Below are 55,116 nucleotides of genomic sequence, written 5' to 3'. Positions count from 1 at the left end.
GCCCCTGATGCCGGGCCAATTCGCCGCCCGGCTCTTCAGGGCGCACGCGCATCTCGCCTTCGATCGCGCGGACCACCGGGATGCCGGTCACGTCGCGGACGAGCAGTTTGTACCCCCAGACACCGATCCCCGCCACAAGCGCCAAGGAAACCACGGCGCCCGCAATATTTGTGAGCGTTGTCAGGGTCTTGGGCGCGTTGCCCACTGCGTAGCTATGCGCGGAATCGGGCGCATAGCCCGCCGTCGTCGGGGAAGACGTGAAATCTGCCATCTCTGCCTCTTTGCCCGGCGTGATACATCGCCACGCGGGTCTGGTCATGGGGTTGCCTGTTTTCGGCGCGCTGGTGCGGTTACCGCATCTCCTGCGCCGGTGTGACCCCGAGAATACCAAGACCCGCCGCAATTACAATCGCAACGGCACGCGACAGCGCGATTTTTGCCTGCGAGGTGGCCGCGTCCCCTTCTTGCAAGGCGCGCAAGCCATCCTCAGACCGGCCCAAGTGGTAGAGGCTGTGGAAGTCGGAGGCCAATTCATAGAGGTAGAAGGCCACCCGGTGCGGCTCATTGCTGCGCGCGGCAGTCTCGACCAGACGGGGCCATTCGGCAAGCTTGCGCAGCAGGCCGATCTCGGCCTCGTGGTCGAGCTTGGACAGATCCGCGTCCAGCAGCGTGGCATCCGCTACCTCGATCCCCGCCTCTTCGGCTTTGCGCAGGATCGACGCGACCCGCGCATGGGCGTATTGCACGTAAAAGACCGGGTTCTCGCGGCTTTGCTCCAACACCTTGTCGAAATCGAAGTCGAGCATCGCGTCGTTCTTACGCGTCAACATGACAAAGCGCGTCACATCCGGGCCGACCTGATCCACAACATCGCGCAGGGTTACGAAAGTCCCTGCCCGTTTGGACATCTTGAACGGCTCACCGTTCTTATAAAGCTTCACCAGTTGCGTCAGCTTGATGTCGAGCGGTACATGACCGTCGCTCAGCGCCGAAACCGCCGCTTTCATCCGTTTGACGTAGCCGCCATGATCCGCGCCAAAGACATCGATCAGCATGTCGAAATCACGGCTGACCTTGTCATAGTGATAAGCGATGTCGGGCGCAAAATAGGTCCAAGACCCGTCGGACTTCTTGACCGGGCGGTCGACATCGTCGCCATGTTCGGTGGATTTGAACAGGGTCTGTTCGCGCGGTTCCCAATCGTCGGGCTTCTTGCCCTTCGGCGGCTCCAACACGCCTTCGTAGATCAACCCTTTGGCTTCGAGCGAGGCGATGGCCGCTTCGATCTGACCCGTGCCATAGAGCGATTTTTCGCTATAAAACACGTCCATCTCGACACCCAGTGCCGCCAGATCGTCGCGAATGAGGTTCATCATCGCATCGGTAGCGAATTCGCGGATATCGTCCAGCCATTCGCTTTCCGGCTGATCGACCAGCTTGTCGCCGTACATCTTGGCCAGCGCTTCGCCCAGCGGAATCAGATAGTCGCCGGGATAGGTGCCATCGGGGAAGGCCACCTCTTTGCCATTGGCTTCGAGGTAGCGCAGATAGACCGACCGGGCGAGCACATCGACCTGCGCACCGCCGTCGTTGATGTAGTATTCCCGCGTCACGTCATAGCCCGCGAAGTCCAGCAGGCTAGCCAGCGCATCACCAAAGACCGCGCCACGGGTGTGGCCCACATGCAGCGGCCCCGTCGGGTTGGCCGAGACATATTCAACGTTCACCCGCTGACCGGCGCCAAGGATCGCGCGGCCAAAGTCGGTGCCTTGGTTCAGCACCTGACGGGCCACGTTTTGCCAGACCGAAGGTGCCAGACGCAGGTTGATGAAGCCCGGCCCCGCCACTTCGGCAGAGGTGATGCGCGGATCGTTTTGCAACTGCGCGGCCAGTGCTTCGGCGATGTCGCGCGGCTTCATGCCCGCGGGCTTGGCCAGCACCATCGCGGCATTGGTGGCCATGTCGCCATGGGCCGCGTCGCGCGGCGGCTCGGCGGTGATCGGGTCAAAGTTCAGGGTCGCTGGCAGGGCTTCCTGCGCGACCATCTGTTCCAGCGTCGCAATGATAAGATGGCGAATTTCGGCAAATAGGTTCATGTCGGGTATCCTTGTTCCCCGCCCGTTTATCATGTGCGGGGGTGCAGTCAATCAAGCGTCGGGCCGTCGCGGCCCAAGTTGGGGAGTGGCGTTTGAAGCGGCGGGCTCAGCCGAGGTCCAAACGCCCAGATCGGAGCCGTCGACCCGCCTCGGAGCCGAGGAACAGCGCGCTTTCCGCTGCAAGCTCTGCCTGCCCCTCTGGCACGGTGATCAGATGGAAACGCAGCCCCCGCGGGCCGAACACCTTGTCGAGCGCGGCATTGGCCGCTTCAAACGCGCCGATCATGGCATGCCCGGCCAGCGCCAAGGGTTGGCTTGGCCGCGGCAGAACGGTCACCACCGCCCCCTGCCCGGCCACCAGACCCCGGCCCAAGGCACGCATCATGGCCGAAATCCCGCGGATCTGCGCATCCGTGCCTTTGCAGCAATCGTCGGGGTCGAGCGGCATCAGGTTCAGCACCATATGCAGCGGCGTGCCGCCCCAATTGCGGTGCAACGGCTCAAACCGCGCGACAAGATCGCCCGCCAGCGCCAGCCCTTCGACACGCTCGGCCGATTGACTCATCAACCGCGCAAGCACCGCGGGATCGCGGTCCATCGCCACGACCTCCGCCCCCAGATCCGCCGCGCGTTTAGCCACCGTAGGCCCCGGCGCTTGACCCGCCGAGAGGATCGCGAATGTCGCGTCACCGGCCAGACTTTCCGGCAGAACGGGGGTTTGTATCATGTCATCTCACCTATGGATCATCAAAAGAAGACTACCATGCCGCGAAGACTAGCGGAAGCTGCGCAGGTCGCTGTCGAAGAGACGGGCGTGTTCTTGTAGGGCGAAACGGTCGGTCATGCCCGCAATGTAATCAGACACCATCCGCGCCAGCGTGGTTTCATCCTCTGCCGCCTCGATCGCCGCCGCCCAATGGCGCGGCAGCAGGTTGGGCTGAGACAGAAACAGCGGAAAGAGATCTTCGACCACCTTGGTGACCTTCTCACGATTCTCCATCACCGAAGGGGCGCGGTACATCCGGGTGAAAAGGAACTTTCGGATCTCGCGCAGGTCCTGCCAGACAGGGTCCGAAAAGCGGATCACCGGACGGCCCAGATGGCGGATGTCATCGGGCGATGTGGCCCCCGACTCTTTCAGCAGTTTAGACGATGTTTCGATCACATCGCCGACCATCACCCCAAAAACCCGCCGCAGCGCCTCATGGCGGCGGCGGTAGCTGTCGGTGTCGGGGTAGAGCCGGTCCACTTCCGCATAGGCCGCGCCGACCATGGGCAGCTCGGCAATCTCTTCTTCGGTGAACAGCCCTGCCCGCAGACCGTCGTGCAGGTCGTGGTTGTTATAGGCAATGTCATCGGAAAGTGCCGCAACCTGTGCCTCTGCACTCGCATGGGTGTGCAATTCCAGATCATGGCGCGCGTTATAGTCAGCCAGCGCGTGGGGCACCTCGCCCGTCACCGGGCCATTGTGTTTGGCAATGCCTTCAAGCGTGTCCCACGTCAGGTTCAGCCCGTCGAATTCGGCATAGTGCCGCTCCAGCGTGGTAACGATCTTGATCGCCTGCGCGTTGTGGTCAAACCCTCTGTAGGGCGCCATCAGCTTATGCAGCGCGTCCTCGCCGGTGTGGCCAAAGGGCGTGTGGCCCAGGTCATGCGCCAGCGCCACGGCCTCGGTCAGCTCACCATTCAAGCGCAGCGCGCCCGCGATGGTGCGCGCCACTTGGGCCACTTCGATTGAATGTGTCAAACGGGTGCGGAAATAATCGCCCTCATGTTCGACAAAGACCTGCGTCTTATGTTTGAGCCGCCGAAAGGCGGAGGCGTGAATGATCCGGTCTCGGTCCCGCTGATAGCAGGAGCGAAACGTGCTTTCCTCCTCCGGCACCAACCGTCCCTTGGCGGTGTCCGGATCCGAGGCGAATTCTGCGCGCATTGCGGCTGGTCCTCTCTCGCGGTCCTTGTGACCTGTCCTTGTGGTTTCTATATGTTAGGGGAACGCGAAAGAAAACCGATGCATCGGAGCCCGCAGATGAACCTGCCCCCTAAAGTCACCCCCCGCGCCTTTGAACGCCTTGCCGAGATCGGCGCCGCCGACGAAGGCAAAGCCCTGCGCGTTGCTGTCGAAGGCGGCGGCTGTTCAGGGTTTCAATATGACATTGCGCTGGACGAACCTGCCGAGGATGACCTCGTTCTGGAAGGCAGCGGTCAGAAGGTGGTGGTCGATAGCGTCTCCCTGCCGTTTTTGGCCGACGCCGTGATCGATTTCACCGAAGAGCTGATCGGCGCGCGCTTCACCATCGAGAACCCCAATGCGACGGCGGCCTGCGGCTGCGGCACGTCCTTTTCGATGTAAGTTTTCGGGCGCGTTTAACCGCGCGCCCGGGCGAACCCCTCGAAGAATTCGTCGAAATAAGGCCCGGCGCGTTCGGCGCACAGCAGGGTCGCGTGGCTTTCCGCGCAAAGATACGACAGCACATGCGGGCGCATCTGCCCCCAGTCGGCCCGGCGCTTTGCACCCATGTCGTTGAGGCAAGCCGCCAAGGGGCGCAGGGCCCCTGCCCCCTTTCGGCCTTTGTGAAAACGCAATGCGCCTTTTGGGATATCGGTGGATCGCATCGGGCGGCCCGCAATTTGCATGGCCCAGCCAGTGACGAGCCATTCGTGGGAATCATCCTGCAAAGGTGCACCTTCGTCAGCGTAGACCCTCATGACACGGTGGCTGGCGGCAAGGGCATCCTCCCACAGGGGGCTGGGGGCCTGCCCGGCAAAACGCAGCGCGGCGCAGACCTCGGCCAGCAGGTCCATATCCTGATCGAGAAAAGCCAGCAGCCCCGTGAAATGCAGGCTTTTCAGCGCGGCCTCCGGCAGGACGGGGGGCCGGCGGCCATAGTCCGACAGGTAGAAAACGATATGGGTCAACTCATACGCCGCCTTGCGATTGGGCATGGCAAAAGTGGCACTGCGGGCGATGAAATCGCGCAACCGTTGACCGAGCGCCCCGTCCTCAACCCGTGGCCCGACACGCCGACGGCGCAGCAGACGGCGTGCCTCGGCCCGTTGTAGATCCGACAGTTCCGCCCCCTCCAGCCCTGCCCGCGCAACCTTAGCACAAAGCGTCGCGCCGTAGTGCCGAGGCAAACCGAGGTCTTCGAGATCGAGGCAGATCGACAGGATGAAACGGTAATACTGAGGAAAATCGCGCAGCAGGTCCCGGCAGCCCCGATGGAAGGCCGCGAGCGGCTGAAGCGCCGCAGTGTTAAGCGTGGCCCCCGTGCTCGCCAGCACCCCGAGCAGTTCGGCGTTTTCCTTCAGCCAAAAGACATCCCCCTGCGCGCGACGCCTCTCGGCGAAGGCTTGGATCAGCCGGGCTGTTTGCGCGGCCGGGTCTTGGTTTTCGTCAGGTCTGAGCAGAACAACATTGGTCATCGCATGGCCTCCGACAGGGGGAACGGCGGGCGACAAAGCCGCCCGCTTGCACAGGCTTCAGCCGCTGAAGGGCAGCACCTCAGCCGGGGCGAGGCCAGTGGTGAACAGGCCGACCCCGCCGCCTTGCGTGATGCTGCTGCCGTCCTGCTGTAACCCAGTGGTGAAGATCTCGACCCCTTCGCCCAACAGCATGTCACCGCCCCCACGGGTGAGGCCGGTGGTGAAAAGGCCAACACCGGTGCCGAGCGCCATGGGATTGTCCTCTGTCTGAGGGGCTGATACAGGGGCAAAGTCGCGTGCAAAAATAGCGGTCATCGTGAGGTCCTTTCAAAGGGCTTTGCAATTTAAAGATGTAGTTCTTCGACTGACGCACGTTAGGCGTGTTGATCCAAGCATTTTTCGGCTAACGCATTGTACTGAACCACTTATCCACATTAAGGTCGCGCCACAGTTTCGCCTTACTCCTCAAATTATCTTGCGCCCTGTGGAGAAAAAGAAATGCCGCCCACAGGGCAGGATCGAGACAATACGGGCAACCGCCTCGCGGACTTTCTATAATAGCGAGAAATCTGACCCGAGAATCACCTTAAGCGCGCAAGCCTTCCCCTTGCTCCGCGACGCCAATTGCGCGATAGCAGTCGGACGTCGAAAGAGGGCCGGATATGAAGATCGCGAGTTTCAACATCAACGGTATCAAGGCCCGCGCGGCGGCCCTTCCCGATTGGCTAGACGAGGCGCAGCCGGACGTTGTCGTGCTGCAAGAGATTAAGTCAGTGGATGAAGCCTTCCCCCGCGAAATGCTCGAAGAGCGCGACTATAACGTCGAAACCTACGGGCAGAAGTCTTTTAACGGCGTGGCGATCCTGTCGAAACTCCCGCTTGAGGATGTGACCCGCGGCCTGCCGGGCGATGATGCCGATGATCAGGCCCGCTGGATCGAAGCAACGGTGGTGGGCAACGATATGGCGCTGCGGGTCTGCGGGCTCTACCTGCCCAATGGCAACCCGGCGCCGGGGCCGAAATATGACTATAAACTCGCATGGATGGCGCGGCTGCAAGCCCGTGCCGAAGCGCTTCTGGCCGAGGAAACGCCCTTCCTCATGGCGGGGGATTACAACATCATCCCGCAGGCCGAGGATGCTGCCAAACCCGACAGCTGGCGCGAAGATGCCCTCTTCCGCCCCGAGTCCCGCGCCGCATGGCGGCGGCTGGTGAACCTTGGCCTTACGGATGCCTTCCGCGCACGAACTCAAGGGCCGGGACATTACTCGTTCTGGGATTATCAGGCCGGTGCGTGGAACCGCAACAACGGCATCCGCATTGACCATTTCCTGCTATCGCCCACGGTGGCGGACCGCTTGCGCGACTGCCAGATTGACCGCGACGTGCGCGGGCGCGACAAACCGTCGGATCACGTGCCGATCTGGGTAGAGTTGGATATCTGAGGTCAGGCCTCCAGCTCGGCATCCCAATAGAGGAAATCCATCCAGCTCTCGTGCAGATGGCCGGGCGGGAATTTGCGCCCCATGTTGCGCAGCTCTTCGGCGGCAGGTTGGCGTGGCGGTTTGCGCAGCGCAAGCCCCGTGCGGTGCAGCGGCCGCGAGCCTTTGCGCAGGTTGCAAGGGCTACAGGCGGCGACCACGTTTTGCCAGCTTGTCACCCCACCCGCAGCACGGGGCACCACATGGTCAAAGGTCAGATCGCCCTTCGCGCCGCAGTATTGGCAGCGGAATTCATCCCTCAGAAATAAATTAAAGCGCGTGAAGGCCACGCGCTTTTGAGGTTTGACATAGTCTTTAAGAACGACAACCGAGGGGATCCTGATCACCGTAGAGGGGCTGCGCACCACCTCGTCATATTCGGCGACGATCTCGACCCGGTCGAGCCATTTGGCCTTTACCGCCTCCTGCCATGGCCAGAGCGACAGCGGGTAATAGGATAAAGGTCGGTAATCCGCGTTGAGCACCAGCGCGGGGTGGTGTTTGAGCGCCGCCGGGTGGCGGGTAAATTCGGTCCTGAAATCGCCGTCCATCTGGTCGCGTCCTCTGCCCGTTTTAGTCACTATATCTCGCGGTTTCTCTCTGGCAAGACAAAGGTGAACCACTAGATGTCGCCGGTTTTGCCCAAAGATTACGACAGAGGCGTGACAGATGGGCAGAGTTTGTTAACCTTGTGGCATGTGAAAAAGCCCCCTGCCCGATGCGCCCGCCCCGCAATCCCTGCTCAAAGCCGCCGTCTATGTCGATGATCTGGACGCGGCGCGGGGGTTTTACCGCGACATTCTGGGGCTGAAACTGTTTCAGGAGGTGCCGGGGCGGCATATGTTCTTTGCGCTCGGCCCTTCGGTCTTGCTGGTCTTCAACCCCACCGCCACGGCACAGCCGCCCGGCAATCCGAAAATGCCCGTGCCGCCCCACGGCGCGCGCGGCCCGGGGCATGTCTGCTTTGCGATGAAACGCGATGAGATCGCCACGATGGAGACGCGGCTGCGGGCCGCCGGGGTCGAGATCGACACCAGTTTTGATTGGCCCAACGGGGCGCGCTCGCTCTATGTGCGCGACCCCGCGGGCAATTCGGTTGAGTTCGCCGAACCCTGGCTCTGGGACGAGATGAAGGGTTAAAGCCCTAGTTTGTCGCGCATGAAGGCGAGCGCAACGCTCAGCCCATCGGGCGCGATGCCATGGCCGGTGCCCTTCATCACATGGGCGTAAACGTCTTGCCACCCCGCCTCTTGCAGCGCTTCGGCGGCCTGCGGCAGGGATTGCGGCGGCACCACGTCATCGGCATCGCCATGAACCAGCAGCACCGGCGGTTTGACCTGCGCCTCTTCGGCCAGCGCTTCGGGGTTGAGCAGACGGCCCGAGAAGGCCACGATCCCCGCCACCGCATCTTCGCGGCGCGGGGCCACATGCAGCGACATCATCGTGCCTTGGGAAAAGCCGAAGAGCACGACCTGTTCGGGCAACACGTCTTCGTCGACCATCAGCGCGTCGAGGAAGGCGTCGAGGTCTTCGACCGCGCTCATCATGCCGCGCATCGATTCCTCTTCGGATGATCCGTCGATCCATGGGATCGGGAACCACTGATAGCCCATGGGCGCACCGGCGCAGGCCTCGGGCGCGTCGGGTGCGACGAAAAGCGTATCGGGCAAATGCTCGCTCAGCGGATCGGCAAGGCCCAGCAAGTCAGCGCCATTCGCGCCATAGCCATGCAGGAACACCACCACCGACCGTGTGGTGCCAGAGACCGGCGCGCGGCGCTCGGCGTTCAAAACCCGTGTCATGACAATCCTTCCTTTTGTTTCAACACCCGGTAGTAGGCAAAGAGCAGCCGCGCCGCAACCGACCGCCAAGGTGACCATGCGGCGGCCATGGCGGAGAGGTCTTTCGGGCTGGGACGGACGGGCAGATCAAACAGCCCCCGCGCCGCCTCTTGCAGTGCCAGGTCGCCGCTGGGAAAGATATCGCGGCGGCCAAGGCAGAACATCACATAGATCTGCGCCGTCCATGGCCCGATGCCCGGCATATCGACCAGCGCGGCGATGGCCGCGTCATCAGGCAGCCCGTGCAGCGCGTCGAAGTCGAAATCGCGTTCCGCCAAAGCCAATACATAGCGCGCCTTGGGGCGGCTCAGCCCCGCGGCGCGCAGGCCGTCGTCTCCGGCGCGCAGGACGTTCTCCGGCTGATCCAACCCCGCCGCAACCAGCCGCGCATAGATCGCCCGGGCCGAGGCCACGCTCACCTGCTGCCCCACGATAATGTCGAGCAGCCCCGCGAAATCGGGCGGGCGCAGGCGCAGCGGCAGCGGTCCGGTTTTGCTCAGCGCCATGGCAAAACGCGGCTCCCGTTCGGCCAGCCATGCCGCGCCCTCGGCCACATCGGCGTCGCAGGTGATCGGGGGCGCGAGGCTCACAGTCGTGCCACCCAATCCAGCATCGCGTCGAGATCGCTCAGACAAGGCGCGCCCTTTGGCAGTGGCGGTCTGTCGATCAGGATCACCGGCAGGCAGAGCGACAGGGCGGCATCGACTTTCGGGCGGCTGGCCTGCCCGCCGAGGTTGCGGCAAATCAACAGGTCGACGCCGAGGTCGCGGAACAATGCCGTTTCACTCTCAACGGTGAACGGCGGATCGCCAAAGATCAGATCGACAAAGTCATAGGGCGCGGCGCGTTCATGGCGGCTCGTCTGTCGTAGCATGAGGCGCGCGCCCTTGAACGGTTGGAACGCTGGCAGGCTGGCCCAACCAGTCGCGGCAAAGACGCGGGCAGCGGGCGGCACGGTACGGGCGGCGGCCGCGACATCCGGCGCCGATTGCAGCAGCGGATTGTCCAAAGGCCATAGGGGCCGCGAAAAACTGACGAAAGGCTTGCCCAAGGACGTGGCGGCAGCAAAGCCCGCGTGGCTCAGCCCCGCATCGAACCCGTGGCTGAGATCGAGCACCGCATCAAAGCCCGCCATATCGCGCCGCAGCGCCGCGGCATCCCCGGCATCGCGCATCTCAAAGGCCATCGGCATCGGATTGCCGCCGCGCGGCGGCTCCGTCAGCCAAGCGGTGACCCGGTGCCCGGCCTGCGTCAAGGCGCGTGCAAGCTGCCGCGCTTCGGCGGTGCCAGCGAGCAGAAGAAGGGTCAGCGAAGGGCGATCGGGGGCGGTCATCGGCGCGATCATCGGCGAGCTTGCCGCCGGGCGCAAGCGGGATCGGCGGCGCAAAAACCGATGCCGGGCTTGCCCTTACCCAAGGGCAGGGCTACCCCTTGGCGGGAAGTGAGGAATTCAAACATGATCGACGACAGACGCGCGCGGCGCAACGTAGCGGTGCTGGTGGCAGCACAGGCCTTTCTCGGGGCGCAGATGCCGATGATTTTCCTTGTCGGCGGTCTTGCCGGGCAGTCGCTTGCGACGAACGTCTGTCTTGCCACCCTGCCGATCTCGATGATCGTTCTGGGCTCCATGCTCTCGGCCACGCCGGTCTCGGCCATCATGCAGCGCTATGGCCGCCGGGCTGGGTTCTTTTTGGGCGCGGCGGGCGGTGCCTTGGGCGGCGCGGTCGCGGCCTACGGGCTTTATCTCGCGTCCTTTCCGGTTTTCCTGCTGGGGTCGCTTCTGACGGGCATCTATATGTCGGCGCAGGGCTTCTACCGTTTCGCCGCCGCCGATACCGCCTCGGATGATTTTCGGCCCAAGGCGATCTCCTATGTCATGGCGGGCGGTCTTGTCTCGGCCATCATCGGGCCGCAGCTTGCCACGGCCACGTCGATGAGCCTCGTTGTCCCCTTCCTTGGCACCTATATGGCCGTGGTGGCGGTGAACCTCATCGGGGCGCTGCTGTTTCTCTTCATCGACATTCCGAAACCGCCGATCCCGGCCCATGACGCGCCCAAGGGCCGCAGCCGGTGGGAGCTTTTGACCACGCCGCGCATCGCCGTCGCGGTGATCTGCGCCATGGTCTCCTATGCGCTGATGAACCTTGTCATGACCTCGACCCCGCTGGCCGTTGTCGGCTGCGGCTATAGCCAAGACAGCGCGGGCTATGTGGTTACCGGCCATGTGCTGGCGATGTTCGCGCCTTCGTTCTTTACCGGCCATTTGATCAACCGTTTCGGAGTTGAGCGGATCATGGGCCTTGGCATCGCGATCCTTGCCGCCGCCGGGGTGGTCGCGCTTCAGGGGGTGGAACTGGGCAACTTCTTTGTCGCCCTGATCCTTTTGGGGCTGGGCTGGAACTTCGGCTTTATCGGGGCCACCACGATGCTTGCCGGCGCGCATGAGCCGCATGAGCGCGGGCGGATGCAGGGCCTGAACGATCTGCTGGTGTTCGGCGGCGTGACCGTGGCCTCGCTGGCCTCGGGCGGGTTGATGAACTGTTCGGGCGGGACGGCGCAGGAAGGCTGGGCGGCGGTGAACCTTGCCATGGTGCCCTTCTTGGTGCTTGCGGGCGGATCGCTGATCTGGCTGGTGCTGCGCAGCCGCAAGGAGACGCAGCTGAGCTAAGCGCCTACCAGCGCGATGCCATGGCCCGCAGCGCGAAATGGCGGCGCGGGTCAGGCAGCGCAGCTTGAGAGACCTTTTCCGGCGCATCCACCGCGGCCCGCAACACCGGCCCCGCATGGGCGGCAGGCAGCAGCGCCGCGCGCGCCGCCTTGGGGATCTTCCCCCGATTGGCCCGCGCCGATTTCAGCCGGTCGAGCGCCCCCTTGGCGAGGGCCGAGACTCCCTCTGCCGTGCCGTCCAACAGCGGCACGCGGCCCGCCTCTTCCAAGTTCGGAATGGCGCAGAGCCATGCGGCGATGCCAGTGGCGTAGGCCGCATCCCGCACCACCGCTTCATCCGTCGCCCCAAGGCGGCGGGCGGCGACCCACATCAGATGGCCTGCGGTCTGGTCGATGTAGCGCTCGAAATGCGCGACATCCTCGAAGGGGTCTTTGTAGATGTCCCACCGCCGCGCGGCGACGAGTTCATCGAGCAGTGCGGCATCCTCTGGCGCAATCGCACGGGCCAGCGGCGTGGTCACCTCATGCCGCCTGACGGGGCCGCCCTTGGCGATCTCCTCTAGCGCGTCGCGCCACCATTGCAGGCGCATCTCGGCGATCATCGTCTCTTGCGTGACCCATGGGGCGCGGGCAACTTCGACGTTGAAGGCGTAGAGCGGGAAGAGCAGCTTGCGCGTCGCGACGGGGGCGGCCATGGCGGCGCGAAAGCGCCAAGGGTCGGCGCGCTCTACCATGGCGGCGCAGGCGTTCAGATCGGCGTCAAAGGTCATGCGGGGCGCGCCACCGTCAGAAGATAGCCGAACTCATCCCGATGCGCGCGCCAGCAGGCGATCTCCGCCTCGGCGGCATCGAGCACTTGAGCCAAATCATCATCCGCAGCGGGGCGCAGCTTTTCGATCCGCGCCTGCAAGGGGGTGTAGTAATTCTCCCAAGCTTCATCCGAAAGGACACGGCTCGCCACGACCTCATAGCCCGCCGCGCGGACCCGCTCGGCAATGCCGTCTGCGTCGCTCATCGCGGGGTAATCCGCCCATTGCGCGCGGGCCTCTTCCGACGGGCTATCCGTCAGCCAGCAGGGTTCGGAGAATGCCACCACCCCGCCCGCGCGCAGCGATTTGCGCCAGCGGGTCAGCGCCTCGGTCACGCCAAGGAAATAGACCGCACCGGCGCACCAAATGAGATCATATTCATTGGCGATGGCGGCCATATCGGCGCGCAGCAGGGTGACATTGCCATCGGCCACGAAACGGCCCCGCGCGGTGTCGACGAAATGCGCAGTTTGATCGAGGGCCGTCACATGGCCCTGCGGGATCGCCGCGCGCAGGGCGCCGATGTCGCTGCCGGGGCCACAGGCCACATCGGCAATTTCGGCCCGCGCGGGCAGATCGACCTGTTCCACGGCCCAGATCACATCCGCAGGCTCCCCCGGCCCTTCGCGCGGCAGATCGCGATGGAGAGTGAAAAAGGCGGTCATATCATCTGTCATTGGGCGCGGTCCCGGATCAATTTCCAACGTATCGCATCAAGCAGCGCTTCGAATGAGGCGTCGAGTATGTTGGCGCTGACGCCCACGGTGGACCAGCGCCGTCCCTGCCCGTCTTCGCTGTCGATGATGACGCGGGTGGTGGCTTCGGTGCCGCCTTGGGTGATGCGCACCTTGAAGTCAACCAGACGCATGTCCTCCAGAAGGCTGCTGTATTTGCCCAAATCCTTGGCCAGCGCCTTGGACAGCGCGTTAACCGGGCCACGGTCCGCGCCATCCTCGTCCAGCGATTCCGAGACCGAGAGCCGTTTTTCCCCGTCCACATCAATGACCACGACCGCTTCGGAGAGGCTGACCATCCGGCCTTCGGCATTGCGGCGGCGTTCGACGGTGACGCGGTAGCGCTCGACCTCGAACAGATGCGGCAACTGGCCCATCACGTCGCGGGCCAGCAGCTCAAAGCTCGCCTGCGCGGTGTCATAGGCATAGCCCTGCGCCTCGCGGTCCTTGACCACCTCCAAGATCCGGCCAAGCGCCGGGTCGCCCTTGGCGACCGAGAGGCCCGCATCGCTCAGCCGTTTGCGCAGGTTGGATTGCCCGGCTTGGTTCGACATCGGAATGACGCGCGTATTGCCGACCAGTGCGGGGTCGATATGCTCATAGGTGCTGGGGTCTTTGGCGATGGCGCTGGCATGCAGCCCCGCCTTATGCGCAAAGGCTGAAGACCCGACGAAACCCGCCTGTTTCATCGGCACGCGGTTGAGGATCTCATCCAGCATCCGGCTGGTGCGCGTGAGCCCGCGCAGCGCCTCGGGGCTTACCCCGATCTCATAGCGGCTGGCATAGGGCTCTTTCAGCAGCAGGATCGGGATCAGGGTGGTGAGGTTGGCGTTGCCACAACGCTCCCCCAGCCCGTTGAGCGTGCCTTGGATCTGCCGCGCGCCCGCGTCAACGGCGGCCAGCGTGCAGGCGACGGCGTTTTCGGTGTCGTCGTGGGTGTGAATGCCCAGATGATCCCCCGGGATGCCTGCCGCGATCACGGCGCGGGTGATGCGGCCAATCTCATCGGGCAGCGTGCCACCATTGGTGTCGCAAAGCACGATCCAACGCGCGCCCGCGTCATAGGCCGCGCGGATCGCTTCCAGCGCGTAGTCTGGATTGGCCTTGTAACCGTCAAAGAAATGCTCGGCGTCGAAGAGCGCCTCGCGCCCTTGGGCGACAAGATGGGCGACGGATTTGGCGATGTTGTCGGTGTTCTCGGCCAGCGTGATGCCGAGGGCGGTTTCGACGTGGAAGTCATGGGTCTTGCCGACGATGCAGACGGATTTGGTGCCCGCGTTGAGCACGGCGGCCAGCACGTCGTCATTCTCAGCCGACATGCCCGCACGTTTGGTCATGCCAAAGGCGGTGAGCCTTGCCTGCGTCGGCGGCGCGGCGTCGAAAAAAGCGCTGTCGGTCGGGTTGGCGCCGGGCCAGCCGCCTTCGATGTAATCCACGCCAAGCGCGTCGAGCGCGCTGGCGATCTGGCGTTTCTCATCGGTGGAGAACTGCACGCCTTGGGTTTGCTGCCCGTCACGCAGGGTGGTGTCGTAGAGGGTGAGGCGCGCGCGGGTCATGAGGTAGCCCTCCTGCCACGAACCTCAGCAGAGGTGCGCAGGCGCCATGCCCGACCTCGGGAGGGCCATGCCGAATAGAACAACCGTTGCTTTTTCACTCTCTGATCACAGCGTGCGCGGCAGATGTTGTAATATGCCCTCCCGGGGGGGAGGTCGGGCATGGCGCATGCGCGCCGGGGGGCGGTTGGGGCTATGGTCACAACAACCCCTCCAACTGGCCCCGGTCAAAGCCCGGCGGTGGGGTCAGCTTTACCCCATCCTTGCTCATCTGCACCTCGATCCCGACCAAGGTCAGCGCTTTCTTGATCCGGTCCACCTCGGCGAAATCCTTCGTCTCCATCGCGGTCGCACGGGCATCACTCAGAAAGGCTTCGATATCTGTCAGATCCAGCGCCTGAACCGCGGCCCATTCGGGGATCAGATCATCTAGCAGCCCCAAAAGCGACAGCGCCCCGCGCAAGCCTGCCGTATCGCCCGCGTTGGACAGCCGGTGGCATTCGGTCAAAGCACCGTGGGTGTTAAGATCATCGGCCAAAAGCGCCACCAGTTCAGGCCCCGGCGTCGCGGCCTCGGCCTCCGCCGCCTGAAGATACCATTTGCGCAGGGTCTTTTCGGCCTCCTCGCGCTTCTTTTCGGTCCAGTCCATCGGCTTGCGGTAATGGGTCGAGAGCATCACGAAACGGATGACCTCCCCCGGCACGCCTTGGTCTAGCAGATCGCGGACGGTAAAGAAGTTGCCCAAGGATTTTGACATCTTCTTGCCCTCGACCTGCAACATCTCATTGTGCAGCCAGTAGTTGGCGAACCCGTGCCCCGCGCATTTCGACTGGGCGATCTCATTCTCATGATGCGGGAACTGCAGATCGATGCCGCCGCCGTGGATATCGAAACGCTCCCCCAACAGGTCATGCGCCATGGCGGAACATTCGATATGCCAGCCCGGACGCCCCTCACCCCATGGGGAATCCCAGCCGGGGGTGTCTTCGTCCGAAGGCTTCCACAGCACGAAATCCATCGGGTCTTCTTTATAAGGCGCCACCTCGACCCTTGCACCAGCAATCATATCGTCGACCGACCGGCCCGAAAGCGCGCCATATTCGGCATATTTGCGCACCCGGAACAGCACATGGCCCTCGGCCTCATAGGCATAGCCCTCATCCATCAGCCCGCGGATCATCGCGACCATCTGGGGGATATACTGTGTCGCGCGAGGCATGTGATCGGGCTCCAAGGCGCCCACGGCGGCCATGTCATCCAGATACCACTGCGTCGTCTCGGCGGTGATCTCTCCAATGCTGCGCCCGCTCTCAGCGGCGCGGGCATTGATCTTGTCATCCACGTCGGTAAAATTGCGCACGTAAGTCACATGCTGCGGCCCATAGACATGGCGCAGCAAGCGGTAGAGCACATCGAAAACGATCACGGGCCGTGCGTTGCCCAGATGCGCCCGGTCATAGACGGTGGGGCCGCAGACATACATCCGCACATTCTGCGCATCGATCGGGGTGAAATCCTCTTTCGTCCGGGTGGCGGTGTTGTGCAGTTTGATCGTCAGGTCACGGGTCATGGGCAGGCGTCCTTGCGCGGGTGTGACGCGGGCTTGGCATAGTTTTGTCAGAATGGGAATGACGTGAACAGCGGCCCGCGAGGATGTCTCAGCGGGTAATGCAGCAAATAATGAGCGTTGCGGTGTTCATGACCGGGTTGTAGCAAGCGCGCCGCCCTGCGCCAAGCCCCTTGTCCGGTAAGTTTTATGCAACCCTGCCCTCCGCCTTCCCGGCGCGCATTGACAAAGCCCCAAGGCTCTGCCCCCTTGTGCGGAAAATTTCGGAGGCATCATGGATAGATCATCGCGCATCAAAGGGGTTCTGGCCGGAGGGTCCGACGGCTGGGAAGTGTTTCACAAATCGCGCGCGATGATCGCGGCGGGGGTGCCGGTGACCGAGCTTACCATCGGCGAGCATGACATCCGCACCGCCGCCCCGATCCTGCAAGAGATGCACCGCAGCGCCCTCGGCGGCCATACCGGCTATGCCGCCGTGCCGGGCACCGATGCCCTGCGCGACCGGATTGCAAAACGCGCTGAAGAGCGAACCGGCGTGCCAACGACCCGCGACAATGTGGTGGTCACCCCGGGCGGGCAAGCAGGACTTTTCGCGGCTTTCATGGCCGTCTGCGACCCCGGCGATGCGGCGCTTTACATCGACCCTTATTATGCCACCTACCCCGGCACCCTGCGTGCTGCCGGGGCGCAGGCTGTGTCGGTCGAAGCGCGGGCCGATCAGGGGTTCCTGCCCCGCAGGGCGGATCTGGCGGCAGCCGCCGAGGGCGCAAAAGCGCTGTTGATCAACACGCCCAACAACCCGACCGGCGTGATCTATGGCCGCGAAACCTTGGAAGAGATCGCACAGGTCTGCCATGATCACGGCCTCTGGCTGGTCTCGGATGAGGTCTACGACACGCAGATTTGGGAGGGTGCACATCTCAGCCCCCGCGCCCTGCCCGGCATGGCGGAGCGAACGCTGGTCATCGGCTCCATGTCGAAATCCCACGCGATGACCGGCAGCCGCTGTGGCTGGATCATCGGGCCTGAAGACATCATTGCCGACCTGATCGACCTTGCCACCCATACCAACTACGGCGTGCCGGGCTTCATTCAGGACGCGAGCGACTATGCCCTCGCCCAAGGTGCCGCTTTCGAAGAGGAAATCATCGCCCCCTTCGCCCGCCGCCGCGCGCTGGCGCAACGGGTCTTGAGCACTCAGAACGTGGTGCGTTCAGTGCCCTCGCAAGGTGCGATGTATTTGATGCTGGATATCCGCGCCACGGGCCTCAGCGGCAGCGAATTCGCCGATGCCCTGCTGGAAGATCAGCATATTGCAGTGATGCCGGGCGAGAGTTTCGGCGCGGCGGCGGCGGGCCATGTGCGCGTGGCCATGACAATCGAAGACAGCGCGTTTGAGGCGGCCTTGCGCGACCTCTGCCGCTTTGCCGAAGGGCGCGCCAGCCGCGCCGCGTAAACAAAAAAGACCGGCCTCCTTTCGGAAGCCGGCCCTTCATCAAAGCGGGTCATCCCGCCAAGACAGATCAGAAGCGCATGGAACCGCGCAGGGAGATCGTGGTCGCGTCCAGATCTTCGCCTGTGCCGCCTACGTCATCGAATTTGTGCTGCAGCACTTCGCCACCGACGGTGTAGCGGTCGCTCACTTTATAGGTGACGCCCAGACCGGCGAAGGGGCCAGTTTCATCGCCAACGCTTGTGTCGGCACGGGCTGCACCCGCTGTTGCATAAACCAGTGTCTTGCCGAAGTCATAACCAGCTTTGACCTTAGCGCGTGCCACGGAATCCACATCGCCTGCGCCGTTGCCCAGATCAATGTCGGTCTTGTCGTAGTCAAGTTCGCCACCCAGAACGAATTTGCCAAAGTCATAGTCGTAACCGGCGTGGAAACCGTAGGACGTGTCGTCGCCGTCAAGGTTGCCGCTGTCGCTGTCGACGTCGGTCTGGCCGACCTGAAGACCGGTGTAGAAGCCTGTCCAGTCGCCATCAACGGCCACGGGTGTCGGCGCCGGTGTGAAAACCGGTGCTTCAACGGTGGTGTCTTCCAGCGAACCGGCTGCTGCTGCACCCGCGAAGGCGCTGGATGCGATCAGGGCGATGCTGGCGATTGTTGTCGTGCGTTTCATGTTCTGCTCCTTAAATACAGGTGACCCCGCGATCCTCGCCGCAGGGTCACTCACGCAACGCCCCATTTAGGGTTGGGTTTCAGTTTTTTCACATCACAGAATTGCGATGCGCTGATTGTCGCACATTTGCAACATACCCTCGGCTAGGGGCCGCTTAAGTTATGTATCATGTGTCGAATTAGGCGGCGCGCAGATGCATTTTACCTCGCTAAATCAAAGGGTTGATGCCGCAACACGAATTCCCGGCCATGTTTGCCCTCACCGCAGCGAAAGTTCCGGCAGAGAAACGACCCCGAGGCAACTGCGCAAAAGAGGCTCCCAGAGCGAGAAGCACTAAAACGCCCCCGGCCCCGCGCCATTCCCTCACGCCAAACCCCGTCCGAGGCTTGCTGTCACCACTGAACGCGTTATCTGCTTGTATTGTCAGCAAGAAGGAGCAGGCCCCACCCCATGTCTTGGATCACCACCCATCTGGAAGTCGTCATTATTGTGATCCTGACGCTGCTGGCGGCGATCGTGATCTTGCAACAACGCCGCACGCCGCAATCGACTGCCGCTTGGCTGTTGTTCATCATCGTGCTGCCCTGGGTTGCGGTGCCGCTGTTTCTGGCGCTCGGCTTTCGCAAACAATCCTCGCGATACACGCCGGTGCATTTTCTGAAAGGCGATACCGGCGGCCCGCCGCCCCGCCCTGTGCATACGCTTGACGCGACGATGCAGTATTTCGGCCTGCCCGCCGCCGTCCATGGCCAAGACCTGCGGCTCTTGGGCGACCCGACGGCGGCCCATGAGGCGGTCATGGCGCTGATCCAAGGGGCCGAGAAACGGCTCGACGTGCTTTTTTACATCGTAGCCAATGATGACACCGGGCGCATTTTCGTCGACGCGCTGACCGAACGGGCCAAGGCGGGCGTGAAGGTTCGGCTGCTGATGGACCGTTTGGGCACCCTGCGTGGCCCGACAGCCGCCCTGCGCCGCCTGCGCGAGGCGGGCGGCGATGTGCGCTTCTACTCTCCGCTACTGCAACTGCCGGGATCGGGCCATCTGAACCTGCGCAACCACCGCAAAATGATCATCGCCGATGATGCGCGGGTCTTTTCCGGGGGCATGAACATCGGCGCACATTACCTCGGGCCTGCGGCCTTGGAGGATGGCTGGACCGATCTGGCCTTTCTGCTCGAAGGCCGCGCGGTGCAGAGTTTCGGCGATGTGTTCCGCTCAGACTGGGGCGTCGCCAGCGGGGAGGCTTTGGACCCGGCCCCCTCGGTCGCGGCCCATACGGGCGGGACGGCAACGGTGCAGCTCGTGCCCTCCGGCCCCGATATCGCCGAAGACCCGCTGCATGATGGTCTGATCCGCGCGATTCATCTGGCCGAGGCGCGGATTTGGCTGGTGACCCCCTATTTCGTGCCGACCGAGGCGCTCGGTTCGGCTTTGACCACCGCGGCCCGGCGGGGGGTGGATGTGCGGGTGCTGGTCCCCGAACGTTCGAACCAACGGATGGCCGATTTCGCGCGGGGTGCCTATCTGCGCGATCTGCATGAGGCGGGCGGCCATGTGCTTTATTACCAGCCCGGGATGATCCACGCCAAAGCCGGGATCATCGACGATCTGGGGCTGGTGGGCACGGCCAATTTCGACGTACGCAGCATGTTGCTGAATTTCGAGGTCACGCTTTTCGTCTATGACGCGGCCTCGGTCGCGAAGCTGCATGATTGGTTCGAACATCTCTCCGAGCATTGCGCTATGGAAAGACCGCCCAGCGGGATGTTCCGCAAGGTGGCCGAAGGGCTGTTTCGTCTGGGAGCGCCCATCCTATGATTCCCGCCGTCGCCCCGCAATCGCTGCGCATCGTGAGCTATAACATCCGCAAGGCCATGGGCACCGACCGGCGCCGCGATCCTGAGCGGATCATGCGGATCATCCGCAGTCTGCATGCCGATGTGGTGGTGCTGCAAGAGGCCGACCGCCGCCGTGCCCCCCGCCCTTCGGCCCTTCCGCTCGACCGGGTCGAAGAGGTGACGGGCCTGCGCCCTGTGCCCACACCGAGCGACGTGAGCATCGGCTGGCATGGCAATGCCGTTCTGGTCCGCCCCTCGGCCAAGATCGACAGGGTGGCGCATCTGACCCTGCCGGGGGTGGAGCCGCGCGGCGCCATGGTGGCCGACCTGCATCTCGGCGCGCGCCAGTTGCGCGTGATCGCCTCGCATCTGGGGCTGCTGCGTCCGTCGCGCAAGGAGCAACTGAGCGCCATGATCGCCCATCTCGACGCCTGCGCCGCCTGCCCGACGCTGATCGCGGGCGACCTGAACGAATGGTCGCAAAAGGTGGGTCTCGGGCGTTTGGCGAAACGGTTCACCATTCATGCGCCGGGCAAGAGCTATCACGCGCGGATGCCCGTGGCCTTCCTAGATCGCATCGCCTTGGACCAACATCTTACCGTGCGCCAAGGCGGTGTGATCGAGACAGCCCAGACCCGCCGCGCCTCGGACCATTTGCCGATCTGGCTCGACGTGGCGCATCGCTAGACGTCCTCACCCCGTGGCCCAAGCCAATTCGCCCACCATCATGTTGCAGGCCTGTTGCGGGGTCGAGAAAGCGACCTGCATATCAAAGGCCATGCGCACATCCGCCCGCGCCTTGGCGATGGTGGCATCCGTCGCCCCAAGCCGCCGCGCGGTGGCAATGTTCTGGTTCGCGTCATGCCGCAGCTTGCGCACGCTTTCATAGCCGCCCGCAAAACCCGCACATTGTTTCGCCGTCAACTCCGCCGCCGCCGCTTTGCGCGCCGCGGCCTCCATCGGTGAGGCCGGAGGCTCCACACAGCCCGCCAGCGATCCGGCGAGAAATCCCGATATAATAAGACGTTTCATCAAATTCTCCCTTTCACGACCTTGATAGGGAGAGACTGGTTTAATTTTGGTTAACGCGACCCGGCGGGTACCGTTAGACTTGGTCTTTTTCCCGCCGCTCGTCGGCAGAGCATCACACTACAATTCGCTCAATTGTGCTACCAACCTAGCCCAATCAACGAATTTTTGTTTTCGTAGCCATCTCCCTAATCTTGTATCCATTAGATATTGAGCCGCCAAAGGGTCGCTCTCCGACTGCTTTACTACTTCTGCTGCTTCTTGGATGAGGCTTCTAGTTTCAGGAGTCTCTTGCAGCTTTTGCAAGGTTTCGGAAGTTGTAACGTTCTGAATCGTTCCACCAATCAGATCGCGAATGTCAACTGCAACCCCCGGACCGACGTGGTCTAGGCCATCAATATCAATTTCTTGCGAGTTCTCAATAGCAATGGCAGTCCCTGGACCGCGATAGCTATTGTTCTTCAGTATTACGCCACGGCTTTCACGGACGACTATCCCGCCGCCTACCGGTGCATCGTCATCATCAGGCAATCCTACCATTCAATAATACTCCTTTCTTGGCTAGTCAGCTACAACCCGAGGTGCCGCCGCAGGTGTTGCACTTCATACAGGTGCCGTTGCGAACCAATGTGTAGTTGCCGCATTCACCGCAGGCTTCGCCCTCATAGCCCTGCATCTTGGCTTTGGCCCGCGCATCGAGGCTGACCGCGCCAGTGCTGACGGAGGCCGAGGGTTGCACCGCGACCGCCACGTCGCCGCCGCTCACTTGGGGCGCGTATGCGGTGCTCGGCTCGACGCCCTGCCCGCCTTGCAGCACCACCAACTCTTGCGGAAGGCGGTTGCGCAGATAGCCGGTGGAGCTGATTTGCTTGAGCACTTCCAAGGACTTATTCGCGGCCCCCTCGCTCAACTCGCTGACGTTCGAGAGGTTCTCTTCCTCGCCCCGGCCCAGATCGTCAAAGGTCGCGCCCTCGGGCTTCACATGCGCCAGATCGGTGCGGTCGAGGTAGCTCACCGCCAATTCACGGAACACATAGTCGAGGATCGAGGTCGCCTGTTTGATGCTGTCGTTGCCCTGCACCATGCCCGCCGGTTCGAACTTGGTGAAGGTGAAGGCGTCAACGAATTCCTCCAGCGGCACGCCGTATTGCAGACCGACCGAGACCGCGATGGCGAAGTTATTCATCATCGCTCGGAAGCCCGCGCCTTCCTTATGCATGTCGATGAAGATCTCGCCGAGCTTGCCGTCCTCATATTCGCCGGTGCGCAGGTAAACCTTGTGACCGCCGACGTTGGCCTTCTGGGTATAGCCCTTGCGGCGCTGCGGCATCTTCTCGCGATGCGACTTGATGATCTCTTTGACGATCACCTTCTCGACGATCTTCTCGGCCAACACGGCAGCCTTCTCATGCGTGTTGCCGCTTTCCAGCGTCTCGGCGGCGTCCTCGTCGTCCTCCACGAGGGCCGCGGCCAGTGGTTGGCTCAGTTTCGAACCGTCGCGGTAGAGCGCGTTGGCCTTGATCCCGAGCGACCAGCTGAGTTCATAAGCCTTCTGGCAATCCTCGATCGTCGCGTCATTGGGCATGTTGATCGTCTTGGAGATCGCCCCCGAGATAAAGCTCTGCGCCGCCGCCATCATGTGGATGTGGCTGTTGACCGAGAGATAGCGTTTGCCCTTCTTGCCGCAGGGATTGGCGCAATCGAAGATGCCGTAATGCTCTTCGCGCAGATGCGGCGCGCCTTCGAGCGTCATGGTGCCGCAGACGTGGTCATTGGCCGCTTCGATATCGGCCTTGCTAAAACCGAGGGAGCGGAGCAGATCGAAGGTCGGGTCGTTCAGCTTTTCGGTCGGAATGCCCAGCACCTGCGTGCAGAAGGCTTCGCCCAGCGTCCATTGGTTGAAGACGAAACGAATGTCGAAGGCCTGTTTCAGCGCGGCGTCGATCTTGGCCAATTCATGGGCGCCAAAGCCGTGCCCTGCCAGCGTGGTGTGGTTGATCGCGGGCGCATTGCCGATGGTACCGTGGCCAACGGCGTAGCTGACGATCTCTTCGATCTGGGCCGACCCGTAGCCAAGTTTTTCCAGCGCGGCAGGGACGGATTGGTTGATGATCTTGAAATATCCACCCCCGGCGAGCTTCTTGAACTTCACCAGCGCGAAATCGGGCTCAATGCCGGTGGTGTCGCAGTCCATCACCAGACCGATGGTGCCGGTGGGCGCGATGACAGAGGTCTGCGCGTTGCGGTAGCCGTGGGCTTCGCCCAGTTTCAGCGCTTCGTCCCAGCAGGATTTAGCGATGTCGACCAGCCCCGCCTGCGGGCAGTTGGCGTGATCCAGCGGCACCGGCTTGACCGACAGCTTCTCATAGCCGTCAACTTTCCCATAGGCGGCGGTGCGGTGGTTGCGGATGACGCGCAGCATGTGCTCGGCGTTCTTGGCATAGCCCGGAAAAGCGCCCAGTTCGCCCGCCATCTCGGCAGAGGTCGCATAGGCCACACCGGTCATGATCGCGGTCAGCGCACCGCCCAAAGCGCGGCCCTCGTCGCTGTCATAGGAATAGCCCATGTTCATCAGCAAGCCGCCGATATTGGCATAGCCCAGACCCAGCGTGCGGAAGTCGTAAGACCGCTGCGCGATTTCCTTGGAGGGGAACTGCGCCATCATCACGCTGATCTCCAGCGTCACGGTCCAGAGCCGCGCGGCATGCATGTAGTCTTCGACCTGAAAGACACCGTCCTTGAGGAAGGTCAGCAGGTTCATCGAGGCGAGGTTGCAGGCCGTGTCGTCGAGGAACATGTACTCCGAACAGGGGTTCGAGCCGCGGATCGCGCCGTCCTCGGGGCAGGTGTGCCAGTCGTTCACAGTGTCGTGGTACTGGATGCCTGGATCGGCGCAGGCCCATGCAGCGTGGCCGACCTGATCCCAGAGGTCACGGGCGCGGACGGTCTTGACCACCCTGCTCTCGGTGCGGCTGATCAACTCCCAGTCGGCATCCTTCTCCACGGCCTTCAGAAAGGCATTGGTGACGCGGATCGAGTTGTTGGAGTTCTGGCCCGAGACGGAGTTGTAGGCCTCAGAATCCCAGTCGGTGTCATAGGTCGGGAATTCGATGCCGGTGTGGCCCTGCTTGGCATAGTCCAGCACGCGTTTGACGTAAGTTTCGGGGATCGCGACCTTCTTGGCCTCGCGGATCGCCTGTTTCAGCGCGGCGTTCTTGGCCGGGTCATAGGCATCCGCCTCGGCCCCGTCCCATGCCTTGATCGCGTCGAACAAAAGGTTGAGCTTCTGCTCGTGCATCTTGGAGCCGGCGACGATGGAGGCCACCTTCTGCTCTTCGAGCACCTTCCAGTTGATGAAATCCTCGATATCGGGATGGTCGGCGTCGACGATCACCATCTTGGCCGCGCGGCGGGTGGTGCCGCCGGATTTGATGGCGCCAGCGGCGCGGTCCCCGATCTTGAGGAACCCCATCAAACCCGACGACTTGCCGCCGCCCGACAGCTTCTCGCCCTCTCCGCGGAGCGATGAAAAGTTGGTGCCCGTGCCCGAGCCGTATTTGAACAGACGTGCCTCGCGAACCCAGAGGTCCATGATGCCGCCATCGCCCACCAGATCGTCGCCCACAGACTGGATGAAGCAGGCATGCGGCTGCGGGTGCTCATAGGAGGATTTCGACCGGGTCAGCTTACCGGTTTTGTAGTCGACGTAGTAATGCCCCTGCGCCGGGCCGTCGATGCCATAGGCCCAGTGCAGACCGGTGTTGAACCACTGCGGGCTGTTCGGGGCCGCGCGCTGGCTGGCGAGCATGTGGCGCATCTCGTCGTAATAGGCGCGGGCGTCTTCCTCGGTGGTGAAATAGCCGCCTTTCCAGCCCCAGTAGGCCCAAGCGCCCGCCAGACGGTCGAAGACCTGCTTGGAGGAGGTCTCCCCGCCCATCTCGGCTCCTTCGGCGGGTTCGGAACGCCACAGGAACTCAGGCACGTCCTTTTCCTTGACCTTGCAGGTTTTGCTGGGCACGCCTGCCTTGCGGAAATACTTCTGAGCGATGACGTCGCTGGCGACCTGGCTCCAGGATTTGGGCACTTCGACGTTGTCGAGCTTGAACACCACCGAACCGTCAGGGTTGCGGATCTCTGACACCGTGGTGACAAAGTCCAAATCCGCATAGGCATCCTGCCCGGCCTTGGTGAAATTCCGTTCAATCTTCATCGTCGCTGCCCTTTTTCAAACTCTCAAAATCCTGAGCCGACATGCCCACGGCAGGCCGTCTCACCCCTATTGCTGGCAGTTTGAACAAAGCTTCCCCGCGCCACCTGCTGACGCAAGCGGCCCGAAACCGATTGAAACACTGGCTCTATACTCTGTCCCCGCCGCCGAAGCGCCCCGTTGCGTTAACCACAACATATTGTGGCGCTTTACTTGACCCCCCCAAACTGACGTAGATCGCACTATTTGGTCAACGCTTTTTTTCAGAATAATTTCAGGGCGGGCAGTTGACCGGAGCCCCCCAATTTGTCCCGCGCCCTACCCCAGTGATTCAGCCTCAGGATATCCCCAAAGATACCCGCAAGCCCGATTGGTGGGCGGCTTTGAAATAATCCATTGCCGGGGCCGAGTTAGCGGAGGTGTTTGAGAGATTGGTTGAATTCATCCACAGCCCAAGACCGCCCGCCGCGCGACAGGCCGCCGAAAGTGGGCCCTGTTCCACGATCACCCGGCCCAAGTCCTCTGCCCCACGTCCGCGCCAAGAACCGCGGCAGAATCATCACGATCTCGGCGCGCACAGGCGCAAACCTGCCAATACGGCGGCGGTAGCTACTATATCTTGTGCAGAATGAGGATAGGACGACGGGCGCGCCTCTACCAAAGCGGGAAGCGCTACATCAGCGATGTTGGAAGAAAGTGGTCGGAGCGAGAGGATTCGAACCTCCGACCCCCTGTACCCAAAACAGGTGCGCTACCAGGCTGCGCCACGCTCCGACTGGGGCTTCTTTAGCCATAAGCCCGCCAATTGAAAAGCCCCGATTGACCTTAAAATCGGAAAATCCGCGAAGTCTTTAGCAGGGCCAAGCCGGAGCGTTCCCGGCAAAGGCCGGATGGCGGATTTCGCTGCCTTCGGTGATGCCAAGGCGTTTCGACAGGCCGCCGTTGATCTCAAGCACCGAGAGCAGATCATCACCGCCCGGGATCGGTGTTTCGTCAAGCGGTTTGGCGGAGTGATGGATCTTCTGCACCACACCCCTTTCGTCGATGAACAGCAAGTCCAGCGGGATCAACGTGTTGCGCATCCAGAAATTCAGGGGCTGAGGTCTTTCGTAGATAAAGAGCATGCCCGCGCTCAGCGGCAGCGAACGGCGGTGCATCAGCCCCTTAGCGCGTTCCGCCGTGTCATCGGCCACTTCGACAGAGAAGCGGGCCTTGCCCCACTCCCCGCGGAGCGTCACGGAATCGTTACGGCAAACCTCGGCCACCGCCGCGCCGGTCAGCAGCAAGCCTGCCAGTGCCGCCCCTCCCATATGCCTTGCCAGTCGCCTGACCTTTAGCCGTCTATCACCGCGTCCCATGAGCTTACCTCCGCCGCCAGATGGCCCCGATCGCCAACAATCACACGCATGGCAAGTGCTTCGCCCGGTTGCAAATCACAAAGTCCGGATTGGCGTAGCACGTCGATATGCAAAAACACATCTTCCGCGCAGCCAAAGACATTTGCAAACCCGAATCCCTTGGCCTTGTCGAACCATTTGACACGGGCGGGCTCAAATTCGGCGGTGGCCAGTTGCTCAGGATCGAAACCGGCGAATTCCACCACGGCGGCGGGCAATTCACTGGGCGCCTCGACGGAAAGCAATTCGACCGCCTGCGCCCCGCGCTCGGTCTGTTGGACGCGCACCGCCACCCGCGCCCCATCCGCGACAGAGCTTTGGCCGTAATTGCGCAGGACGTTGACGTGCAGCAGGATGTCCGCCCCGCCTGCATCCGCGACGACAAAGCCGAAACCCTTGACCGGATCGAACCATTTGACCACGCCTTCGAGGGGGTCATCTATCGCCGCTGGTTCCGCTTGGGTTTCAGACACATCTTTCATGGGGTATCGCGCCGTAAGATCAAGGGTTGAGCCGGGTCACGACCCAGGGTGCCGCGACATCTGCGCGCCGCCATTGGAAACGGTCATGCAGGCGAAACTCGCCATCGGCCCAGAATTCGATTTCCAGCGGGGTGATCCGGTAGCCGCCCCAGAACGGGGGACGCTCAGGGTTCACCCCCTTTCGCGCCGTCACCTTCGCCACCTCGGCCATCAGCGCACCGCGGCCTGAGAGCGGCTGCGATTGGCGCGAGGCCCAAGCCCCCAGACGGCTTTTGAGCGAGCGCGAGGCGTAATAAGCATCGGCCTGCGGCCCGTCCTCTCGGCTGATCAAGCCGCGCACCCGCAGCTGGCGGCGCAGGGATTTCCAATGCATGACAAAGGCCGCCTTCCCCGCGCCGTCAAGTTCCTGCGCCTTCTGGCTTTCGTAATTGGTGTAAAAGACAAAAGCCTCTGCTTCGATCTCTTTCAGCAGCACCATGCGGGCGTTGGGCAGCCCTTGCGAATCTACCGTGCTGAGCGCGATGGCATTGGGATCATTAGGCTCGGTCGCCTCTGCTTCGGAAAGCCAACGCTGCGCAATTGCAAAGGGATCATCCCCCGCAAAAATACCAGTCCGCGTCTCCATTCGGCATCTCCTTCAGAGTGCTTTGCCTGTCACCGGTTCTACGCCGGGGTCCGATCTCTTCGGTATGGCATTTGTTAACAATCGGCAACTCAAAGGACAACCTCACCCGATTTCCGACAGTTAGCCGCCGATCTTATGGCAAATCTCGGGGGTGAAGGCGCCTGTGCAGTCTTGATGGTAGCGCTGCAATCGCCTAGACCAAGACAACCTCAACGGAACATAGACAAGAACTTAGACAAGGCGGCGGAATGGGAAACGAACTGATGCAGGGCAAGCGCGGGCTCATCATGGGGCTGGCGAATGACAAATCCATCGCATGGGGCGTGGCCAAGGCTCTGGCCGATGCGGGGGCGGAGCTTGCTTTTTCCTACCAAGGCGAAGCGCTGAAGAAACGCGTCGGCCCGCTGGCCGAGCAGCTTGGCAGCGACATCGTTCTGCCCTGCGACGTGGGCGATGAAGCGTCGATTGATGCGTTGTTCGAGAGCCTGAAAGAACGCTGGGGTGAGTTGGATTTCATCGTGCACGCCATCGGCTTTTCCGACAAGGGCGAGCTGCGGGGCCGCTACGTTGACACCAGCCGCGGCAATTTCGCCATGTCGATGGACATCTCCGTCTACTCCTTCACCGCCGTGATGCAGCGCGCCGAGAAGATGATGTCGCCCGGGGCAAGCGCGCTGACGCTGACCTACTACGGCGCCGAGAAGGTGATGCCGCATTACAATGTCATGGGCGTGGCCAAGGCGGCGCTGGAGGCGAGCGTAAAATACCTCGCCGAAGATCTGGGCAAGGACGGCATCCGCGTCAACGCGATCTCGGCGGGGCCGATCAAGACGCTGGCGGCTTCCGGCATCGGCGACTTCCGCTACATCATGAAATGGAACGAGTATAACTCGCCCCTGCGCCGCAACGTCACCACCGAGGACGTGGGCAAGGCCGCGCTGTTCCTGCTGTCGGATCTGGGCAGCGGCACCACGGGTGAGAACCTGCATGTGGACGCGGGCTATCACGTCGTCGGCATGAAGGCGGTTGACGCGCCCGACATGTCCAAGGAATAAGCCGCCCAAATTAATTCGCGCGGGTGCCCGCGCCAGCTGCTGCAAAGGACCACCATGACCAAATCCAAGGACGCCTCGCGCCTGCCCCATGAAAAGGGCTTCCACATCTCCTGGGATCAGATCCACCGCGACAGCCGCGCGCTAGCGTGGCGGCTGGACGGTCTGGGCCCCGATGATGGCGCGTGGCGGGCCGTGGTGGCGATCACCCGTGGCGGCATGGCCCCCGCGATGATCGTCGCGCGCGAGCTCGACATCCGCACCGTCGACACGATCTCGGTCATGTCCTACCACTCGGGCGGCGGGGCCGCCGACCAGCGCCGCGAGGCGAAGGTGCTGAAATCGCCGGACGCCGAGATGATGGGCGACGGCACCGGCATCCTGATCGTCGACGACCTTGTCGACAGTGGCAAGACCATCGAACTGGTGCGCGAACTGTACCCCAAGGCCCATTTTGCCACCGTCTATGCCAAGCCCGAAGGCGAGCCGCAGGTCGACACTTTCATCACTGGCGTCAGCCAGGACACATGGATCTTCTTCCCGTGGGACATGGCCCTGCAATATGTCGAACCCTACCGCGGCAAGGACTGACCGGCCCCGCGCCACCTGCCCTGCCCCTATCTGACCGGATACCCCCATGACGCTTCCGCGCACCGCCACCACGTTCTTCCCCCCGGTGATGGAGGCGCGGCGCTGGCTCGACGGGGTCGACTTCCCGCCCGACCGCCCGCTGATCAACGTCAGCCAAGCCGCCCCCGTCGATCCGCCCCCCGAAGGGCTGCGCCGGGCGATGGCCGAGGTCACGCTGAACAACGATGAGGCGCATCTCTACGGGCCAGTGCTGGGCCTGCCGGAACTGCGCGCCGAACTGGCGCGGCAAACAGCCGAGAAATACGCGGGCGTGGTGACCGACGAACAGGTCTGCATCACCTCCGGCTGCAACCAAGCCTTCGCCGCCGCCATCGCCACGCTCTGCGGCGAGGGCGACGAGGTCATCATCCCGACGCCGTGGTACTTCAATCACAAGATGTGGCTTGATATGAGCGGCGTCACCGCGGTGCCGCTGCCCGTCGAGGCCGACATGCTGCCCGACCCCGAGAAGGCCGCGGCCTCCATCACCCCGCGCACCCGTGCCATCGCGCTGGTCACGCCGAACAATCCCGGCGGCGTGGAATATCCTGCCGCCCTCGTGCAGGAATTCTTTGACCTCGCCCGCCGCCACGGCATCGCGCTGATCCTTGATGAGACCTACCGCGACTTTCACAGCCGACCCGGTCCGCCGCATGCGCTGTTCCGCGATCCCGATTGGCACGACACGCTGATTCACCTCTACTCCTTCTCCAAAGCCTACCGCCTGACCGGCCACCGCGTCGGCGCGCTCATCGCCAGTAAGGCGCGCTTGGCGGAGGTGGAAAAATTCCTCGACACCGTCGCAATCTGCCCCGCGCAGATCGGCCAACACGGCGCGCTTTGGGGGATGCAGAACCTCAGCGCATGGCTCGCCGAAGAACGCGAGGAAATCCTCACCCGCCGCGCCGCCATTGCTGACCTGATGCCCCGGCTCGAACCGCTGGGCTGGGAGCTTCTGGGGCTGGGCGGGTACTTCGCCTATATGCGCCACCCTTTCAGCGTTTCTTCGGCTGATCTGGCGCGCGATCTGGTGCGCGACGCAGGCGTGCTCTGCCTGCCCGGCACGATGTTCCAGCCCGAGGGCGACGCCCGCGGCGAAAGCCAGTTGCGCATCGCCTTTGCCAACCTCGACGCCGCCGGTCTAAAGGTGCTTTTCGACAGGCTTGCAGCCCTGCCACGCAACGCATAGACAGGTCCGAAATCAACGAGGGACCGTGTCATGGCCAAAAAAGGCTTCAGCTTTTCGAAAACCGCCGTCTGGGCCTTGATGGCCCTTCTGATCTTGGGTCTGGGCGGCTTTGGCGCGATCAACCTCAGCGGCAATCTGCGCAGCATCGGCACCGTGGGCGACAAGTCGATCTCGGTCGATCAATATGCCCGCCAGTTGCAGCAGGAAATCCGCGCGATCGAAGCGCAAACGGGGGAGAGCCTGCCCTTCGCCCGCGCCCAAGAGATGGGGCTGGACCGCGCCGTGCTGCAACGGATCGTGCGCAACCGCGCGCTGGACCACGAAGCCGACGAAATGGGCATCTCCATCGGTGACGCCACCCTGCGCGATGAGATCGTGGCGATCTCGGCCTTCCAAGGGATCGACGGCAATTTCGACCGCGAAGGCTATCGCTTTGCCCTTCAGCAAAGCGGGATGAGCGAGGCCGAGTTCGAACGCTCGATCCGCGAAGAAGCCGCGCGTGGCCTGCTACAACGCGCCATTCTGGGCGGCGTCTCCATGCCCGACACCTATGCCCGCACGCTGGTCGACTATGTTGCCGAAGAGCGCAGCTTCACTTGGGCCCGGCTCAGCGAGGATGACCTCGACGCGCCCCTGCCCGCCGCCACCGAAGACGAACTGCGCGCCTATTACGACGCCAACACCGATGACTTCATGCTGCCCGCCAGCAAAAGCATCACCTACGCATGGCTCGCTCCCGAAGACCTGCTGGACGAAGTCGAAGTGCCCGAAGAAGAGCTGCGCGCCGAATATGACGCCCGCAGCGATGAATACGACCAGCCCGAGCGGCGTTTGGTCGAACGTCTGGTCTTTGCCGATCAGGAGGCCGCAGACCGCGCCGCCGCAGCGCTTGAGGTCGACGGCAACACTTTCGAGGCACTGGTTGAAGAGCGCGGCCTGGCCTTGGCGGATGTCGATCTGGGCGATGTCGCGAAATCCGACCTTGATGACGCAGGCGATGCGGTCTTTGCCGCCGAAAGCGGTGATATCGTAGGCCCGCTGCCCAGCTCGCTTGGGCCGGCCCTGTTCCGTGTAAACGCCATTCTTCCCGCTCAGCATGTGCCTTTCGAAGAGGCCCGTGACGCGCTGGAAGAGACCCTTGCCATCTCCCGCGCCACCCGCGCTGTCGAGGCCCGTGCGCAAGAGATTGACGACCAGCTTGCCGGGGGTGCCACGCTCGAAGACTTGGCCCAAGAGACCAAGATGCGCCTTGGCACCATCGACTGGACCCAGGACAGCAGCGAGGGCATCGCCGCCTATGGTGCCTTCCGCGAGGCCGCCGCGGGGCTGAGTGCCAATGACTTCCCGCAGATCGATCTACTCGAAGACGGCGGCATCTTTGCCATGCGTCTGGATGAGACCAAAGACGCGCGCCCCGAACCTTTCGAAGAGGCCCGCGACGCCGTTGAGACCGCATGGCGCAACGCTCAGATCGTCGAGGCGCTGACCGAAAAGGCCGAGAGCCTGACCGAGACGCTGGCCGAAGAAGGGGGTTTTGAAGCCGCCGGTCTTTCGCCCCAGCTTGGCGAAGGGCTAACCCGCAGCTCCTATGTCGACGGCACGCCGGACGATTTCATGGATCAGGTCTTTGACCTCGACGAAGGCGGTGTGGCCGTCCTGCCCGCAGGCGATAGCGTCGTGGTTCTGCGCCTTGATGCCGTGACACCGGCAGGCGAAGACGACCAGACCCAAGCGCTGATGGACCGCCTCTCGCAGCAGTTGGATCAGGCGCTGGCCCAAGGTCTTTTCGATATCTACAGCAATGCCGTCATGCGCGAAGCCGATCCCCAGATCGACCAGCGCGCGGTCAATGCCGTGCATGTGAACTTTCCCTGATAGGCAATTTTGATGGCCCTGACCCCGGATTTCGACACTTTCGCCCGCGCCTATGAAGCGGGCGAAAACCAGATCGTCTACACCCGCCTTGCCGCCGACCTCGACACACCCGTTTCATTGATGCTCAAACTCACCGGCGCGGCGGAGAATGCCTTTGTGCTGGAATCCGTCACCGGCGGGGACGTACGCGGGCGGTATTCGATCATTGGCATGAAGCCCGACTTGATCTGGCGTTGCAGGGGGAAGACCGCTGCCCTCAACCGTGCCGCCCGTTATGATGCGGATGCCTTCGAGGATATGCCCGGCGACCCGCTGGACCGTCTGCGCGACGTGATCGCGGAATCGCGGATCACCCTGCCCGACGATCTGCCGCAAGCCGCCGCCGGGCTTTTCGGCTACCTCGGCTATGACATGATCCGGCTGGTGGAACATCTGCCCAATGTGAACCCCGACCCTCTGGGCCTGCCCGACGCCGTGATGGTGCGCCCTTCGGTCGTCGCAGTCCTCGACGGGGTCAAAGGCGAGGTGACCATCGTCTCCCCCGCTTGGGTGTCCGAGGGCCAAACCGCCCGCGCGGCCTATGCCCAAGCCGCCGAGCGGGTCATGGACGCCGTGCGCGATCTGGAACGCGCCATGCCGCAGACCTCCCGCAATTTGGGAGAGGCCGAAGACGCGCCGGAGCCGGTCAGCAATTTCACCCGTGAGGGCTATAAATCCGCCGTGGAAAAGGCGCGCGACTATATCAAGGCGGGCGATATCTTTCAGGTGGTGCCAAGCCAGCGGTGGGCCCAAGGTTTCACCCAACCGCCCTTCGCGCTCTACCGCAGCTTGCGGCGCACCAACCCCTCGCCCTTCATGTTCTATTTCAACTTCGGCGGCTTCCATGTGGTGGGTGCCAGCCCCGAAATCCTCGTGCGGGTATTCGGCAACGAAGTGACCATCCGACCCATTGCAGGCACCCGAAAACGTGGTGCTACGCCGGAGGAGGATCGCGCGCTGGAAGCCGATTTGCTCAGCGACCCCAAGGAGTTGGCGGAACACCTGATGCTTCTGGACTTGGGCCGCAACGACGTGGGCCGGGTCGCAAAGATCGGTAGCGTGCGCCCGACGGAAGAGTTCATCGTCGAGCGTTACAGCCACGTCATGCACATCGTCTCCAACGTGGTGGGCGAGTTGAAAGAGGGCAAGGACGCGCTCGACGCCTTTTTTGCCGGAATGCCTGCCGGCACCGTTTCCGGCGCGCCAAAGGTTCGCGCGATGGAGATCATCGACGAGTTGGAGCCTGAGAAACGCGGCGTCTATGGCGGCGGCGTGGGCTACTTCAGCGCGGGCGGCGACATGGACATGTGTATCGCCCTGCGCACCGCCGTGGTGAAGGACGAAACGCTCTATATCCAAGCAGGCGGCGGCGTGGTCTATGACAGCGATCCCGAGGCCGAATTCATGGAAACCGTGCATAAATCCGGCGCAATCCGCCGCGCGGCTGCGGATGCGTCGCGGTTCGGTGGCAAGGGCAACGGCTGACCATGGCCCCCCGCGCGCCCTTCCAGATCGCGGGGCATTCCGTCGCGCCCGGCAGCAGCCTTGCCGTTGATCTGCCCGTCTCGATCCTGCCGGACCACACGCCGGTGTATCTGTCGCTGGAAATCTTCCACGGCAAACGGCCCGGGCCGACGATGTTCGTCTCAGCAGCGGTGCATGGGGATGAGGTGATCGGCGTCGAGATCCTGCGCCGCCTGTTGCGCACGCCGCAACTCTCGGCGCTACGCGGCACGCTCATAGTCGTGCCTGTCGTGAACTCCTTCGGCTTCCTGAACCGCTCGCGCTACCTGCCCGACCGCCGTGATCTGAACCGCTGCTTCCCCGGCTCGCCCACCGGCAGCCTCGGCGCGCGGCTGGCGCATATCTTTTTGCAAGAGGTGGTGCTGCGCTGCGACTTCGGCATCGACCTGCATTCGGCAGCAATTCATCGCACGAACCTGCCGCAAGTGCGCGTCTCTCCGGCGGATAAGGTGACCCAGAAAATGGCGCTGGATTTCGGCGCGCCGGTGGTGCTGACCTCCCCCCTGCGCGACGGATCGCTGCGCGCGGTCGCCGCGAAACAAGGCACGCCGATCCTGCTCTACGAGGCGGGCGAAGGGCTGCGCTTTGACGAGATGGCCGTGCGTGCGGGGCTTGCTGGCATCCTGCGCGTGATGCGCGGCCAAGAAATGCTGCCCGCCAAGGGCATCGCCCGCGCTCGCAGCGCGCCCTATATCTGCACCGCTTCCCATTGGCTGCGCGCCCCCGCAGGCGGCCTGCTGCGCACCTTCCGGGCCGAGGGGGAAACCGTCGCCGAGGGCGATCTTCTGGCCATCGTCTCAGACCCTTTCGGCAAAGAGGAGGCCGAGCTTCTGGCCGATGCGCCCGGCATCCTGATCGGGCGGGCGATGCTGCCCATCGTTAACGAAGGCGATGCGGTCTTTCACCTTGCCAAACTCGGCCCCCGCGCGGCGGAGGCGACGGTGGATGAACTCGCCAGCCAGTTGGAGGAAGACCCGCTCTTCGACGAAGACGAGATCATCTAGCGCCAAGGCGCGCGCCGCGCCGGGTCATTCCTCGCGCAGCAGCACCGCCGAGATCGGGACCAAGGCCACATCGCTCGCGCGGTCTTGCAGCCCCCAGAGCAACAGGGCGGAGACGGTATCGGGGCGCAGGCGGCCCAGCATGATCACAGCACCCTCCTGCCCCGCTTTGAAAGCCGCTTGATCCAGAAAACGCCGGATCACCCGGGCCGATTGGTCTTTGCTGTCGAAATCGCGAAACACCGGATCGGCAGGCACACCCGCCTTGCGCGCCAGCTTGGGCATGGTGTTAAGCCCCTTGTCCTGCGTCACCAACCCGTGGCCTGATTGCGCGAGAATATCGGTCACCTGATCGGCCAGCGCGCGGCTGCCTTGAAAGCCGCTTTCGGTGCCTTCCAACACCCCCACCACCGGGCCAATCTGGTCGAGCGTGGCGCCAAATGTAGTCTCGGCATCGCTGGGCTGCGCGCCCTGCGGCAGGTCGACCATGGCCAAGACCTCGAACCCAGCCTCGCGGTAGGTTTCCACCCGCTCGGCGGCATCCGGCAGGGTGCTATCGACGGCGAAACTCAGCGGATAGGGAAAGCTGCGCAATGCGGCCAACCCGGCGCTGCCTGCGGTGACCGAGGTGCCATCGTCGATCAGCACCACGCTCATCAGCGGCTTGCCCTCAGGCAGGTCGCTCGGGAGGCTGTTGACCACCACAGGGCGCGGGTCCTCGTTCACGATTTCGTCAGCTTCAGCGGGCTCTGCCACCACCTCTGCACCGGGGCGGTTGATCACGACGCCTGTGTCTCGCTCGGTCAGGCTGGTCGCTGGTGTGCCGATGGCCGGGCGACTGTCGGCTTCAGTTTCAGCAGGCTCTGGGGTGGCTTCGGTAACCTCCGGCTCTTCCAGCGGCGCGGGGCTTGTCCCCTCGATGTTCTCCGGCTCAGGCACCGGGGAAGACAGGTCAGCTTCAGCGGTCTCCCCCTCACCGCGAGGCACGTCTTCGATCGCTCCGGCTTCAGCCTCCGGCTGTTCAACCACGACCTCCTCCGCCGGCAGGGTGATCGCCTCCTCCTCCTCGACCTCCGGCGCGGCCATGCCCTGCGGCGCGTCAAAGGCCCCTTCGATATCCGCCACATCCGGCGCGGGCGGCTGCGCGGGTTCGGTGCTGATCGAAAGCTCATCCGCCGCAGGCGGGGCATCCGGCGCTGCGGCCTGCGGATTGGGCAGCACAGGCTCTTCCGCGCCGGGCGACATCGGCGTCTGCCCCTCGGGAGCCGCGGGGGTGCTGAGCCCCTCGGCACCCCCGGTTTCAGGCAGACTGGCCGAGGTCTGCGTGTCGGGGTCAAGCGCGGCGAGGCTGTCTTGCTGCGGCACATCTGCGCGCGGCGCGGGGGCGTTCAACACCGGCGCGCTATCGCGGCTGCGCCCCTGCTCGCCTGCGTCCGTCACATTGATCCGCGCCGGGGCGGGGCCGGATCCGGGCGCATCGCCAACCTGCGGCGGCAGCGGCAAAGGCATCATCAGCGACACCGCACCGGCCACACCGATGCTTGCCACACCGCCCCAAATCAGCCCGCTCAGAACTCCGCGTGCCATCTGCGCTACTCCTGCTGTCTGCGCCATGGCCAGAAAGCCCGGCGTTCCCCTCAATTGGCTTGCCCCAAACTCTTGACGATGGAGTTCAAGCCTGAACATGTATGCGAAAACCTATACCGCGCTCCGGCGCGGTTTCTCCAGTCCTAATACAAAGAAATGCCTGCCTGTGCTGCTGCTCATCGATAACTACGACAGCTTTACCTATAACTTGGTCCACTATCTGGGCAGCCTCGGGGCGGATGTGCAGGTGCACCGCAACGACGCGCTCAGCGTGGGCGAAGCGATGGCCATGAACCCCGCCGGTATCCTGCTGTCTCCCGGCCCCTGCGACCCCGACCAAGCGGGAATTTGCCTAGAGCTGACCCATGCCGCTGCTGCCGCGCGCGTGCCGCTTCTCGGGGTCTGCCTTGGCCATCAAACGCTTGGCCAAGCCTTTGGCGGAAAGGTCGTGCGCGCGGATGATATCGTGCATGGTAAACTGGGCCAGATGCAGCACGACGGGCGCGGCGTTTTCGCCGGGCTCCCCTCGCCCTTCGGGGCCACGCGCTATCACTCGCTGGTGGTCGAACGCGCGAGCCTGCCCGACTGCCTTGAGATTACCGCAGCGCTTGAAGACGGCACCATCATGGGCCTGCAACACCGGGAGTTGCCCCTGCACGGCGTGCAATTCCACCCGGAATCGATCCGGTCCGAGCATGGCCACGCCCTGCTGCAAAACTTCCTGAACGAGATGAAGGTCCCGGCATGAGTAGCGCGCTGAAACCCCTGCTGGATGCCGCCGCGAACGGGCCGCTGACCTCGGATCAGGCCGTTGAAGCCTTTGAAATTCTGTTCGAGGGCGAAGCGACCCCCAGCCAGATCGGCGGGTTCCTCATGGCGCTGCGCACACGCGGGGAGACGGTCACCGAATATGCCGCCGCGGCACAGGTCATGCGCAGCAAATGCAACGCCGTCCGCGCGCCCGAAGGCGCGATCGACATCGTTGGTACCGGCGGTGACGGCAAGGGCACGCTGAACATCTCAACCGCCGCCGCCTTCGTGGCCGCGGGCGCAGGCGCTGTCGTGGCGAAACACGGCAACCGCAACCTCAGTTCGAAATCAGGTGCTTCCGACGCGCTGTCGCAGCTGGGGATCAACGTCATGGTCGGCCCCGCGGTGGTCGAGCGTGAATTGGCCGAAGCTGGCATCGGTTTCATGATGGCGCCCATGCACCACCCCGCCGTCGCCCATGTCATGCCGACCCGGTCCGAGCTTGGCACCCGCACGATTTTTAACATCCTCGGGCCGCTGACCAATCCGGCAGGGGTCAAACGGCAGCTGACCGGCGCCTATACCCGCGATCTGATTGAACCGATGGCGCTGACACTCAAGCAGCTCGGTTCGGAAAAAGCATGGCTGGTGCATGGCTCCGATGGCACGGATGAGCTGACCATCACCGGCGTCAGTTGGGTCGCAGCACTGGAAGACGGTGTCGTCAACCTGCGCGAATTGCACCCCGAAGACGCGGGCCTCCCGGTCCATCCGTTCGAAGCTATCGCCGGGGGTGAGCCCGCCGAAAACACCAAACATTTCAAGGCGCTCCTGGACGGAGTTCCATCAGGATACCGCGACGCTGTGTTGCTGAACGCAGCCTCTGCTTTGGTAGTGGCCGACGTGGCCCCGGATCTGAAAACCGGCGTCGAGATGGCCCGCGAAAGCATCGACAGCGGCGCGGCGCGTGACCGGATCGAAAAAGTGGCGCGGATCAGCCAGTCGGCATGACGCCACCGAGCCTCACTGCCCTCGGCGAATGGGCCGAACTGCCCTTTTTCGCCGAGGATTGGCCGCGCATAGCAGAGCGGCTCGCCGCAGAGACGCGGGAGGTTTTGCCGCCCGCCCCGCAGATATTCGCAGCACTTGAGCATCTGCAACCGTCGGCTTTGGAGGTGGTGATCCTTGGTCAAGACCCCTATCCGACTCCCGGCCATGCCCATGGCTACGCCTTCTCGGCCGAGCCGGATGTGCGCCCCATTCCCCGCTCCCTTGTCAATATCTTCAAGGAGTTAGACGCCGATCTTGGCGCATCACCGCAAGACCCAGACCTGCGGTTCTGGGCCGATCAAGGGGTTCTGCTGCTTAACAGCGTGCTGACCGTTCCGGCGGGCTGCGCGCATGGGCACGCGAGGCTCGGATGGCAAAGGTTAACCGCTCAGGTGCTCAACCGTCTTTCTGATCGCCCCCGCGCCTACCTGCTTTGGGGGGCGCATGCGCAAAAGGCGGCGGCAGAGGTCGATCCGGCGCGCAACCTGAAGATAGAGACGCCGCACCCTTCACCGCTATCTGCAAGGCGCGGCTTCTTCGGCTCACGCCCCTTCAGCCGCGTGAATGACTGGTTGCAGGGCCAAGGCAAGCCCGGCATACATTGGACAAAGCCGTGAGGAAGCCATGACCGCCACAATTCTTGAAAAAATCAAAGCCTACAAGCTGGACGAAATTGCCGCTGCCAAGGCCGAAAAATCGCAAGCAGAGGTCGAAGCTGCGGCCCGCGCCGCCCCGCCAGTCCGCCCCTTCGCGCAGAGCTTGCACAAAGCCTCCCGCGAAGGCTACGGCCTGATCGCCGAGATCAAAAAAGCCAGCCCCTCCAAAGGTTTGATCCGCGAAGATTTCGAACCCGCCGCCCTCGCCCGCGCCTATGCCGCAGGCGGCGCGACCTGCCTCTCGGTCCTTACCGACACCCCGAGTTTTCAAGGCGCGAAGGAATTCCTCGTCGAAGCCCGCGCCGAATGCGATCTGCCGGTCCTGCGCAAGGATTTCCTTTACGATCCCTATCAGGTCGCCGAAGCGCGCAGCCTTGGTGCCGACTGCATCCTGATCATTATGGCCTCCGTCTCTGACGCGCAGGCCGCGGAACTTGAGCAAGCCGCTGATGAATGGGGCATGGACGCGCTGATCGAGGTTCATGACGCGGAAGAACTGGCCCGGGCTGAAAAGCTCAACAGCCGCATGATCGGGATTAATAACCGTAACCTCAATACCTTCGAGACCTCTCTTGATGTGACGCGTCAACTGTCAGAGGCCGTCCCCCACGACCGTATGCTGGTTTGTGAATCCGGCCTCTACACCCCCGCCGATCTTGCTGATATGGCAATCTACGGCGCGCGCTGTTTCCTCATCGGCGAAAGCCTGATGCGCCAGCAAGATGTCGAACAGGCCACCCGCGATCTGCTCACAAACCCGCTCGTTCCCGGAGGGATGTAATGGCGCTCACCCATTTCGACGCCGAGGGCGACGCCCATATGGTCGATGTCTCGGAGAAAGCCGTGACTTCGCGGGTGGCCAAGGCTGAAAGCTACATCAAGATGGCGCCGGAAACCCTTGATATCATTACTGAAGGGCGCGCTAAGAAAGGTGATGTTCTGGGGGTCGCAAGGCTTGCCGGGATCATGGCGGCCAAACGGACGGCAGACCTGATCCCGCTTTGCCATCCTCTGCCGATCACCAAGGTGAGCGTCGATCTGACTCCCGACGCCGCACTGCCCGGCATTCGCATTCTCGCCACTGTCAAAACCACTGGCCAAACCGGGGTTGAGATGGAGGCCCTAACCGCGGCCTCCGTTACCGCTCTCACCGTCTATGACATGGCCAAAGCCGTGGATAAAGCGATGGAGATTGGCGGCACGCGGGTCGTTCTAAAAGATGGCGGCAAATCAGGCCGTTACGAGGCGACATGATCAGCGTCGAAGCGGCTTTGGAAGCCGTCCTGAACCTTGTTGCACCTCTGGAAACCGAAGAAGTCGCCCTTCGCGCCGCCAATGGCCGTGTCTTGTCGCAGCCCGTGCGCGCGCAGCGCAGCCAGCCGCCCTTCGCCGCCTCATCTATGGACGGCTACGCCCTGCGCCGCGCCGAAGTCGAAGCGGATGCGATGTTCAAAGTCGTCGGCGAAGCCGCGGCTGGCCATGGCTACGCGGGCAGCCTGCGGGCCGGACAAGCCGTGCGCATTTTCACCGGCGCGCCGGTGCCGGAAGGCGCCGATTTCGTGGTGATCCAAGAAGATGTGACCCGGCGGGGCGACCTTATCACCCTCGGCCACAGTATTGATGACAAAGACAATATTCGCCCTGCCGGCGGAGACTTCACCAAAGGCGAAGACCTAACCGCTCCGCGCGTTCTGCGCCCCGCCGATGTGGCGCTCCTCGCTGCGATGAACGTGGCACAGGTGCCCGTCACCCGCAAACCCATCATCGCGATCCTCGCCACGGGGGATGAATTGGTGCAGCCCGGTGAAAGCCCCGGCCCCGACCAGATCATCGCCTCCAATAGCTACGGCCTCGCCGCGATGTTCGAAGAGGCGGGCGCCGAAGTGCGCATGCTGCCTATCGCGCGGGACACGACAGCGTCGCTTAAACAGGCCTTCGCCCTGGCCCGCGGCGCGGATCTGATCGTCACCGTCGGCGGCGCGTCGGTGGGTGATCATGACCTCATCGCGCCCGTGGCGGCTGAGCTTGGCATGGAGCAATCATTTTACAAGGTCGCGATGCGGCCCGGCAAGCCGTTGATGGCAGGCAAAATCGGCGATGCCGCGATGATCGGGCTGCCGGGAAACCCCGTTTCTGCAATGGTTTGCGGTGCGATCTTCGTGTTTCCGATGCTGCGGCGCATGCTTGGGCTGACCGAAGTCCATGCTGTCATGTCCGAAGCCCCCCTTGGGCGCGAGATTGGCCCGAATGGGCCGCGTGCACATTACATGCGCGCCCATCTTCGGGATGGCGCACTCCACCCGGATGATCGGCAGGATTCGTCTCTTCTATCCGTGCTCGCGCAGGCCGATGCGCTGATGATCCGCCCGCCTAATGAACCGGCGCGCAAGGCGGGCGATTTGCAAAAGTACATCTTGATTTAACGCCAACCCACGGTTGACACAAAACAAGAACATCCCTAGAACAAAAGCAATAAAAGCTTCAGGGGCCGCGCGATGCTGACCAAAAAACAACTCGATCTGCTTTCTTTCATCCACCAGCGCGTGCAGCGCGACGGCGTGCCGCCCAGCTTTGATGAGATGAAATTGGCGCTCGACTTGCGGTCGAAATCCGGCATCCACCGGCTGATCACAGCGTTGGAGGAGCGTGGCTTTATCCGGCGCCTTGCCCATCGTGCCCGTGCGATCGAGGTGGTCAAATTGCCCGAAAGCCTTGGGGGTGCGCCCGGTTTCGCCCCCCGCGTGATCGACGGGGACCGGCCCGACGCGCCGCCGCCGCCTGCGGCGCAACCGGTCACGCCGCATCACGCGTTCGATGTGCCGGTCATGGGCCGGATCGCTGCCGGTGTCCCGATTGAGGCGATCTCCCAAGTTTCCCATAGCGTCACGGTGCCCGGCGGGATGATCGCCGGTCAGGGGGAGCATTACGCCCTCGAAGTGCGCGGGGACTCGATGATCGAGGCGGGTATTAACGATGGCGATATCGTGGTGATCCGTGAAACCTCCGTCGCCGATAATGGTGATATCGTGGTGGCCTTGGTCGAAGATCAGGAAGCGACGCTGAAGCGTTTCCGCAGACAAGGGTCTTCGGTGGCTTTGGAAGCCGCCAACGCCGCCTATGAAACGCGGGTCCTGCCTTCGGACAAGGTGAAGGTTCAGGGGCGACTGGTCGGGTTGATCCGCACTTACTGACTCTGCGGGCGGCTGTTCCACAAGCGTGTCCCGGCGCGGTCTTTCGCGGTGGTGACTTCCCAACCCTGCGCCGATTTATTGAGCGCGATTGCGCCGGTTTCCCGCAGGCGCAAGGGATCGTAGACTTGGCAGCCCCAATCTCGGGCGATCGCCATATCAACGGATGCAACCACGACTTCGTCGGGTTGGCAGCCGCTGAAGGCGGCGACCGCCCGTTTTCCTGACAGATGGATGATACCCTCCTCTTGGCCCGCCCATCTTTGGGCGGCCACGGCTTGATCCGCGCCGTCGCCATCATTCTCCAACCAATTGCGCGCGACGAAACCTGCGGCTTTGTCTTTGCTGAGCGCCCTGCCCGCCGGGGTCATGACGCCCACGAGCGTTCCCGTGTCGGCGACAAGCACGTCCGGGCGTGTGGTTCCTTGCCAGAGGGCGAAAGACAGCACGATCGCGGGCAGGCCGAACCAACGTACATGACCTTGCCACAGGACGAGCCAGAGAAACCCGAGTGACAGGAGCGGCAGCACCCATCCCCCCGGCCCCGGCACGAAGCTGCGCGCGCCGGGCAGATGTGCCACTACATCCGCGACCGATAGGATCCACTCAAGGCCCAGACCCATCGCCCAAAGCGGTATTCCTTCACCGCCGAAGGGCGCAAGGATCGCCGCCAGCACGGCGGCGGGGATGACCAAGACCCCCATCAAGGGGACCGAGAGCAGGTTCGCGACCAATCCGTAATGCGCGATCGTGTTGAAATGCGCGGCGGATATGGGCGCGGTGGCGATGCCCGCCACGGCCGAAGAGATCACCACCGCGGCGACGGGGCGGAGGCGTTTGGGAATGACCTCACCTTCGAAATCGCGGATCCAGCCAAAGACGGCGACAAGCGCCGTGGTCGCGGCGAATGACATCTGAAACCCCGGCCCCATCAGCGCCTCTGGCCGCAGGGTCAGGACGATAATGCCCGCGATGGCGACCGCGCGCAGAGAGATCGCCCGCCGCCCGATCATCAGGGCGCATAGTGCCACGGCACACATGACATAGGCCCGCTCGGTCGCGACATTTCCGCCCGACAGCGCGAGGTATCCGGTGGCGGCGATCAGAGCGGCCCCCGCGGCGATGCTTCGGCTTGGCCAACGGGTGGCGGTGACCGGATGCAACGCGAGAAGCAGGCGCGCTGCGCCGAAGACAACTCCGCTGAGCAACCCCATATGCAGGCCCGAGATCGCCAATAGATGCGCCAAATTACTGCTGCGCAGGTCTTGCAGGGCATCTTGCGAAATGGCGCTGCGGTCGCCGGTGGTGATGGCGGCGGCGAAACCGCCGATATCGCCGGGAAGATGGGCGCGCACCCGCGCGGAGGCGGCCATGCGCAATCGGAAAAGGATCAACGCGATGCCCCCTTCCACAGGGTCCGCCATGCCCAAAAGCGGCACGCGGGTGTAGCCCACCGCGCCCAACTCGGCAAACCAAGCATGGCGCTGAAAATCAAAGCCGCCCGGCTCGACCGGGCCTGCGGGGGGTGACAGATGCGCCGTGGTCATCACCTGCATGCCGGGCCGTGGCGTAATTGCGGCGGGGAGCGTCGAATGGAGTGAGACGCGCACCCGGGGCGGCGTGCGCGCGGGCGGCACCCGGTCCAACCGGACCTGATCGAGCGTCACGCGCGGCGCGTCGGACTGGCTTCGGTCAAGCGCCACGACACGCCCCTCGACCGGGCCATAGTAACGCCAGCCGAGAACCGGGGCTGCCACCGAATGCGCCCGAAACGCCGCCAGCAGCACTCCCAGCAAGACCAAAGCCGCGGCGACAGCAAAGGGGGCCGTGACCTCAGGCAGCGCCCGCGCGACGACCGCCAGCACGACCACGACACCTGCGACCGCCGCCAGCATCACCCCCGAAGGCTCTGCCCGCAGCGAAAAATACCAGCCGATCCCCAAGGCGAGGCAGACCGGCACCCAGCAAAACAGATGCCCGCGCTGGCGCAGCATCACGGCGCTGAACTGGTTCCAAAGGCCCATGCTTGCCCCCGCGGATCGCACTGGGTAGACAGGCGTCAAATCCTAGGACCGGGATGGTTACCAATTGGTAAACGCCGCTCCGAACAGCATATCTCTGACCGAAAGGCCCTCCGCCATGAACGCCCCTGTTGTGACCCGTTTCGCCCCTTCTCCCACCGGGTTCCTGCATATCGGCGGGGCGCGGACCGCCCTGTTCAACTGGCTCTATGCCCGTGGCCGGGGGGGTAAATTCCTGCTGCGCATCGAAGACACCGACCGCGCGCGTTCCACCCCCGAAGCGACGGCGGCGATTCTTCAGGGCATGTCGTGGCTCGGCCTCGACCACGATGGCGAGATCGTGAGCCAGTTCGAAAATGCCCCGCGCCACGCGGAAGTCGCGCAGGAACTGCTGGCCGCCGGCAAAGCCTATAAGTGCTTCGCCAGCCAAGAAGAAATCGCCGCCTTTCGCGAGGCGGCCAAGGCCGAAGGGCGCAGCACGCTCTATCGCTCCCCTTGGCGGGATGCCGATCCGGCGAGCCACCCGGACGCGCCTTACGTCATCCGCATCAAGGCGCCGCTGGAAGGCACTACCGTGATCCGCGATCAGGTGCAGGGCGATGTCACCATCCGCAACGACCAGCTCGACGATATGATCCTGCTGCGCTCGGACGGCACGCCGGTCTATATGCTGGCCGTGGTGGTGGACGATCACGACATGGGCGTGACCCATGTGGTGCGCGGCGACGATCACCTCAACAACGCCGCCCGCCAGATGATGATCTATGAGGCGATGAGCTGGGACGTGCCGGTTTGGGCGCATATCCCGCTGATTCACGGCGCGGATGGCAAGAAGCTGTCGAAACGTCACGGCGCCTTGGGTGCGCAGGAATATCAGGTGATGGGCTATCCTGCGGCGGGCGTGCGCAACTACCTCGCCCGTCTGGGCTGGAGCCATGGGGATGACGAATTCTTTACCGATGCACAGGCGCAGGAATGGTTCGATCTGGACGGGATCCGCAAAAGCCCCGCGCAGTTTGACCTGAAAAAGCTGGAAAACCTCTGCGGTCAGCATATCGCACAGGCCGATGATGCCGCACTGCGGCGCGAGATTGAAGCCTATCTTGAAGCGGCAGGAGAGCCCGCGCTGACCGAAGGTCAGGCCGAGGCGTTGGAACGGGCGATGTACTGTCTGAAAGATCGCGCGAAGAAATTCCCCGAACTGCTTGAAAAAGCGGCCTTTGTCTTGGCCGAACGTCCGATCACCCCGGATGAGAAAGCGGCAAAGAATCTCGATACGGTATCCCGTGGCATACTGTCGGAATTGACGCCGCAATTGCAAAATGCTAGCTGGAACAAAGAAACGCTGGAGGAGGTACTGAACGGCTTTGCTGCCGCGCATGACACCAAATTTGGCAAGCTGGCGGGGCCGCTTCGGGCGGCCTTGGCTGGCAGGGCAGTCACCCCATCGGTTTTTGACATGATGTTGGTGCTGGGGCGCGATGAGACCCTTGCCCGACTGACGGACGCCGCGGCCTAAGTTTTGGTTCACCACTTCTTTGGGCGGCAGGTATAACTGAACGGGACAGCCCCATATGGGGCTAGGCCCAGACGGCGGGGGCATCTCCGCAGCCTACATTCGGGAAGGGATTTCATGACCAATAACAATAAAACCGCAACGCTGACGATCGACGATCAAAGCTTCGATCTGCCGATTCACAGCCCCACTGACGGGCCCGATGTTGTCGATATCCGCAAGCTCTATGGGCAGGCGGGTGTCTTTACCTATGACCCGGGCTTCACCTCGACCGCGGCTTGCGACAGCACGATCACTTTCATTGATGGTGACAAAGGCGTGCTGCTGCACCGGGGCTACCCGATTGAGCAGCTGGCCTCGAAGTCGCATTACCTCGAAGTCTGCTACCTGCTGCTTTATGGTGAGTTGCCCTCCCCCAAGGCGCTGGAAGATTTCGAGTGCTTGGTGACCAACCACACCATGCTGCACGAGCAGATGATGAACTTCTTCCGCGGTTTCCGTCGCGATGCGCATCCGATGGCGATCATGGTGGGCGTGGTTGGCGCGATGTCGGCCTTCTACCACGACAGCACCGACATCAACGATGAGCACCAGCGCGAGGTCGCAACGATCCGCCTGATCGCCAAGATGCCGACGATCGCGGCGATGGCCTATAAATACACCATCGGCCAGCCTTTCGTCTATCCGCGCAACGATCTCGACTATGCTTCGAATTTCCTGCGCATGTGCTTTGCCGTTCCGGCCGAAGAGCATGAGGTCAACCCGATCCTCAGCCGCGCGATGGACCGGATCTTTACGCTCCACGCCGATCACGAGCAGAACGCCTCGACCTCGACCGTGCGCTTGGCGTCGTCTTCCGGTGCGAACCCCTTCGCCTGTATCGCCGCTGGCATTGCCTGCCTCTGGGGCCCGGCGCATGGTGGCGCGAACCAAGCCTGCCTTGAGATGCTCAAGGAGATCGGCACGCCAGATCGCATCCCAGAGTTCATCGCCCGCGCCAAGGACAAGAACGACCCCTTCCGCCTGATGGGCTTTGGCCACCGCGTCTACAAGAACCACGACCCGCGCGCGACCGTGATGAAGGAAAGCGCCGACGAGGTTCTCGAACTGCTGGGCGTGGAGAACAACCCGATCCTCCAGGTCGCGAAGGAGTTGGAGAAAGCCGCGCTGGAGGATCCGTATTTCGCGGAGAAGAAGCTTTTCCCGAACGTGGATTTCTATTCTGGCATCATCCTCGAAGCGATGGGCTTTCCCACGTCGATGTTCACCCCGATCTTCGCGTTGGCGCGGACCGTGGGCTGGATCTCCCAGTGGAAAGAGCAGATCAGCGATCCGCAGCTCAAAATCGGCCGTCCGCGTCAGCTCTACCTCGGCGAGGACAAGCGCGACTACGTCGATATCGAGAACCGCTGAAGCGACCTTCAGACACCATGCAAACGCCCCGGATTTCCGGGGCGTTTCGCGTTTCTCCCGCCAGTTTTTGCAATACCGCTGATTGAGGTTGTTGACCCTAGGGCAACAATGGCGGCGCCGGCGGGGCAACTGATTCCGCGCGCCCGAATCGCGAAAACCGGTGCCCTTATATGCGCTGTCAGCAATGGCGTGAAAAATCAGTGAATGTTTCCAAGCGCTTTGCCAGAATCGAAACACCGGAGCAGAAAATACGGCCAAATTGCGGCACTGTTTCGCACCTCGTGACAATGCCCCCGCCCCGCTTGACGGGATTCCCCCCGCGGCGGTAGCCTCCTTTCACGATGTCTTTTCGGGGTGGGAAGGGCATCATTGTCGCACTGCCGAAGGGGTTCGCTCTTTGGCAGTCCGGTTGGCGTCCACCCCATTGTAGACGCCCAGCAGTACAGCCGGGCCGCGACGAGAGGATGCAGGATGACCGCAACGGACCGGACCAAAGGGCTTCGCTGGGACTGCGCCACCGGTCTGACGCCTGCGAAGGCCGAAGACGGCCCCGGCCCTCAGGGTGCGCTCGTCCCCGATACATTGCATGACTGCGACCAGATCGCCGTGGTCTATGACAAGGGCCAGACCCCGCCGCGCATCACCATCGCGCAGGTCTCGAACTCGGTCCATACGGTTTTGGCGGATGGCGTCGCTGTGGCGGTGGTGGCGCGGGCGAATGGCCCGGCGCCTTCGGCCAGCGATGTGCTGCTGGTTGAGCGAAGCTGCTAGCGCTCAGCGCCCCTGAAACTTGGGGCTGCGCTTTTGGGTAAAGGCTGTCACCCCCTCGGCAAAGTCCTGCGACTTGCCGCAGCGGCCCTGCGCTTGGGCCTCCAGCGAGAGTTGATCCTCAAGCCCGTTGTCCCATGACGCGCGGATCGCCTTCTTGGCCTCGGCATAGGCAGCGGTCGGGCCGGCGGCCAATTGCGCGGCCTTGGCGCGCCAATGGGCATCGAACTCCGCATCCGGGACGGCCTGCCAAATCATCCCCCAGTCGTCAGCCTGACGGGCGGTGATCTTATCGGCGAAGAGGGCCGCCCCCATTGCCTTGGCCATGCCCATCTGCCGGGGCAGCGCATAGGTGCCGCCCGCGTCAGGGATCAGGCCAATGCGGGTGAAAGCCTGCATGAAATAGGCGCTCTCGCTCGCAAAGACGACATCGGCGGCCAGTGCGATATTTGCCCCTGCCCCTGCCGCCGGGCCGTTCACGGCGGCGATGGTCGGCACCGGGCAGTTTATGATGGCGCGCAGCAGCGGCGCATATTCTTCGCGCAGCGTTTTCTCCAGATCGGCCACGCCGCCCGCCCGGTCGGCCAAGTCTTGGCCCGAGCAAAAGGCACGCCCCGCCCCCGTCAGAACCACGACCCGCGCCGCACGCCCGCCCTCGGTCACCGCATGGGTCAGCTCTGCCCGCATCTGCGTGGTGAGCGCGTTCATCTTATCGGCGCGGTTCAGCGTGATCAGCGCGACATCGTCGGTCAGCGCATAGGTGATCGTTTCATAGTCCATCTTGCTATCCTCGATTGCTTGGCCGCAGCATATCAAAGCAATGTGCCGCTGCCAGTGCAACGGGGCGTCAGCGGTCGAGAATATCGCGCAGGCGGGCTTCTTCCTCTGCCGAGAGGGGCGCTTCGCTTGGGGTTTTGCTGCGGGCGCGGCCGCGCAGATAGATCGCGCCCAGCCCCCCGGCAAGCAAGAGCATCAGCGGCCCCGCCCCCCAGAGCAGCCAATTGGCCCCCGTCGCCTGCGGGTTCAGCAGGACATATTCACCGTATCGGTCGACGATGAAATCCACCGCCTCCTCATCGCTGTCGCCCGCTACCAGCCGCTCGCGCAGCAAGATACGCAGGTCACGCGCAAGGCTCGCGTTGCTCTCATCAATGCTCTCGTTCCGGCAGACAAGGCAGCGCAGACCTTGGCTCAACTCCCGCGCGCGGGCCTCCAACGCGGGATCGTCGAGCACTTCGTCAGGCTGCACCGCCCAGAGGGGGCTGGCGAGCAGGGTCAAGATCAGCAGCAGCCGTTTCATTCCGCGGGCACCCCCGCCGGTTGCTTGCGCGCACCCGCCGCGACCCGAAAGCGGCGGTCGCTGAGGCTCAGCACCCCGCCAAGCGCCATGAGCGCGCAGCCGATCCAAATCCAATTGGTCATCGGCTTGATATAGGTCCGCACCGCCCAACCGCCGCCGTCCTGCGCATCGCCGATCACCACATAGACGTCGCGGGCGAGGTTATAGTCGATCGCCGCCTCGGTCGTGGGCATCTGCGCCACGGGGTAGAACCGCTTTTCAGGCCGCAGGGTCGAGATCACCGCGCCGTCCTGCGCCAGCGTAATCTCGGCCATGGTGCTGAGGTAGTTCGGCCCCCGAACCTCACTCACATCCCGCAGGGTCAGCGTGTAGCTGCCCACGTCAAAAGGCTCACCAATCCGGGCCACGCGGATGTCATCCACGGCCCAAGCCATTAGCCCCGCGATCCCGGCCATGGTGACGCCCAGCCCGCCATGCGCGGTGGCCTTGCCCCAATCCGCACGCGGCAGGCGGCGCATCCGGCGCAGCTTGCCCGGGCCGCGCCCAAGACGCTGCATCGCATCCACCACGGTGCCCATCACCAGCCACGCCCCAAGGAACAGGCCCACAGGCCCCAGCAGGCCGCGCCCGGTCTGCATGGCAAAGGCCAGCCCCCCAAGCGCCAGCGCCAGCAGGAAGGCATAGCGCAGCGGGTAGAGCGCGCGCATGATCTTGGCACGTTTCCATGGCATCGCGCTGCCAATCGGCAGGATCAGCCCGAGCGCTACCATGAAAGGGGTAAACGCGGCGTTAAAGAACGGCGGCCCGACGCTGAGTTTCCGGTCCAAAAACATCTCAGCCACCAGCGGCCACATGGTACCGACGAAGACCACGAAACAGGCCACTGCGAGCAGCAGGTTGTTCACCACCAGTGCCGTCTCACGGCTCAGCAGAGCAAAGACGCCTTTCGCCTCCAGCGCCGAGGCGCGGAGCGAATAGAGCACCAGCGCGCCCCCAGTAAAGACCCCCAGAATGGCCAGAATAAAGACCCCGCGCTCGGGGTCGTTGGCGAAGGCATGGACGGAAGTCAGCAGGCCAGAGCGCACGATGAAAGTCCCGATCAGCGAAAAGCCGAAGGCGAGGATGGCCAGCAGGATGGTCCAGCTTTTCAAGCTCTCGCGTTTCTCGACCACGATGGCGGAATGCAGGAGCGCCGCCGCCAAAAGCCAGGGCATGAAGCTCGCGTTCTCGACCGGATCCCAGAACCAGAAACCGCCCCAGCCAAGCTCGTAATAGGCCCACCAAGACCCAAGTGCGATGCCGATGGTCAGAAACACCCAAGCCGCCAGCGTCCAAGGCCGCACCCACCGGCCCCATGCCGCATCCACGCGCCCCTCGATCAGCGCCGCCACGGCAAAGCTGAAAGCCATGCTGAGGCCGACATAGCCGAGGTAAAGAAACGGAGGGTGGAAGGCCAAACCGGGGTCTTGCAAGAGCGGGTTCAGGTCTTGGCCATCAAAGGGCGGCGTGCCCATGCGCAGAAAGGGGTTCGAGGTGAAAAGGATGAACGCCAGAAAGGCCACCCCAATCGCCGCCTGTACCGAGAGCACCCGCGCGCGCAGGCGGGGCGGCAGGTTGCCACCAAACCACGCGGCCATCGCCCCGAAAAGCGCCACGATCAGCACCCATAGCAGCATCGACCCTTCGTGATTGCCCCATGTGCCGCTGATTTTATAAAGCATCGGCTTGGCGGAATGGCTGTTGGCCACGACCAGTTGCAGGCTGAAATCCGAAGTGACGAAGGCCCACATCAGCGCGCCAAAAGACAGGGCGATCAGAATAAATTGCGCCGCCGCCGCCGGTTCGGCCACCGCCATCCAGCCCGCGCGGCCTCGCCAAGCACCCCACATCGGGACCACCATCTGTACAAGCGCGACGCCAAAGGCGAGCACAAGCGCGAAATGTCCAAGCTCTGTAATCATGGGCCGGACTATAGGGGGCCGAAGCCCCCTAAGCCATGGCAAATCAAACATGAAAAACGGTCAATCGGTCGCAGTCAGCCCCGGCTGCGACGCCAAGCATCAAGGGCCGCATTCTCCGACGGCGCGACCGCAGCGAGGGCCAGACGGCTGTCGGCACCGGTGTCGGCCACTTGAGGGCTGTCAGCGCGCATCTCGCGCAAAGTCTCGATATTCTCGACCACCTGCGGCACCCGCGCGATGGTGCCGACGATGGCACGCTGAAACTCCTGCGATTTCACCTGCTGTCGCGCGCCGAAATAGAAAGAGACGATCACCCCCAACAACCACCAAAGCGGCTCGGGCACCAAGGCGATCCCCTGCATCCGTTCGGCGAACCACAGCGGATTGACCATGGCGGTGGCGAACAGGCCGAGCGTGCCTAGCGCCAGCATCGGGCGCGGCAGGCGGTTAACCCCATCCATGAAGCGGTCAAAGCCACCTTGCCGCGCTTGAGCGAACTCGGCCCCATATTGCGCCATGGCTTGGCCCTGCACCGCATGGGCGCGCTGCGCCCCGGCCTCGGCATTCTCGCGGAACACTTCGACCGTGTCGCGGATGACGTTCCGCTCACCGCCGAAGATTGTCGTGAAGATACGTTCGATCAGCCCCACTGTGCCACCCTCCGTGCGAAATCGGCGTCGCTCATGTGATACCGCGGCGCGATGAACTCCTCCGCGCGCCGGATCCAGCCGCCCTTGCCGCCTGCCCGGCTGCGCGCGTATTTGCGGCTGGCGGGTCGGCGGTCGGCAAGGCGGAAGTAGTAGTTGCGCCGCGCGATGCCGTAGGCATCCACCAGATGATCCGGGGCGGCCTGCCAGGCGGCATGGGCGGCGCGGATCGTCTGCGGGCCGATCACCCCGTCAACGGTGATATCCTGCCCCATCTCGCGCAGCAAGTTTTGCAGGATTTTCACCGCGTTGCTGCCAGCGTTGACATACATGTCGAAGACGCTCGGCTGCAAAGGTGCGGGCAGTTCGGCGATGCGCGGCGCATTAAAGTAGTGCCGGACAAAGATATCCACCGCCTGCGCGCGGCCAAGGCGGCGCACATCCGCCACATCGACCGCCCCATCGCCGGTAAGGTCCAGCCCCAAGCGGCGCATGGTATGGATCGTCACCCCGTATTTCGTCGCCCCGCCGGGGTCATCGGGGTCATTCACAAAGCCGCCCTCGCGGGCGACGATGGCGCTGGCGATCTCACGCACGGACTGCATCGCGGCTCTCCTGTTTTGCATGCAAACAGGCTCCGCCGGATTGGTTAAGAGATGCTCAGGCCCCCGCGCGTTGCGCAGCCATTACCCTTCGGATTCGCGATAAACACCCTGCTCTTTCAGCGCGTCCGTCACTTCCTTGGGCATGTAGGTCTCATCATGCTTTGCAAGGATTTCAGTGGCTTCGAACACGCCGCCGACATAGCTGCCGGTGCCGACCATGCCTTGGTTCTCTTCAAAAAGATCGGGCAAAACGCCCGTGAAAACCACCGGGACAGAGGCCCCGCCATCGGTCACGGCAAAGCTTATCTGCTCCCCCTGCCCGCGCTTCAGCGACCCTTCTTCGACCAGCCCGCCGATGCGGAACACCTCTGACGGGCCGGGCGGCTCGGCGATGACTTGGCTTGGGGCGCGGAAATAGTTGATCCCGTCGCGCAGCGCATAGCCGATCAGTGCGGTCGACAGGACCAAGGCCACCGCCGCCACGGCGATGATCTGGATCCGGCGCTGTTTCTTGAGGCTCTTCATGGGAAGAGCGGGGCCATCATTAGCCCGTCAGTTTCCGGCAGTCCCAGCATCAGGTTCGCGTTTTGCAAGGCTTGCCCGCTGGAGCCTTTGGTCAGATTATCCAGCGCCGCGACCACCGTTGCCCGCCCAGTCTGACGGTCGGCCACCACGCCGATATGACAGAAGTTCGAGCCGCGCACATGCCGCGTGCTGGGCGCCTCGCCGAAGGGCAGCACCTCGATAAAGGGTTCATCGGCATAGGCTTTTTGCATTGTCTCATAGATCACCTGCGCATCACCTTTGACATAGCAGGTCGCCAGAATGCCGCGGTTCGCAGGCACCAGATGCGGGGTGAACTGCACCTGCACGGGCCGCCCGGCGAGGGCCGAAAACTCCTGATCGAACTCCCCAAGATGCCGGTGTGTGCTGCCAAGCGCATAGCCGTGATAGCCCTCGCTCAACTCCGCATGAAGCAGGTTCTCCTTGAGCGAGCGCCCTGCCCCGGAGACGGCGCATTTCAGGTCCAGAATGATATCGTCCAGATCGATCACCCCCGCCGCGATCAGCGGGCGCAGGGCAAACTGCCCCGTGGCCGCATTGCAGCCCGTCCCCGCCACCAGCCGCGCGGCGGCAATCTCTTCGCGGTAGAATTCGGTGAGGCCGTAGACCGCCTCTTTCTGCTGCTCAAGCGCGGCATGCTCATTGCCGTACCACTTGGCATAATCCTCAGGGTCGCGCAGGCGGAAGTCGGCGGAAAGGTCGACGATCTTCAGATCTTTCGGCAGCGCCGCGATCACCTCTTGGCTGGTCTTATGGGGCAATGCGCAAAAGCACAGATCAATCTGCGAAAAGTCGATTTCATCAATCGTGACCAATGTGGGCAGATCGAGATGGCGCAGATGGGGAAAGACCTCGGCCATGGTCTGGCCCGCTTTGGAATTTGCGCCCAAAGCCTTGATCTGCATAGAAGAATGGCCAGCGATCAGCCGGATGAGTTCTGCCCCGGTATAGCCGGAGGCGCCAAGAATGGCGATGTTCTGGGTCATGGTCTGTCCCCTTGTTCGGAACGAAATGTAATTGGAGTTCAGGCGGCGGTGAATGTGATCTGTCGTCGCAGGAACTGCGTCGCGCGGTCGCTCACCCGGGCGGGATCACCGGTGGTGAGAAAAGCCGCCTCACCCGTGCCTGTCATATCGGGATGCCGCTCAAGGTAATCGGCCAAGGAATCCGCCACCAATTCGGCCTGACTGAAGACTTTGACCTGCCCGCCCAAAGCCGCCTGAAAGGCTTCCTGCATCAGCGGATAATGGGTGCAGCCAAGGATCGCCGCATCGGGGGTGGGCATCTTACGCTTCAGCGCGTCGACGTGGCTGCGCACCAGTGCTTCGGCAAGGATCATGTCACCCTCTTCGATGGCATCGACCACCCCGCCGCAGGCCTGCGCTTCGACATCCACACCGATGGCGCGGAAAGACAATTCACGCTGAAACGCGCGGCTTGCCACCGTGGCGGGCGTGGCGAAGAGCGCCACATGGTTGACGGCCACCTCGCGCGGCGGAGAGTTGTCGCCCCACTGCCGCTCGGTCATCGCTTCGATCAAGGGCACGAAAACGCCCAGCACCCGCTTGTCGCGCGGGATCCACCCCTCTTGCATCCGGCGCAGCGCGGCGGCAGAGGCGGTGTTGCAGGCAAGGATCACCAGATCGCAGCCCGCATCGAACAGCCGCTGCACGGCGGCGCAGGTCAGCTCATAGATGTCATCGGCGTCGCGCACGCCGTAGGGCGCATGGGCGCTGTCGGCGAGGTAGACAAAATCAACCTCCGGCAGCCGTTCTTGCACCTTGTTCCAGACGGTCAGCCCGCCCAGCCCCGAATCGAAAATACCAACTGCCATGGTCTGTCGTCACCTGTCGGCTCTATGCCGTTCCTCAAACTCGTAACCGAGACCCCGATACTGGCCCG

At 63.3% G+C, this 55,116-nt stretch carries 55 protein-coding genes and 1 tRNA gene (2 of these 56 cut by a window edge); 23 read left to right on the top strand and 33 right to left on the bottom strand.

Going from position 1 to position 55,116, the window contains the following annotated elements:
* From ACGYK4_RS05985 to ACGYK4_RS05970, 4 genes are all read right to left on the bottom strand, one after another.
* Positions 1 to 271: the 5' end (the start) of an SPOR domain-containing protein gene (locus ACGYK4_RS05985; protein WP_394455570.1), read on the bottom strand. 740 nt of this gene lie to the left of the window's left edge; only the first 271 of its 1,011 coding nucleotides appear in the window; it begins with the start codon at positions 269 to 271; its stop codon lies beyond the left edge, outside the window.
* 79 nt (positions 272 to 350) lie between these two features.
* A complete protein-coding gene (gene argS / locus ACGYK4_RS05980) occupies positions 351 to 2,096 on the bottom strand; it encodes an arginine--tRNA ligase (protein WP_394455569.1) in 1,746 nt (581 codons plus the stop codon).
* A 106-nt stretch (positions 2,097 to 2,202) separates the two neighbouring features.
* Positions 2,203 to 2,823, bottom strand: a complete 621-nt coding sequence (locus tag ACGYK4_RS05975; RefSeq protein WP_394455568.1) for a hypothetical protein — start codon at positions 2,821 to 2,823, stop codon at positions 2,203 to 2,205.
* 48 nt (positions 2,824 to 2,871) lie between these two features.
* Positions 2,872 to 4,029 (bottom strand): deoxyguanosinetriphosphate triphosphohydrolase, encoded by a 1,158-nt coding sequence (locus tag ACGYK4_RS05970; protein WP_394455567.1) that lies wholly within the window; start codon positions 4,027 to 4,029, stop codon positions 2,872 to 2,874.
* A gap of 96 nt (positions 4,030 to 4,125) precedes the next feature.
* On the opposite strand from ACGYK4_RS05970, the gene ACGYK4_RS05965 reads away from it, so the two are divergent.
* Positions 4,126 to 4,449 (top strand): iron-sulfur cluster assembly accessory protein, encoded by a 324-nt coding sequence (locus tag ACGYK4_RS05965; RefSeq protein ID WP_067627534.1) that lies wholly within the window; start codon positions 4,126 to 4,128, stop codon positions 4,447 to 4,449.
* Positions 4,450 to 4,463: 14 nt separating this feature from the next.
* On the opposite strand, the gene ACGYK4_RS05960 is transcribed toward ACGYK4_RS05965, so the two are convergent.
* Entirely contained in the window at positions 4,464 to 5,522 is a 1,059-nt protein-coding gene (locus tag ACGYK4_RS05960) for a DUF6902 family protein (RefSeq protein WP_394455565.1), read from the bottom strand.
* Positions 5,523 to 5,579: 57 nt separating this feature from the next.
* Positions 5,580 to 5,837 (bottom strand): hypothetical protein, encoded by a 258-nt coding sequence (locus tag ACGYK4_RS05955; protein WP_394455563.1) that lies wholly within the window; start codon positions 5,835 to 5,837, stop codon positions 5,580 to 5,582.
* A 347-nt stretch (positions 5,838 to 6,184) separates the two neighbouring features.
* On the opposite strand from ACGYK4_RS05955, the gene xth reads away from it, so the two are divergent.
* Positions 6,185 to 6,967, top strand: a complete 783-nt coding sequence (gene xth, locus ACGYK4_RS05950) for an exodeoxyribonuclease III (protein ID WP_394455561.1) — start codon at positions 6,185 to 6,187, stop codon at positions 6,965 to 6,967.
* 2 nt (positions 6,968 to 6,969) lie between these two features.
* Here xth and ACGYK4_RS05945 read toward each other — a convergent pair whose 3' ends face one another.
* Positions 6,970 to 7,554, bottom strand: a complete 585-nt coding sequence (locus tag ACGYK4_RS05945) for an HNH endonuclease (RefSeq protein WP_067265843.1) — start codon at positions 7,552 to 7,554, stop codon at positions 6,970 to 6,972.
* Positions 7,555 to 7,714: 160 nt separating this feature from the next.
* Between ACGYK4_RS05945 and ACGYK4_RS05940 the strand changes: the two genes are divergently transcribed.
* Positions 7,715 to 8,143, top strand: a complete 429-nt coding sequence (locus ACGYK4_RS05940; RefSeq protein WP_394455775.1) for a VOC family protein — start codon at positions 7,715 to 7,717, stop codon at positions 8,141 to 8,143.
* On the opposite strand, the gene ACGYK4_RS05935 is transcribed toward ACGYK4_RS05940, so the two are convergent.
* The 3 genes from ACGYK4_RS05935 to ACGYK4_RS05925 are packed head-to-tail and all read right to left on the bottom strand — an operon-like array spanning position 8,140 to position 10,177.
* Positions 8,140 to 8,805 carry an alpha/beta hydrolase gene (locus ACGYK4_RS05935; protein ID WP_067267442.1) on the bottom strand — a complete coding sequence of 222 codons (666 nt, stop codon included), beginning with the start codon at positions 8,803 to 8,805 and terminating at the stop codon, positions 8,140 to 8,142. The two genes, ACGYK4_RS05940 and ACGYK4_RS05935, sit on opposite strands and share 4 nt — an antisense overlap.
* Entirely contained in the window at positions 8,802 to 9,434 is a 633-nt protein-coding gene (locus ACGYK4_RS05930) for a DNA-3-methyladenine glycosylase family protein (RefSeq protein WP_394455559.1), read from the bottom strand. The genes ACGYK4_RS05935 and ACGYK4_RS05930 overlap by 4 nt, the downstream gene beginning before the upstream one ends.
* On the bottom strand, positions 9,431 to 10,177 hold the full coding sequence (locus ACGYK4_RS05925) for a precorrin-6A/cobalt-precorrin-6A reductase (protein ID WP_394455557.1): 747 nt from the start codon (positions 10,175 to 10,177) through the stop codon (positions 9,431 to 9,433). Before ACGYK4_RS05925 ends, ACGYK4_RS05930 begins: the two co-directional genes overlap by 4 nt.
* Before the next feature lie 123 nt (positions 10,178 to 10,300).
* On the opposite strand from ACGYK4_RS05925, the gene ACGYK4_RS05920 reads away from it, so the two are divergent.
* Positions 10,301 to 11,512: an MFS transporter gene (locus ACGYK4_RS05920; protein WP_322327642.1), complete on the top strand. Its 1,212-nt coding sequence runs from the start codon at positions 10,301 to 10,303 to the stop codon at positions 11,510 to 11,512.
* Positions 11,513 to 11,516: 4 nt separating this feature from the next.
* Here the strand turns inward: ACGYK4_RS05920 and ACGYK4_RS05915 are convergent, their stop codons facing one another.
* From ACGYK4_RS05915 to cysS, 4 genes are all read right to left on the bottom strand, one after another.
* Positions 11,517 to 12,281 (bottom strand): squalene/phytoene synthase family protein, encoded by a 765-nt coding sequence (locus ACGYK4_RS05915; RefSeq protein WP_394455555.1) that lies wholly within the window; start codon positions 12,279 to 12,281, stop codon positions 11,517 to 11,519.
* Entirely contained in the window at positions 12,278 to 12,997 is a 720-nt protein-coding gene (locus tag ACGYK4_RS05910) for a class I SAM-dependent methyltransferase (RefSeq protein WP_394429787.1), read from the bottom strand. Before ACGYK4_RS05910 ends, ACGYK4_RS05915 begins: the two co-directional genes overlap by 4 nt.
* Entirely contained in the window at positions 12,994 to 14,610 is a 1,617-nt protein-coding gene (gene cimA / locus ACGYK4_RS05905) for a citramalate synthase (protein ID WP_394455554.1), read from the bottom strand. Before cimA ends, ACGYK4_RS05910 begins: the two co-directional genes overlap by 4 nt.
* Before the next feature lie 196 nt (positions 14,611 to 14,806).
* Positions 14,807 to 16,177, bottom strand: coding sequence for a cysteine--tRNA ligase (cysS, locus tag ACGYK4_RS05900; RefSeq protein ID WP_394455552.1), 1,371 nt, complete (start codon positions 16,175 to 16,177; stop codon positions 14,807 to 14,809).
* A 271-nt stretch (positions 16,178 to 16,448) separates the two neighbouring features.
* Here cysS and ACGYK4_RS05895 point away from each other — a divergent pair, with 271 nt between their 5' ends.
* Positions 16,449 to 17,630, top strand: a complete 1,182-nt coding sequence (locus tag ACGYK4_RS05895; protein WP_394455550.1) for a pyridoxal phosphate-dependent aminotransferase — start codon at positions 16,449 to 16,451, stop codon at positions 17,628 to 17,630.
* Between the two features lie 67 nt (positions 17,631 to 17,697).
* Here ACGYK4_RS05895 and ACGYK4_RS05890 read toward each other — a convergent pair whose 3' ends face one another.
* Positions 17,698 to 18,297 carry an outer membrane protein gene (locus ACGYK4_RS05890; RefSeq protein WP_394455549.1) on the bottom strand — a complete coding sequence of 200 codons (600 nt, stop codon included), beginning with the start codon at positions 18,295 to 18,297 and terminating at the stop codon, positions 17,698 to 17,700.
* Positions 18,298 to 18,747: 450 nt separating this feature from the next.
* On the opposite strand from ACGYK4_RS05890, the gene ACGYK4_RS05885 reads away from it, so the two are divergent.
* Positions 18,748 to 20,118 (top strand): phospholipase D-like domain-containing protein, encoded by a 1,371-nt coding sequence (locus ACGYK4_RS05885; protein WP_394429779.1) that lies wholly within the window; start codon positions 18,748 to 18,750, stop codon positions 20,116 to 20,118.
* Positions 20,115 to 20,825, top strand: a complete 711-nt coding sequence (locus ACGYK4_RS05880) for an endonuclease/exonuclease/phosphatase family protein (RefSeq protein WP_271687145.1) — start codon at positions 20,115 to 20,117, stop codon at positions 20,823 to 20,825. Before ACGYK4_RS05885 ends, ACGYK4_RS05880 begins: the two co-directional genes overlap by 4 nt.
* 6 nt (positions 20,826 to 20,831) lie before the next feature.
* Here ACGYK4_RS05880 and ACGYK4_RS05875 read toward each other — a convergent pair whose 3' ends face one another.
* From ACGYK4_RS05875 to pdxH, 7 genes are all read right to left on the bottom strand, one after another.
* Complete coding sequence (locus ACGYK4_RS05875) at positions 20,832 to 21,170, bottom strand: hypothetical protein (protein WP_067261600.1); 339 nt, start codon at positions 21,168 to 21,170, stop codon at positions 20,832 to 20,834.
* A 117-nt stretch (positions 21,171 to 21,287) separates the two neighbouring features.
* The gene (locus tag ACGYK4_RS05870; RefSeq protein ID WP_394429777.1) at positions 21,288 to 21,707 is read right to left on the bottom strand and encodes a hypothetical protein; all 420 of its coding nucleotides are present in this window, start codon (positions 21,705 to 21,707) and stop codon (positions 21,288 to 21,290) included.
* Positions 21,708 to 21,732: 25 nt separating this feature from the next.
* On the bottom strand, positions 21,733 to 25,377 hold the full coding sequence (locus ACGYK4_RS05865; protein WP_394455547.1) for a vitamin B12-dependent ribonucleotide reductase: 3,645 nt from the start codon (positions 25,375 to 25,377) through the stop codon (positions 21,733 to 21,735).
* Between the two features lie 694 nt (positions 25,378 to 26,071).
* Positions 26,072 to 26,148 (bottom strand) — tRNA-Pro (locus ACGYK4_RS05860).
* A 77-nt stretch (positions 26,149 to 26,225) separates the two neighbouring features.
* The gene (locus ACGYK4_RS05855; RefSeq protein ID WP_394455545.1) at positions 26,226 to 26,684 is read right to left on the bottom strand and encodes a DUF192 domain-containing protein; all 459 of its coding nucleotides are present in this window, start codon (positions 26,682 to 26,684) and stop codon (positions 26,226 to 26,228) included.
* A 23-nt stretch (positions 26,685 to 26,707) separates the two neighbouring features.
* On the bottom strand, positions 26,708 to 27,253 hold the full coding sequence (locus ACGYK4_RS05850; RefSeq protein WP_271691431.1) for a cold shock domain-containing protein: 546 nt from the start codon (positions 27,251 to 27,253) through the stop codon (positions 26,708 to 26,710).
* Between the two features lie 19 nt (positions 27,254 to 27,272).
* A complete protein-coding gene (pdxH, locus tag ACGYK4_RS05845; protein WP_394455543.1) occupies positions 27,273 to 27,878 on the bottom strand; it encodes a pyridoxamine 5'-phosphate oxidase in 606 nt (201 codons plus the stop codon).
* A gap of 248 nt (positions 27,879 to 28,126) precedes the next feature.
* On the opposite strand from pdxH, the gene fabI reads away from it, so the two are divergent.
* Genes fabI through ACGYK4_RS05815 form a run of 6 tightly spaced genes read left to right on the top strand, consistent with a single transcriptional unit; the run spans position 28,127 to position 35,191 of the window.
* Entirely contained in the window at positions 28,127 to 28,933 is an 807-nt protein-coding gene (fabI, locus tag ACGYK4_RS05840) for an enoyl-ACP reductase FabI (RefSeq protein ID WP_067261594.1), read from the top strand.
* A 54-nt stretch (positions 28,934 to 28,987) separates the two neighbouring features.
* Positions 28,988 to 29,521, top strand: a complete 534-nt coding sequence (gpt, locus tag ACGYK4_RS05835; RefSeq protein ID WP_394455541.1) for a xanthine phosphoribosyltransferase — start codon at positions 28,988 to 28,990, stop codon at positions 29,519 to 29,521.
* Positions 29,522 to 29,567: 46 nt separating this feature from the next.
* Positions 29,568 to 30,749 (top strand): aminotransferase, encoded by a 1,182-nt coding sequence (locus tag ACGYK4_RS05830; protein ID WP_394455539.1) that lies wholly within the window; start codon positions 29,568 to 29,570, stop codon positions 30,747 to 30,749.
* Between the two features lie 30 nt (positions 30,750 to 30,779).
* Positions 30,780 to 32,624, top strand: coding sequence for a peptidyl-prolyl cis-trans isomerase (locus ACGYK4_RS05825; protein WP_394455538.1), 1,845 nt, complete (start codon positions 30,780 to 30,782; stop codon positions 32,622 to 32,624).
* 12 nt (positions 32,625 to 32,636) lie between these two features.
* Entirely contained in the window at positions 32,637 to 34,148 is a 1,512-nt protein-coding gene (gene trpE / locus ACGYK4_RS05820) for an anthranilate synthase component I (RefSeq protein ID WP_394431872.1), read from the top strand.
* A gap of 2 nt (positions 34,149 to 34,150) precedes the next feature.
* Complete coding sequence (locus ACGYK4_RS05815; RefSeq protein WP_394431870.1) at positions 34,151 to 35,191, top strand: succinylglutamate desuccinylase/aspartoacylase family protein; 1,041 nt, start codon at positions 34,151 to 34,153, stop codon at positions 35,189 to 35,191.
* 24 nt (positions 35,192 to 35,215) lie between these two features.
* Here ACGYK4_RS05815 and ACGYK4_RS05810 read toward each other — a convergent pair whose 3' ends face one another.
* Positions 35,216 to 36,775: a divergent polysaccharide deacetylase family protein gene (locus ACGYK4_RS05810; protein WP_394431868.1), complete on the bottom strand. Its 1,560-nt coding sequence runs from the start codon at positions 36,773 to 36,775 to the stop codon at positions 35,216 to 35,218.
* Between the two features lie 166 nt (positions 36,776 to 36,941).
* Between ACGYK4_RS05810 and ACGYK4_RS05805 the strand changes: the two genes are divergently transcribed.
* The 7 genes from ACGYK4_RS05805 to lexA all read left to right on the top strand — a co-directional run bounded on the left by ACGYK4_RS05805 (position 36,942) and on the right by lexA (position 42,422).
* Positions 36,942 to 37,523 (top strand): anthranilate synthase component II, encoded by a 582-nt coding sequence (locus ACGYK4_RS05805; RefSeq protein WP_394402659.1) that lies wholly within the window; start codon positions 36,942 to 36,944, stop codon positions 37,521 to 37,523.
* Positions 37,520 to 38,536 (top strand): anthranilate phosphoribosyltransferase, encoded by a 1,017-nt coding sequence (trpD, locus tag ACGYK4_RS05800; protein WP_271691441.1) that lies wholly within the window; start codon positions 37,520 to 37,522, stop codon positions 38,534 to 38,536. Before ACGYK4_RS05805 ends, trpD begins: the two co-directional genes overlap by 4 nt.
* Positions 38,533 to 39,192: a uracil-DNA glycosylase gene (locus ACGYK4_RS05795; protein WP_394431865.1), complete on the top strand. Its 660-nt coding sequence runs from the start codon at positions 38,533 to 38,535 to the stop codon at positions 39,190 to 39,192. Before trpD ends, ACGYK4_RS05795 begins: the two co-directional genes overlap by 4 nt.
* Positions 39,193 to 39,199: 7 nt before the next feature.
* Positions 39,200 to 40,012, top strand: a complete 813-nt coding sequence (trpC, locus tag ACGYK4_RS05790; RefSeq protein ID WP_394431863.1) for an indole-3-glycerol phosphate synthase TrpC — start codon at positions 39,200 to 39,202, stop codon at positions 40,010 to 40,012.
* Positions 40,012 to 40,485 (top strand): cyclic pyranopterin monophosphate synthase MoaC, encoded by a 474-nt coding sequence (gene moaC, locus ACGYK4_RS05785; protein WP_394431861.1) that lies wholly within the window; start codon positions 40,012 to 40,014, stop codon positions 40,483 to 40,485. Before trpC ends, moaC begins: the two co-directional genes overlap by 1 nt.
* Complete coding sequence (glp, locus tag ACGYK4_RS05780; RefSeq protein WP_394455537.1) at positions 40,482 to 41,654, top strand: gephyrin-like molybdotransferase Glp; 1,173 nt, start codon at positions 40,482 to 40,484, stop codon at positions 41,652 to 41,654. Before moaC ends, glp begins: the two co-directional genes overlap by 4 nt.
* A gap of 72 nt (positions 41,655 to 41,726) precedes the next feature.
* The gene (gene lexA / locus ACGYK4_RS05775; RefSeq protein WP_394431857.1) at positions 41,727 to 42,422 is read left to right on the top strand and encodes a transcriptional repressor LexA; all 696 of its coding nucleotides are present in this window, start codon (positions 41,727 to 41,729) and stop codon (positions 42,420 to 42,422) included.
* Here the strand turns inward: lexA and ACGYK4_RS05770 are convergent.
* Positions 42,416 to 44,443 carry a ComEC/Rec2 family competence protein gene (locus tag ACGYK4_RS05770; protein WP_394455535.1) on the bottom strand — a complete coding sequence of 676 codons (2,028 nt, stop codon included), beginning with the start codon at positions 44,441 to 44,443 and terminating at the stop codon, positions 42,416 to 42,418. The genes lexA and ACGYK4_RS05770 overlap by 7 nt on opposite strands.
* Positions 44,444 to 44,558: 115 nt before the next feature.
* Here ACGYK4_RS05770 and gltX point away from each other — a divergent pair, with 115 nt between their 5' ends.
* From gltX to ACGYK4_RS05755, 3 genes are all read left to right on the top strand, one after another.
* On the top strand, positions 44,559 to 45,959 hold the full coding sequence (gene gltX / locus ACGYK4_RS05765; protein ID WP_394455533.1) for a glutamate--tRNA ligase: 1,401 nt from the start codon (positions 44,559 to 44,561) through the stop codon (positions 45,957 to 45,959).
* 114 nt (positions 45,960 to 46,073) lie between these two features.
* Complete coding sequence (locus tag ACGYK4_RS05760; RefSeq protein WP_271691449.1) at positions 46,074 to 47,369, top strand: citrate synthase; 1,296 nt, start codon at positions 46,074 to 46,076, stop codon at positions 47,367 to 47,369.
* Positions 47,370 to 47,840: 471 nt separating this feature from the next.
* A complete protein-coding gene (locus tag ACGYK4_RS05755) occupies positions 47,841 to 48,140 on the top strand; it encodes a hypothetical protein (protein WP_394431851.1) in 300 nt (99 codons plus the stop codon).
* Between the two features lie 3 nt (positions 48,141 to 48,143).
* Here the strand turns inward: ACGYK4_RS05755 and ACGYK4_RS05750 are convergent, their stop codons facing one another.
* The 9 genes from ACGYK4_RS05750 to ACGYK4_RS05710 all read right to left on the bottom strand — a co-directional run.
* Positions 48,144 to 48,917 carry an enoyl-CoA hydratase-related protein gene (locus ACGYK4_RS05750; RefSeq protein WP_067260694.1) on the bottom strand — a complete coding sequence of 258 codons (774 nt, stop codon included), beginning with the start codon at positions 48,915 to 48,917 and terminating at the stop codon, positions 48,144 to 48,146.
* A gap of 67 nt (positions 48,918 to 48,984) precedes the next feature.
* Positions 48,985 to 49,437 carry a cytochrome c-type biogenesis protein CcmH gene (locus ACGYK4_RS05745; protein ID WP_394431847.1) on the bottom strand — a complete coding sequence of 151 codons (453 nt, stop codon included), beginning with the start codon at positions 49,435 to 49,437 and terminating at the stop codon, positions 48,985 to 48,987.
* Complete coding sequence (locus ACGYK4_RS05740) at positions 49,434 to 51,398, bottom strand: heme lyase CcmF/NrfE family subunit (protein WP_394455532.1); 1,965 nt, start codon at positions 51,396 to 51,398, stop codon at positions 49,434 to 49,436. The genes ACGYK4_RS05745 and ACGYK4_RS05740 overlap by 4 nt, the downstream gene beginning before the upstream one ends.
* 74 nt (positions 51,399 to 51,472) lie before the next feature.
* Positions 51,473 to 52,048, bottom strand: coding sequence for a holin family protein (locus tag ACGYK4_RS05735; RefSeq protein ID WP_394455531.1), 576 nt, complete (start codon positions 52,046 to 52,048; stop codon positions 51,473 to 51,475).
* The gene (locus ACGYK4_RS05730) at positions 52,039 to 52,650 is read right to left on the bottom strand and encodes a holin-associated N-acetylmuramidase (protein WP_394455774.1); all 612 of its coding nucleotides are present in this window, start codon (positions 52,648 to 52,650) and stop codon (positions 52,039 to 52,041) included. The genes ACGYK4_RS05735 and ACGYK4_RS05730 overlap by 10 nt, the downstream gene beginning before the upstream one ends.
* An 81-nt stretch (positions 52,651 to 52,731) precedes the next feature.
* The gene (gene ccmE / locus ACGYK4_RS05725) at positions 52,732 to 53,175 is read right to left on the bottom strand and encodes a cytochrome c maturation protein CcmE (RefSeq protein WP_394412449.1); all 444 of its coding nucleotides are present in this window, start codon (positions 53,173 to 53,175) and stop codon (positions 52,732 to 52,734) included.
* On the bottom strand, positions 53,172 to 54,200 hold the full coding sequence (gene argC / locus ACGYK4_RS05720; RefSeq protein ID WP_394431841.1) for an N-acetyl-gamma-glutamyl-phosphate reductase: 1,029 nt from the start codon (positions 54,198 to 54,200) through the stop codon (positions 53,172 to 53,174). The genes ccmE and argC overlap by 4 nt, the downstream gene beginning before the upstream one ends.
* Before the next feature lie 38 nt (positions 54,201 to 54,238).
* The gene (locus ACGYK4_RS05715; RefSeq protein WP_394455530.1) at positions 54,239 to 55,048 is read right to left on the bottom strand and encodes a glutamate racemase; all 810 of its coding nucleotides are present in this window, start codon (positions 55,046 to 55,048) and stop codon (positions 54,239 to 54,241) included.
* A gap of 9 nt (positions 55,049 to 55,057) precedes the next feature.
* Positions 55,058 to 55,116 carry the 3' end of a lysophospholipid acyltransferase family protein gene (locus tag ACGYK4_RS05710; RefSeq protein ID WP_394431837.1) on the bottom strand. The gene runs 814 nt beyond the window's last position, so the window shows 59 of its 873 coding nt (coding positions 815-873); the start codon falls outside the window, past its right edge — the gene reads right to left on this strand; its stop codon occupies positions 55,058 to 55,060.

It is taken from the genome of Sulfitobacter sp. 1A13368 (assembly GCF_043557275.1).
GTDB classification, from domain to species: Bacteria; Pseudomonadota; Alphaproteobacteria; order Rhodobacterales; family Rhodobacteraceae; genus Sulfitobacter; species Sulfitobacter faviae.
This window is presented reverse-complemented; position numbering and strand designations above follow the sequence as displayed.

Excerpts from the sequence above, each read along its gene's own strand:
- ACGYK4_RS05730 (WP_394455774.1), bottom strand. The coding sequence starts at position 52,650 with ATGCAGTCCGTGCGTGAGATCGCCAGCGCCATCGTCGCCCGCGAGGGC.
- ACGYK4_RS05945 (WP_067265843.1), bottom strand. The coding sequence starts at position 7,554 with ATGGACGGCGATTTCAGGACCGAATTTACCCGCCACCCGGCGGCGCTC.
- ACGYK4_RS05920 (WP_322327642.1), top strand. The coding sequence starts at position 10,301 with ATGATCGACGACAGACGCGCGCGGCGCAACGTAGCGGTGCTGGTGGCA.
- moaC (WP_394431861.1), top strand. The coding sequence starts at position 40,012 with ATGGCGCTCACCCATTTCGACGCCGAGGGCGACGCCCATATGGTCGAT.
- ccmE (WP_394412449.1), bottom strand. The coding sequence starts at position 53,175 with ATGAAGAGCCTCAAGAAACAGCGCCGGATCCAGATCATCGCCGTGGCG.
- ACGYK4_RS05740 (WP_394455532.1), bottom strand. The coding sequence starts at position 51,398 with ATGATTACAGAGCTTGGACATTTCGCGCTTGTGCTCGCCTTTGGCGTC.
- ACGYK4_RS05925 (WP_394455557.1), bottom strand. The coding sequence starts at position 10,177 with ATGACCGCCCCCGATCGCCCTTCGCTGACCCTTCTTCTGCTCGCTGGC.
- ACGYK4_RS05895 (WP_394455550.1), top strand. The coding sequence starts at position 16,449 with ATGGATAGATCATCGCGCATCAAAGGGGTTCTGGCCGGAGGGTCCGAC.
- ACGYK4_RS05750 (WP_067260694.1), bottom strand. The coding sequence starts at position 48,917 with ATGGACTATGAAACGATCACCTATGCGCTGACCGACGATGTCGCGCTG.
- ACGYK4_RS05960 (WP_394455565.1), bottom strand. The coding sequence starts at position 5,522 with ATGACCAATGTTGTTCTGCTCAGACCTGACGAAAACCAAGACCCGGCC.
- ACGYK4_RS05830 (WP_394455539.1), top strand. The coding sequence starts at position 29,568 with ATGACGCTTCCGCGCACCGCCACCACGTTCTTCCCCCCGGTGATGGAG.
- argS (WP_394455569.1), bottom strand. The coding sequence starts at position 2,096 with ATGAACCTATTTGCCGAAATTCGCCATCTTATCATTGCGACGCTGGAA.
- glp (WP_394455537.1), top strand. The coding sequence starts at position 40,482 with ATGATCAGCGTCGAAGCGGCTTTGGAAGCCGTCCTGAACCTTGTTGCA.
- xth (WP_394455561.1), top strand. The coding sequence starts at position 6,185 with ATGAAGATCGCGAGTTTCAACATCAACGGTATCAAGGCCCGCGCGGCG.
- ACGYK4_RS05815 (WP_394431870.1), top strand. The coding sequence starts at position 34,151 with ATGGCCCCCCGCGCGCCCTTCCAGATCGCGGGGCATTCCGTCGCGCCC.
- ACGYK4_RS05880 (WP_271687145.1), top strand. The coding sequence starts at position 20,115 with ATGATTCCCGCCGTCGCCCCGCAATCGCTGCGCATCGTGAGCTATAAC.
- ACGYK4_RS05875 (WP_067261600.1), bottom strand. The coding sequence starts at position 21,170 with ATGAAACGTCTTATTATATCGGGATTTCTCGCCGGATCGCTGGCGGGC.
- cysS (WP_394455552.1), bottom strand. The coding sequence starts at position 16,177 with ATGACCCGTGACCTGACGATCAAACTGCACAACACCGCCACCCGGACG.
- ACGYK4_RS05855 (WP_394455545.1), bottom strand. The coding sequence starts at position 26,684 with ATGGGAGGGGCGGCACTGGCAGGCTTGCTGCTGACCGGCGCGGCGGTG.
- ACGYK4_RS05825 (WP_394455538.1), top strand. The coding sequence starts at position 30,780 with ATGGCCAAAAAAGGCTTCAGCTTTTCGAAAACCGCCGTCTGGGCCTTG.
- ACGYK4_RS05755 (WP_394431851.1), top strand. The coding sequence starts at position 47,841 with ATGACCGCAACGGACCGGACCAAAGGGCTTCGCTGGGACTGCGCCACC.
- ACGYK4_RS05970 (WP_394455567.1), bottom strand. The coding sequence starts at position 4,029 with ATGCGCGCAGAATTCGCCTCGGATCCGGACACCGCCAAGGGACGGTTG.
- gltX (WP_394455533.1), top strand. The coding sequence starts at position 44,559 with ATGAACGCCCCTGTTGTGACCCGTTTCGCCCCTTCTCCCACCGGGTTC.
- ACGYK4_RS05965 (WP_067627534.1), top strand. The coding sequence starts at position 4,126 with ATGAACCTGCCCCCTAAAGTCACCCCCCGCGCCTTTGAACGCCTTGCC.
- ACGYK4_RS05770 (WP_394455535.1), bottom strand. The coding sequence starts at position 44,443 with ATGGGCCTTTGGAACCAGTTCAGCGCCGTGATGCTGCGCCAGCGCGGG.
- ACGYK4_RS05910 (WP_394429787.1), bottom strand. The coding sequence starts at position 12,997 with ATGACAGATGATATGACCGCCTTTTTCACTCTCCATCGCGATCTGCCG.
- ACGYK4_RS05745 (WP_394431847.1), bottom strand. The coding sequence starts at position 49,437 with ATGAAACGGCTGCTGCTGATCTTGACCCTGCTCGCCAGCCCCCTCTGG.
- ACGYK4_RS05715 (WP_394455530.1), bottom strand. The coding sequence starts at position 55,048 with ATGGCAGTTGGTATTTTCGATTCGGGGCTGGGCGGGCTGACCGTCTGG.
- ACGYK4_RS05935 (WP_067267442.1), bottom strand. The coding sequence starts at position 8,805 with ATGACACGGGTTTTGAACGCCGAGCGCCGCGCGCCGGTCTCTGGCACC.
- ACGYK4_RS05760 (WP_271691449.1), top strand. The coding sequence starts at position 46,074 with ATGACCAATAACAATAAAACCGCAACGCTGACGATCGACGATCAAAGC.
- pdxH (WP_394455543.1), bottom strand. The coding sequence starts at position 27,878 with ATGGAGACGCGGACTGGTATTTTTGCGGGGGATGATCCCTTTGCAATT.
- ACGYK4_RS05810 (WP_394431868.1), bottom strand. The coding sequence starts at position 36,775 with ATGGCACGCGGAGTTCTGAGCGGGCTGATTTGGGGCGGTGTGGCAAGC.
- ACGYK4_RS05850 (WP_271691431.1), bottom strand. The coding sequence starts at position 27,253 with ATGAAAGATGTGTCTGAAACCCAAGCGGAACCAGCGGCGATAGATGAC.
- ACGYK4_RS05795 (WP_394431865.1), top strand. The coding sequence starts at position 38,533 with ATGACGCCACCGAGCCTCACTGCCCTCGGCGAATGGGCCGAACTGCCC.
- ACGYK4_RS05885 (WP_394429779.1), top strand. The coding sequence starts at position 18,748 with ATGTCTTGGATCACCACCCATCTGGAAGTCGTCATTATTGTGATCCTG.
- fabI (WP_067261594.1), top strand. The coding sequence starts at position 28,127 with ATGGGAAACGAACTGATGCAGGGCAAGCGCGGGCTCATCATGGGGCTG.
- ACGYK4_RS05975 (WP_394455568.1), bottom strand. The coding sequence starts at position 2,823 with ATGATACAAACCCCCGTTCTGCCGGAAAGTCTGGCCGGTGACGCGACA.
- trpC (WP_394431863.1), top strand. The coding sequence starts at position 39,200 with ATGACCGCCACAATTCTTGAAAAAATCAAAGCCTACAAGCTGGACGAA.
- ACGYK4_RS05865 (WP_394455547.1), bottom strand. The coding sequence starts at position 25,377 with ATGAAGATTGAACGGAATTTCACCAAGGCCGGGCAGGATGCCTATGCG.
- ACGYK4_RS05915 (WP_394455555.1), bottom strand. The coding sequence starts at position 12,281 with ATGACCTTTGACGCCGATCTGAACGCCTGCGCCGCCATGGTAGAGCGC.
- cimA (WP_394455554.1), bottom strand. The coding sequence starts at position 14,610 with ATGACCCGCGCGCGCCTCACCCTCTACGACACCACCCTGCGTGACGGG.
- ACGYK4_RS05890 (WP_394455549.1), bottom strand. The coding sequence starts at position 18,297 with ATGAAACGCACGACAACAATCGCCAGCATCGCCCTGATCGCATCCAGC.
- gpt (WP_394455541.1), top strand. The coding sequence starts at position 28,988 with ATGACCAAATCCAAGGACGCCTCGCGCCTGCCCCATGAAAAGGGCTTC.
- ACGYK4_RS05870 (WP_394429777.1), bottom strand. The coding sequence starts at position 21,707 with ATGGTAGGATTGCCTGATGATGACGATGCACCGGTAGGCGGCGGGATA.
- trpE (WP_394431872.1), top strand. The coding sequence starts at position 32,637 with ATGGCCCTGACCCCGGATTTCGACACTTTCGCCCGCGCCTATGAAGCG.
- lexA (WP_394431857.1), top strand. The coding sequence starts at position 41,727 with ATGCTGACCAAAAAACAACTCGATCTGCTTTCTTTCATCCACCAGCGC.
- trpD (WP_271691441.1), top strand. The coding sequence starts at position 37,520 with ATGAGTAGCGCGCTGAAACCCCTGCTGGATGCCGCCGCGAACGGGCCG.
- argC (WP_394431841.1), bottom strand. The coding sequence starts at position 54,200 with ATGACCCAGAACATCGCCATTCTTGGCGCCTCCGGCTATACCGGGGCA.
- ACGYK4_RS05955 (WP_394455563.1), bottom strand. The coding sequence starts at position 5,837 with ATGACCGCTATTTTTGCACGCGACTTTGCCCCTGTATCAGCCCCTCAG.